Origin of the sequence: Nostoc sp. LPT (assembly GCF_017115165.1) — a bacterium.
In the GTDB taxonomy this organism is placed as follows: Bacteria; Cyanobacteriota; Cyanobacteriia; order Cyanobacteriales; family Nostocaceae; genus Nostoc.
This window is the reverse complement of record NZ_JABXKF010000130.1, coordinates 115,343-173,013: the sequence shown is the minus strand read 5'-3', so window position 1 is coordinate 173,013 and position 57,671 is coordinate 115,343. Positions and strand designations below refer to the sequence as shown.

Annotated in this window: 44 protein-coding genes and 3 pseudogenes (2 of these 47 running past the window's edge); 24 read left to right on the top strand and 23 right to left on the bottom strand. The window is 42.4% G+C overall.

The window, feature by feature from the left end; genetic code table 11:
- Positions 1 to 939: the 5' portion of an MBOAT family protein gene (locus tag HWQ58_RS24565; protein WP_292868431.1), read on the bottom strand. 561 nt of this gene lie to the left of the window's left edge; 939 of the gene's 1,500 nt are visible here — the first part of the coding sequence; its start codon is at positions 937 to 939; the stop codon falls past the left edge of the window.
- Positions 940 to 1,086: 147 nt separating this feature from the next.
- A complete protein-coding gene (locus HWQ58_RS24560; RefSeq protein ID WP_292868428.1) occupies positions 1,087 to 4,098 on the bottom strand; it encodes a DUF1574 family protein in 3,012 nt (1,003 codons plus the stop codon).
- A gap of 431 nt (positions 4,099 to 4,529) precedes the next feature.
- Between HWQ58_RS24560 and HWQ58_RS24555 the strand changes: the two genes are divergently transcribed.
- The 5 genes from HWQ58_RS24555 to HWQ58_RS24535 all read left to right on the top strand — a co-directional run bounded on the left by HWQ58_RS24555 (position 4,530) and on the right by HWQ58_RS24535 (position 10,022).
- Complete coding sequence (locus HWQ58_RS24555; RefSeq protein ID WP_292868425.1) at positions 4,530 to 4,784, top strand: hypothetical protein; 255 nt, start codon at positions 4,530 to 4,532, stop codon at positions 4,782 to 4,784.
- Between the two features lie 84 nt (positions 4,785 to 4,868).
- Positions 4,869 to 7,958 carry a phosphoenolpyruvate carboxylase gene (locus tag HWQ58_RS24550; RefSeq protein WP_292868422.1) on the top strand — a complete coding sequence of 1,030 codons (3,090 nt, stop codon included), beginning with the start codon at positions 4,869 to 4,871 and terminating at the stop codon, positions 7,956 to 7,958.
- An 84-nt stretch (positions 7,959 to 8,042) separates the two neighbouring features.
- A complete protein-coding gene (locus HWQ58_RS24545) occupies positions 8,043 to 8,297 on the top strand; it encodes a hypothetical protein (RefSeq protein WP_292868420.1) in 255 nt (84 codons plus the stop codon).
- A gap of 144 nt (positions 8,298 to 8,441) precedes the next feature.
- A complete protein-coding gene (locus HWQ58_RS24540; RefSeq protein ID WP_094332552.1) occupies positions 8,442 to 8,747 on the top strand; it encodes a DUF4090 family protein in 306 nt (101 codons plus the stop codon).
- Positions 8,748 to 9,059: 312 nt separating this feature from the next.
- Positions 9,060 to 10,022 carry an aldo/keto reductase gene (locus tag HWQ58_RS24535; protein WP_292868416.1) on the top strand — a complete coding sequence of 321 codons (963 nt, stop codon included), beginning with the start codon at positions 9,060 to 9,062 and terminating at the stop codon, positions 10,020 to 10,022.
- A gap of 140 nt (positions 10,023 to 10,162) precedes the next feature.
- On the opposite strand, the gene HWQ58_RS38570 is transcribed toward HWQ58_RS24535, so the two are convergent.
- Complete coding sequence (locus tag HWQ58_RS38570) at positions 10,163 to 10,279, bottom strand: hypothetical protein (RefSeq protein ID WP_366838562.1); 117 nt, start codon at positions 10,277 to 10,279, stop codon at positions 10,163 to 10,165.
- A 152-nt stretch (positions 10,280 to 10,431) separates the two neighbouring features.
- Between HWQ58_RS38570 and HWQ58_RS24525 the strand changes: the two genes are divergently transcribed.
- The 5 genes and pseudogenes from HWQ58_RS24525 to HWQ58_RS24505 all read left to right on the top strand — a co-directional run.
- Positions 10,432 to 10,806, top strand: a complete 375-nt coding sequence (locus tag HWQ58_RS24525) for a hypothetical protein (RefSeq protein WP_292868410.1) — start codon at positions 10,432 to 10,434, stop codon at positions 10,804 to 10,806.
- 237 nt (positions 10,807 to 11,043) lie between these two features.
- Positions 11,044 to 11,490 (top strand): hypothetical protein, encoded by a 447-nt coding sequence (locus HWQ58_RS24520; protein ID WP_292868407.1) that lies wholly within the window; start codon positions 11,044 to 11,046, stop codon positions 11,488 to 11,490.
- 752 nt (positions 11,491 to 12,242) lie between these two features.
- Positions 12,243 to 14,150 carry a 1-deoxy-D-xylulose-5-phosphate synthase gene (gene dxs, locus HWQ58_RS24515; RefSeq protein WP_292868404.1) on the top strand — a complete coding sequence of 636 codons (1,908 nt, stop codon included), beginning with the start codon at positions 12,243 to 12,245 and terminating at the stop codon, positions 14,148 to 14,150.
- Between the two features lie 231 nt (positions 14,151 to 14,381).
- Positions 14,382 to 16,259 (top strand): calcium-binding protein, encoded by a 1,878-nt coding sequence (locus HWQ58_RS24510; RefSeq protein ID WP_292868402.1) that lies wholly within the window; start codon positions 14,382 to 14,384, stop codon positions 16,257 to 16,259.
- Positions 16,260 to 16,793: 534 nt separating this feature from the next.
- Positions 16,794 to 17,180: pseudogene (locus tag HWQ58_RS24505) on the top strand (S-methyl-5-thioribose-1-phosphate isomerase); the annotation flags it as partial.
- A gap of 52 nt (positions 17,181 to 17,232) precedes the next feature.
- On the opposite strand, the gene HWQ58_RS24500 reads toward HWQ58_RS24505, so the two are convergent.
- From HWQ58_RS24500 to HWQ58_RS24475, 6 genes are all read right to left on the bottom strand, one after another.
- Positions 17,233 to 18,414 carry a catalase gene (locus HWQ58_RS24500; protein WP_292868399.1) on the bottom strand — a complete coding sequence of 394 codons (1,182 nt, stop codon included), beginning with the start codon at positions 18,412 to 18,414 and terminating at the stop codon, positions 17,233 to 17,235.
- A 96-nt stretch (positions 18,415 to 18,510) separates the two neighbouring features.
- Positions 18,511 to 20,151: a peroxidase family protein gene (locus HWQ58_RS24495; protein ID WP_292868396.1), complete on the bottom strand. Its 1,641-nt coding sequence runs from the start codon at positions 20,149 to 20,151 to the stop codon at positions 18,511 to 18,513.
- A 151-nt stretch (positions 20,152 to 20,302) separates the two neighbouring features.
- A complete protein-coding gene (locus tag HWQ58_RS24490) occupies positions 20,303 to 21,310 on the bottom strand; it encodes a DUF2235 domain-containing protein (protein ID WP_292868393.1) in 1,008 nt (335 codons plus the stop codon).
- Positions 21,311 to 21,500: 190 nt separating this feature from the next.
- Positions 21,501 to 21,824 (bottom strand): hypothetical protein, encoded by a 324-nt coding sequence (locus HWQ58_RS24485; protein WP_292868390.1) that lies wholly within the window; start codon positions 21,822 to 21,824, stop codon positions 21,501 to 21,503.
- 115 nt (positions 21,825 to 21,939) lie between these two features.
- Positions 21,940 to 24,279: a hypothetical protein gene (locus HWQ58_RS24480; RefSeq protein ID WP_292868365.1), complete on the bottom strand. Its 2,340-nt coding sequence runs from the start codon at positions 24,277 to 24,279 to the stop codon at positions 21,940 to 21,942.
- Positions 24,276 to 24,956: a hypothetical protein gene (locus HWQ58_RS24475; protein WP_292868362.1), complete on the bottom strand. Its 681-nt coding sequence runs from the start codon at positions 24,954 to 24,956 to the stop codon at positions 24,276 to 24,278. Before HWQ58_RS24475 ends, HWQ58_RS24480 begins: the two co-directional genes overlap by 4 nt.
- 442 nt (positions 24,957 to 25,398) lie before the next feature.
- Here HWQ58_RS24475 and HWQ58_RS24470 point away from each other — a divergent pair.
- Positions 25,399 to 25,626: pseudogene (locus HWQ58_RS24470) on the top strand (S-methyl-5-thioribose-1-phosphate isomerase); the annotation flags it as partial.
- Between the two features lie 267 nt (positions 25,627 to 25,893).
- Here HWQ58_RS24470 and HWQ58_RS24465 read toward each other — a convergent pair.
- Positions 25,894 to 30,324, bottom strand: a complete 4,431-nt coding sequence (locus HWQ58_RS24465; RefSeq protein WP_292868359.1) for a nitric oxide synthase oxygenase — start codon at positions 30,322 to 30,324, stop codon at positions 25,894 to 25,896.
- 510 nt (positions 30,325 to 30,834) lie between these two features.
- Between HWQ58_RS24465 and mtnA the strand changes: the two genes are divergently transcribed.
- Together mtnA and HWQ58_RS24455 are read left to right on the top strand one after the other, a co-directional pair.
- Positions 30,835 to 31,896, top strand: a complete 1,062-nt coding sequence (mtnA, locus tag HWQ58_RS24460; RefSeq protein WP_292868356.1) for an S-methyl-5-thioribose-1-phosphate isomerase — start codon at positions 30,835 to 30,837, stop codon at positions 31,894 to 31,896.
- Positions 31,897 to 32,117: 221 nt separating this feature from the next.
- On the top strand, positions 32,118 to 32,594 hold the full coding sequence (locus tag HWQ58_RS24455) for a GNAT family N-acetyltransferase (RefSeq protein ID WP_292868353.1): 477 nt from the start codon (positions 32,118 to 32,120) through the stop codon (positions 32,592 to 32,594).
- Positions 32,595 to 32,689: 95 nt separating this feature from the next.
- Here HWQ58_RS24455 and HWQ58_RS24450 read toward each other — a convergent pair whose 3' ends face one another.
- On the bottom strand, positions 32,690 to 32,860 hold the full coding sequence (locus HWQ58_RS24450) for a hypothetical protein (RefSeq protein ID WP_292868350.1): 171 nt from the start codon (positions 32,858 to 32,860) through the stop codon (positions 32,690 to 32,692).
- Between the two features lie 153 nt (positions 32,861 to 33,013).
- Between HWQ58_RS24450 and HWQ58_RS24445 the strand changes: the two genes are divergently transcribed.
- The gene (locus HWQ58_RS24445; protein ID WP_292868347.1) at positions 33,014 to 33,319 is read left to right on the top strand and encodes a hypothetical protein; all 306 of its coding nucleotides are present in this window, start codon (positions 33,014 to 33,016) and stop codon (positions 33,317 to 33,319) included.
- A 77-nt stretch (positions 33,320 to 33,396) separates the two neighbouring features.
- Here the strand turns inward: HWQ58_RS24445 and HWQ58_RS24440 are convergent, their stop codons facing one another.
- Positions 33,397 to 34,818, bottom strand: a complete 1,422-nt coding sequence (locus HWQ58_RS24440; RefSeq protein WP_292868343.1) for an NADP-dependent isocitrate dehydrogenase — start codon at positions 34,816 to 34,818, stop codon at positions 33,397 to 33,399.
- Positions 34,819 to 35,092: 274 nt separating this feature from the next.
- Between HWQ58_RS24440 and HWQ58_RS24435 the strand changes: the two genes are divergently transcribed.
- The 6 genes from HWQ58_RS24435 to HWQ58_RS24410 all read left to right on the top strand — a co-directional run bounded on the left by HWQ58_RS24435 (position 35,093) and on the right by HWQ58_RS24410 (position 39,699).
- Complete coding sequence (locus HWQ58_RS24435) at positions 35,093 to 35,821, top strand: GUN4 domain-containing protein (protein WP_292868340.1); 729 nt, start codon at positions 35,093 to 35,095, stop codon at positions 35,819 to 35,821.
- A 24-nt stretch (positions 35,822 to 35,845) separates the two neighbouring features.
- Positions 35,846 to 36,016: a type II toxin-antitoxin system HicB family antitoxin gene (locus tag HWQ58_RS24430; protein ID WP_292868337.1), complete on the top strand. Its 171-nt coding sequence runs from the start codon at positions 35,846 to 35,848 to the stop codon at positions 36,014 to 36,016.
- Between the two features lie 10 nt (positions 36,017 to 36,026).
- Complete coding sequence (locus HWQ58_RS24425; RefSeq protein WP_292868335.1) at positions 36,027 to 36,215, top strand: hypothetical protein; 189 nt, start codon at positions 36,027 to 36,029, stop codon at positions 36,213 to 36,215.
- 409 nt (positions 36,216 to 36,624) lie between these two features.
- On the top strand, positions 36,625 to 37,746 hold the full coding sequence (locus HWQ58_RS24420; protein ID WP_292868332.1) for an ABC transporter ATP-binding protein: 1,122 nt from the start codon (positions 36,625 to 36,627) through the stop codon (positions 37,744 to 37,746).
- A 110-nt stretch (positions 37,747 to 37,856) separates the two neighbouring features.
- Positions 37,857 to 38,660, top strand: a complete 804-nt coding sequence (locus HWQ58_RS24415) for a superoxide dismutase (RefSeq protein ID WP_292868329.1) — start codon at positions 37,857 to 37,859, stop codon at positions 38,658 to 38,660.
- 331 nt (positions 38,661 to 38,991) lie between these two features.
- Positions 38,992 to 39,699 carry a hypothetical protein gene (locus tag HWQ58_RS24410; protein WP_292868326.1) on the top strand — a complete coding sequence of 236 codons (708 nt, stop codon included), beginning with the start codon at positions 38,992 to 38,994 and terminating at the stop codon, positions 39,697 to 39,699.
- A gap of 372 nt (positions 39,700 to 40,071) precedes the next feature.
- Here HWQ58_RS24410 and rsmG read toward each other — a convergent pair whose 3' ends face one another.
- Positions 40,072 to 40,830 (bottom strand): 16S rRNA (guanine(527)-N(7))-methyltransferase RsmG, encoded by a 759-nt coding sequence (gene rsmG / locus HWQ58_RS24405; RefSeq protein ID WP_292868323.1) that lies wholly within the window; start codon positions 40,828 to 40,830, stop codon positions 40,072 to 40,074.
- A 220-nt stretch (positions 40,831 to 41,050) separates the two neighbouring features.
- Positions 41,051 to 41,725: an ABC transporter ATP-binding protein gene (locus tag HWQ58_RS24400; RefSeq protein WP_292868320.1), complete on the bottom strand. Its 675-nt coding sequence runs from the start codon at positions 41,723 to 41,725 to the stop codon at positions 41,051 to 41,053.
- A 307-nt stretch (positions 41,726 to 42,032) separates the two neighbouring features.
- Here HWQ58_RS24400 and HWQ58_RS24395 point away from each other — a divergent pair, with 307 nt between their 5' ends.
- The 3 genes from HWQ58_RS24395 to HWQ58_RS24385 all read left to right on the top strand — a co-directional run bounded on the left by HWQ58_RS24395 (position 42,033) and on the right by HWQ58_RS24385 (position 44,044).
- Positions 42,033 to 42,965, top strand: coding sequence for a Sll0314/Alr1548 family TPR repeat-containing protein (locus tag HWQ58_RS24395; RefSeq protein WP_292868317.1), 933 nt, complete (start codon positions 42,033 to 42,035; stop codon positions 42,963 to 42,965).
- 186 nt (positions 42,966 to 43,151) lie between these two features.
- Positions 43,152 to 43,604 carry a DUF3531 family protein gene (locus HWQ58_RS24390; RefSeq protein WP_292868314.1) on the top strand — a complete coding sequence of 151 codons (453 nt, stop codon included), beginning with the start codon at positions 43,152 to 43,154 and terminating at the stop codon, positions 43,602 to 43,604.
- Between the two features lie 8 nt (positions 43,605 to 43,612).
- Positions 43,613 to 44,044 carry an NUDIX domain-containing protein gene (locus HWQ58_RS24385; protein ID WP_292868311.1) on the top strand — a complete coding sequence of 144 codons (432 nt, stop codon included), beginning with the start codon at positions 43,613 to 43,615 and terminating at the stop codon, positions 44,042 to 44,044.
- A 33-nt stretch (positions 44,045 to 44,077) separates the two neighbouring features.
- Here HWQ58_RS24385 and HWQ58_RS24380 read toward each other — a convergent pair whose 3' ends face one another.
- The 7 genes and pseudogenes from HWQ58_RS24380 to mfd form a co-directional block, all read right to left on the bottom strand.
- Entirely contained in the window at positions 44,078 to 44,317 is a 240-nt protein-coding gene (locus tag HWQ58_RS24380) for a hypothetical protein (RefSeq protein ID WP_292868308.1), read from the bottom strand.
- Positions 44,318 to 44,485: 168 nt separating this feature from the next.
- Positions 44,486 to 45,940, bottom strand: coding sequence for a hypothetical protein (locus HWQ58_RS24375; RefSeq protein WP_292868305.1), 1,455 nt, complete (start codon positions 45,938 to 45,940; stop codon positions 44,486 to 44,488).
- Between the two features lie 225 nt (positions 45,941 to 46,165).
- Entirely contained in the window at positions 46,166 to 46,456 is a 291-nt protein-coding gene (locus tag HWQ58_RS24370) for a hypothetical protein (RefSeq protein ID WP_292868302.1), read from the bottom strand.
- Positions 46,457 to 46,532: 76 nt separating this feature from the next.
- Positions 46,533 to 46,841 (bottom strand): annotated as a pseudogene (locus HWQ58_RS24365) (hypothetical protein); the annotation flags it as partial.
- Positions 46,842 to 46,959: 118 nt separating this feature from the next.
- On the bottom strand, positions 46,960 to 47,298 hold the full coding sequence (locus HWQ58_RS24360) for a type II toxin-antitoxin system RelE/ParE family toxin (RefSeq protein ID WP_292868299.1): 339 nt from the start codon (positions 47,296 to 47,298) through the stop codon (positions 46,960 to 46,962).
- Positions 47,282 to 47,545 carry a hypothetical protein gene (locus HWQ58_RS24355; protein WP_292868295.1) on the bottom strand — a complete coding sequence of 88 codons (264 nt, stop codon included), beginning with the start codon at positions 47,543 to 47,545 and terminating at the stop codon, positions 47,282 to 47,284. The genes HWQ58_RS24360 and HWQ58_RS24355 overlap by 17 nt, the downstream gene beginning before the upstream one ends.
- A gap of 123 nt (positions 47,546 to 47,668) precedes the next feature.
- Positions 47,669 to 51,265: a transcription-repair coupling factor gene (mfd, locus tag HWQ58_RS24350; RefSeq protein WP_292868292.1), complete on the bottom strand. Its 3,597-nt coding sequence runs from the start codon at positions 51,263 to 51,265 to the stop codon at positions 47,669 to 47,671.
- Between the two features lie 240 nt (positions 51,266 to 51,505).
- On the opposite strand from mfd, the gene HWQ58_RS24345 reads away from it, so the two are divergent.
- Positions 51,506 to 52,834, top strand: a complete 1,329-nt coding sequence (locus HWQ58_RS24345) for a hemolysin family protein (RefSeq protein ID WP_292868289.1) — start codon at positions 51,506 to 51,508, stop codon at positions 52,832 to 52,834.
- An 87-nt stretch (positions 52,835 to 52,921) separates the two neighbouring features.
- Here HWQ58_RS24345 and HWQ58_RS24340 read toward each other — a convergent pair whose 3' ends face one another.
- Positions 52,922 to 54,103 carry an aldo/keto reductase gene (locus tag HWQ58_RS24340; protein WP_292868286.1) on the bottom strand — a complete coding sequence of 394 codons (1,182 nt, stop codon included), beginning with the start codon at positions 54,101 to 54,103 and terminating at the stop codon, positions 52,922 to 52,924.
- Between the two features lie 302 nt (positions 54,104 to 54,405).
- Positions 54,406 to 57,671: the 3' portion of a non-ribosomal peptide synthetase gene (locus HWQ58_RS24335; RefSeq protein ID WP_292868283.1), read on the bottom strand. The gene runs 2,689 nt beyond the window's last position; 3,266 of the gene's 5,955 nt are visible here — the last part of the coding sequence; its start codon lies off the right edge, out of view; it ends in the stop codon at positions 54,406 to 54,408.

The window sequence follows — 57,671 nt, the reverse complement described above, 5'->3', positions numbered from 1 at the left end:
GTAGACATAGTTACGTAACCAATCTCCTAGAGTAATATGCCAGCGCCGCCAAAATTCGGAAATATTGGTGCTGAAATAAGGAAAGTCGAAATTTTCAGGTAGAACCAAGCCAAAAAGCATAGCACTACCACGGGCAATGTCTACGTAACCGTTGAAATCTAGATATAACTGCAAGCCATAAGCGAATGTAGCTAACCACAAATCGGTACTACCCGCCCGTTGCAAATTACCGAAACATAAATCTACGAAAATTCCCAAGTGGTCTGCAAAAATACCTTTTTTGACTGCGCCCCTAGCAATCAACCACAGCGCTTGGGCTACTCTATTAGTACTGGGTAATTCTAGTGTATTAAATTGATTTGCTAAATTGTGGTAGCGCGTAATCGGCCCTGAAATTAGTTTTGCGAAGAATAATTTGTATGTAGCAAATTTGAGAAAATTATCAGTAGCAGGGGCACCACGATAGACATCTATTAAATAAGCAATACATTCAAAGGTGAAAAATGAAATTCCCAAGGGTGCAATTAATTTAAAAGAGCTATCTGATAAGTTTGTTTGTGCATGAAAAACAAACTTGAATAAAGGGGTAAAATACTTAAAAGCTAATAACAGTAAAACATTTAGAATTATACCCACCGACAAAACCTTTAGACGGCGACGATTCCAATCAACTTGAGCAAATTGCCAAGATTCATTAGAAATTTGCCAGTCAAGAGAATGTTTTCCTGGTGATGTATTGTTCCCAATTTCCAGTCCTACACGGAAATTAATAAACGTCAATGCTAATAGTAATGGAATGTATTGGATGTGCAAAGATGCATAGAAAACCAAACTGGCAATTAGCAGCGTCCACAATCGCAATTTATGTTGTGCTAAAGACCAATAAATTCCTAACACACTCAACAAGAACAGCCCATAGAAAATTGATATAAAGTTCATTTTTTAGTCATTTGTCATTCGTCATTTGTCATTGGTCATTGGGCATTGGGCATTGGGCATTGGGCATTGGAGACTGGTTATTAATTCTTCTCCCCCTGCTTCCCCTGCTTCCCCTGCTCCCTCATCCCCATTCCCCACTCCCACTCCCTACTTCACTGGCCAAGGAATCATCGGATCGTTAGCTAGCTTTTTCGAGACTTCGTATGCACCAAAACGGTTGAGGTGACTAGGATCAGAAAAGAAATCATTTACTTTTGTCCACTGTTGGCTCAAATCACGATAAATAAAGTTGGGATTAGTAGCCAAACGCAACATATATTGCTGAAATTGTTGCTCATATTGTCTACGTACTGGATCTAAATAATCTCCTGTCAGAGGCATATTCACAAACACTAAGGAGATTTTCTGAGACTGGGTAAACTGAAGCACTTCTTGAAAAGCAGTATCTTGCTGTCCTTCTACTTGGAAAGATTTATAGTCGTTGTCATAATTTCCGGTAACTCTAGAATGTTTTTGATAGTATCTTGCGGGATTAAAGCGAATAGACAAGGGTAGAAAGCCATCAAAGTCAACCGCTTGCTGAGAAATACTTTCATCTGAAGTCCCGTCTGTCAACTGTTTTTGTGATGTAACTGTCTGATTCTTACCAAATATGAGCAATTGTTTTTGTAGTAAACTTTTAATTTGGTCGCGGTTTTGATAGCTGGCAGAAACAGATGCTAGAGCCTGATTTAACGATTGATTGACAGCTTCATAAGTACTAATCTCCTGTTTTTCTTCGTTTGTTTTTTGTTCTCCCGAATTTACCGTATTTTCTGGCAAATCATTGCTACTTGCCGTTGTTGGTGTTTTTTCAAATGCTTGTTTATAACCAGCTGATGCAGCAAGCGATTTAAAGGTAATATCCTCGCGCCCACCGTTGAAAGCACGCGCACCATCTGCCCAGATAATTATTTTGGGTAGTTCTGATGGTTCTAGGACGTGACGAATCACAAAGTCTACAACTTGTGCCGTAGCACCGTTAATCCCAAAGTTAAACACATCAAGATTTGGATAGCCTTGAGTTGCTAAAGCTTTAGAAAGTGCTGCGGGATCTACTCCTCTGAGGGCGCGAGAGGAGCCAATAATCAATATATCTGGGGGACTACCAGTTCTAGCTAAACGCTGTTTATACAGTGCTAGTTGCTCGTCTAACTGTCTGACATTAAAACTTGGCATCTGCGATCGCGCTGCTAAAAGAATAGCTGTTGCGGTTGCTTTTTCCTTCAGTGGTGCGGCTGCCAAATTATTTTTCGGGGTATCATCACTCTGGGTAAATTCCGAAGCGTTAAATACAGAACTCTGATTTGGAGGAGATTTTGTCTTGGAAGTGCTGCTAAAAAATATCGTTTTCTCGCTCTGATTTTTCTCAGATGTCAAAGATACCTTTTGCTCAGAAGATGATGGGAGGGTAACATTAGCAACTTTTGGCGTGGGCGTAGTACGTGCAATAATTCGACCCAATACCCAATCAGTTTGGAGGGTAAGTAATAATCCCAGTGTTCCCCAAACCAGAGCAATTTTAATTCCTTGAACATCATGGTTATGTTCGGCTGACTGGTTGCTTTCGGTAAATAGCTGGCTTTTCAACAGGAATTTTCTCGCAGTTGAGCTCGCCGTTGCCATCCAATCTCGCGCTACTTCTGTTACAAAATTTTGAACTTCTTCTGTTGTTAAGTCTGGGCGCAAAATTGGCTCACAAGTCTCAGAGGTTACTAAATCGTTAACGTATATAGAAGTAGCAGCAAATTCTGGGGTTGCTTCTGGTACTAAACGTTGGCGATGTTCAAGATCGACGCCATAATGCCAAAAAGGTTCTTTATTCCCAGCACGGCGACCGTAGACACGTACTCCCATAATACCGGGAATTTTTAAATTGCGGATGAACTGCGTAATTTTACTTGCTACCTGTTGCCGCAGTGGACAAACAGGTGCATCACACATAATGTGCAATAAACCATTTCTATTCAGTAGAAGTACGCGAATTCCACCGGTCAATAGTCGCCAATCCAAATCAGGATTGAGTAAACGCTCTAATAAAAATACGAGCGCTGGTTGATCGCCAGTATTTGCCAAATCAAGTGGTGATATGGCAAAGGCGGGATGGTTGGCTGCGGGTAAAGCCAGCCAATCAATCCAAGTGGGTTCCTTGTCGCCTGCTTTTTGTCCATATACAGTGACGGCGAGAATGGCTTGAGGAGCGATCGCTTCTAGCTGCGGTAAAATCGCCTCTAAGCACACTACCTTGTCTGGGATCGGGGCAGTTCCTAAAGGATCGAAAGCTGGGATACAAAATATATGTAGCGTTGATTCTTTTAGAGAAACTTGGACACCAACTTTTAACCTTGATAATACCTCAGTTAATAATCGAGCGATCGCTTGGACATCTCCCCAACGCGCCCACTCTTTAAGCATCACCTCTGGTGGTGTCAAATCCACCCGCAGCAGCCAATCTGGGGCAGTTTCGCCACTTACCTGAGAAACAATTACGGCATCTTGGTAGCCAGAAAGCTTGAGATAACGCAACTTTTGTGCTATCGGTTCGGCAAGCAAAGATGCATCAGGGCTATAGCTTGACTGGCAAAATATCCACAGGCGATTTTCTTCTGGTTGAGAATTCTTTGGCTTATATAGTTTAATCTTTGCCTGTACTGATACACCTAGCGTACTCAGAGTTTCACTCAGATATCGAGCGATCGCCTCTGGATTACCTTGGCGTGCCAAACTTTCGTTAGAGACAATTAGCGCCCCACCCGATTGTTTTGATTTTTCTGAGTCTGCTAGCAGCGCTTGCTGCACCTGATCTAGATGCTTATCTATTTGATTTAAATGAACCCGATGGCACCATGAGGGGCGGTGTTCCCCTTTTCTGCGGCCATAGACAAATACTTGATATATTGAGGTTTGTTCGCTGTTTGTGAGGATATCTAAATTTGTTTGCTGTAGTGCTTGCAGCAAATCAGACAAAGTACGCCAACGCTGCGGACATTCTGTACCTTCACAAAGAATATGAAGGTCATTTCCCCGCAACCGGACTTTCACTCCGAAAGTGTTGATCCCTGTTGCTTGGCTTACCCATTGCACTAAGGATTGCTGGCGATCTGGTACTACTGTTTTCATGCTCAGTTAACTTTACAGTCAGCGATGGTTGGGGGATAGTGCCTGCACTTGTAAACTAGAACCATAGATTTATCACACTCTGACGTTTTTTTTTAACAATTTTGTTACCTTCCTAGCTCACAAAATCGGACAAGATAGTCTTGTATAGGTTGTAAGTCTGACTAATGTTGAGTTTTGCGTTTATTTTACTAATAGGGAGTCAAAAATCAGAAGTTAGAAGTTAGTAGTTAAGAGCCAGGAGTCAAAATAATTCTATATGACTAGCTGATGACTTGTCCTTTCAAACCGGACTTGTGTGCCACTGCGCCAATACCCCTGATGAGCGAAACAAACAATAAGCTTATCTCATTTCAACTCCATCCCTTTATTGTTGGAGTCATCCTAACTCTTAACTCCTTTTTACTCATAATTCCCATAACCAAAAATTAGCAATGCCTCCTACCAACCAACAGTCTTCGCCTAAACCCGCATCCAATCTGGATTTATTTCCCATTCCCCAATCATTACTTTTACAAATAGGTACAGCGTCTATATTACTGCTGCTGATTACCGGAAAAACTACAGTAAAAGCACTAGAAGCCATAGGAGAAGCTAGTGAAGAATTATTTCGAGGCGATCGCCTACCTAACCTAGACTTCCCAGATGAACACGAAATCAATCAAGATGAGAAGATATACACCAAATAATTATTTGCTCAGGAACAACCCGGTGAGCATTAAGTGCAAAACCAAGAACCGTAAACAGTAATTAGCTTTACAAGAATAGAGAATATGGGTTCCCTTTTATACTCTTCGTCTCAAACTGCGGATATATACCCGGTGTCGGAATTATTTTTGCGTCATCGTCTCCAGGTAGTGGAAGAATTGTGGGAGTCAGTTCTCCGGCAAGAATGCGGTCAAAATATGGTAGACCTGTTGCGTCAGTTGCGCGATTTATGTTCGCCAGAAGGACAAGCAACAAATGACCAAGCATCTTCAGCCGTCAAATTGATTGAACAACTAAATATCAACGAAGCAATTCGCGCGGCTCGTGCTTTCGCTCTGTATTTTCAGCTGATTAACATCATAGAGCAGGAATACGAACAACGGCAGCAATTGAGTCGCTATGAGGCAGAAACAGAGGCTACAGAGCCAGAAACACCATCCAATGTTAATTATTCCTCCAATCAAAGAGAAGATGACGCACCTGTTAGTAAGGGAATAGCAGCAGCCTTCCTGAGAAAGAATTATCTTGAAAAGGCGCAAGTCAAACCAAAAGGTACTTTTGCTGCCTTGTTTCCCTATTTATTCAAATTGAATGTACCACCCCAGCAAATTCAACGTCTAATTACACATCTGGATGTACGTTTAGTTTTTACAGCGCACCCGACGGAAATTGTTCGTCATACCATCCGAGATAAGCAGCGACAAGTAGTACAACTTTTGCAAAAACTGGATGCCTTGGAAAACCATTCTGGTAACACACCAGGAGCATATCCTTGGGAAGCAATAGATGTCCGCGAACAATTGCTTGAAGAGATTCGCCTGTGGTGGCGTACAGACGAACTTCACCAGTTCAAACCCACAGTGCTAGATGAAGTAGATTATGCCCTGCACTACTTTCAAGAAGTTTTATTTGATGGCATTCCGCAACTGTATAAACGTTTCAAACACACTCTATCCAATACCTTTCCTTGGCTAGAACCACCGAGTAAAAACTTTTGCTCTTTTGGCTCCTGGGTAGGTTCAGACAGAGACGGGAACCCATCAGTTACGCCCGAAATCACCTGGAAAACGGCTTGCTATCAGCGCAAAATGGTAATTGGGAGATATATTCACTCAGTGAAAAATCTGATTGAATTGTTGAGTGTGTCGATGCACTGGAGTGATGTTTTACCAGACTTACTGGAATCTCTAGAATTGGATCAGTCCCAGTTCAGTGAGGTATATGACGCACTGGCGCTGCGTTATCGACAAGAACCCTATCGGCTGAAATTGGCTTACGTGCTGAAACGGTTGGAAAATACTCGCGATCGCAATCTAGCTTTATACAATCGGGAAACGCCAACAAATCAAGATAGCCCCCTGTATCGTTCAGGAGCCGATTTTTTAGCCGAACTGCGAATGATTCAGCGCAACTTGACAGAAACAGGTTTAAGTTGTCGAGAATTAGAAAATCTGATCTGTCAGGTAGAAATTTTTGGTTTTAACTTGACACAGTTAGATATCCGCCAAGAATCATCCCGTCACGCCGATGCGCTCAATGAGATCCTGGAATACCTGCAAATATTACCCCAACCTTACAACGAACTATCAGAGGAGCAAAGAGTTGCTTGGCTCACAGGCGAACTGCAAACCCGCAGGCCACTAATTCCAGCAGAATTGCCATTTTCCGAAAAAACCAACGATGTAATTGAAACCTTTCGCATCGTGCGATCGCTGCAACAAGAATTTGGTCTTAACATCTGCCAAACTTACATTATCAGTATGTGCCGCGACGTGAGCGACGTGCTGGAAGTATTGCTTTTAGCCAAAGAAGCCAGACTTTTTGACCCCGCCATGGCCGTCGGAACTATTCAAGTAGTCCCCCTATTTGAGACAGTAGAAGATTTACAACGCTCCAGAAGCGTCATGCGGAAACTGTTTGAGCTGCCGTTATATCGCGCTTTGTTAGCCGGTGGTTACGAACAGACAAAAACAGAAGGTGCAGATGAAAATTCACCCTCCCCCGCTCCCCTGCTCCCCTGCTCCCCTGCCTCCTCCTCCGTCACCCTCAACTTACAAGAAGTAATGCTGGGGTATTCTGACAGCAACAAAGACTCTGGTTTTTTAAGCAGCAACTGGGAAATTCATAAAGCTCAAAAATCACTGCAAGAAATAGCAGAAAACTACGATCTAAATTTGCGGATTTTCCACGGACGCGGCGGTTCTGTGGGACGAGGTGGCGGCCCCGCTTACGAAGCGATTTTGGCTCAACCAGGTCATAGTATCAATGGGCGAATCAAGATTACCGAACAAGGAGAAGTTTTAGCTTCCAAATATTCTCTGTTGGACTTGGCTTTGTATCACATGGAAACCATCACCACGGCTGTGATTCAAGCTAGCCTGTTGCGGACAGGGTTTGATGATATTGAACCCTGGAATGAGATTATGGAAGAATTAGCAGCGCGATCGCGTCAACATTATCGCGCCCTAATCTACGAACAGCCTGATTTTGTTGATTTCTTCCACGAAGTAACTCCCATTGAAGAAATTAGCCAGCTACAAATAAGTTCCCGCCCCGCACGCCGTCCATCTGGTAAGAAAGATTTAAGTAGTCTGCGAGCTATTCCTTGGGTATTTAGCTGGACACAAACTCGCTTTTTACTTCCTTCTTGGTATGGCGTTGGCACAGCATTACAAGAATTCTTGAACGCAGAACCAGAAGAACACTTGAAATTACTCCGCTACTTTTACGTTAAGTGGCCATTCTTCAAGATGGTGATTTCTAAGGCCGAAATGACCTTGGCAAAAGTAGATATACAAATGGCACACCACTACGTCCAGGAACTCTCAAAACCAGAAGATCAACTTCGTTTTGCCAAGGTTTTTGACCAAATTGCCAGCGAGTTTTATCTAACAAGAGATTTGGTGTTAAAAATCACCGATCACAATCGACTCTTAGATGGCGATCCTGTATTGCAACGATCTGTGCAGTTACGCAATGGCACAATTGTCCCCTTGGGATTTATCCAAGTTTCACTACTCAAACGTCTACGGCAGTCCCAAAATACTACTGCTACTTCTGGAGTAATTCATTCTCGTTACAGCAAAGGCGAGTTACTGCGAGGAGCATTGTTAACTATTAATGGTATTGCTGCTGGAATGAGAAATACAGGTTGATTGGGAATGGTAAATTGGGAATTGGGCATTGGGCAGGGCATAATGACAAATGACAAATGACAAATGACCAATGACAAATGACAAATGACAAAAAATAAAATTTTAATTTGCACTTTCTTGGCGCTGTCATCAGGTTTTTTTGGCGCTTACACCAGTGGGCAAATCACCATTATGCTCCATAGCCAAAAGTGTCAAAACCAACCTTGGGGTTTAAAGGAAATGTGCAACGCTTGGATGACACCAGGAGCAATATGGCAAGGTAGCACAACAGGACTTTGGACAGGCACTATTTTAGGGGCTTTTGTTGGTGGTATAGTGACGCGACAAGCTCGTGATTAGTCTAATGTGATACCAATTCAATGGGTAAAGAGGCGATTCATCACGTCTTTAGAGATTTTCAAATTGGTATGAGTTTGAGGGTTGGCAGCTTTGGTGTCAACAAGGCTGGTAAAATCTACCCATAGCGAAGAAGAGAAAATTACCATGCCTACCGAAACTAACCCAGGAAATCAAACTACTACAGGGGCTGATGCGATTGATGAAGCGATCGCACAGGGAATTGATTTTGATGGTTCTCCCATTCCGCCTGCCAAGCTAGAACTTTATGGTAAAGTTATGGCGCTAGAAGGCAATAGACAGCGCAGTGGTGTATCTAATACGATGCGATCGCGCATTGTGCGAATTGGCGCAAAACACATTCCCCAAGCAGAACTCGACCAATTACTTGTAGATGCTGATTTCGCACCCCTAAAAGAAAAAGAAATTGCTTTTTTCTATAGTGGTAAATAAATAAAGTTAGGAGTTAGGAGTTAGGAGTTCGTTGAGATCAGTTACTTTAGTGATGTTTAGCGACAAACTCTGATACTCCTTCGCACAGCGTAATGCTGCTAATTCCCTATCGCCACACGTCTAGGCTTAACAGATCAATTAAATTATTTACCTGACACATCCCAAATTGCCATCGGTATTTTGGCTTCTTGAGTATTTTCCTAATCTCGCCGAAAAGTGTATCTTCAGCAAGATATTGTCAACTTTGCCTTGTGTTTGAATTGGCAGATGGCTATATGTACTTGAGTAATAGCTGAAAGACTTGGAGAACACATGTCAAGAACTACGTCAAATTCAGAAATGCAATACCGAGTTATTGGCAGCACAGGAGAGAAAGTTTCCGCCATCGGATTGGGTGGTTGGCACATTGCCTTGAAGCACGTTGATGAACAACTAGGTATCCGCATTGTTAGAACAGCCATTGATCGTGGCATCACCTTTATGGATAACAGTTGGGATTACAACGGTGGAGTCAGCGAGATTCGCATGGGAAAGGCGCTGCGCGATGGCTACCGGGATAAAGTGTTTCTGATGACGAAAATCGATGGTCGCTCTAAGAAAGAAGCCGCAAAACAGCTAGACGAATCACTCAAACGCTTGCAAGTTGATTGCATCGATCTTGTTCAGCATCACGAAATGATTCGATATGAAGACCCCCATCGAATTTTCGACCCAGAAGGGGCAAATGCTGCCTTCATTGAAGCGCGAGAAGCTGGAAAACTCGGATACATCGGCTTCACTGGGCATAAAGATCCCCATATTCATTTACATACGCTGGAAGTTGCAGCTGCTCACGGGTTTAAATTTGATACAGTGCAGATGCCGCTAAATGTAATGGATGCTCACTACCGGAGCTTTGCAAAGCTGGTTGTGCCGGAACTTGTGAAACAAAACATCGGTGTTTTGGGGATGAAAAGCTTGGCAAACGGTATTCTTTTACGGTCAAAGACTGTAACGCCAATAGAGTGTTTACACTATGCTTTGAATCTGCCCACATCGGTTGTGATTACCGGAATTGACAGCATGGAGATTTTAGAGCAAGCTTTTGAAGCAGTGCGGACGTTCCAGCCAATGAACGACGAGCAAGTGCAATCGCTCTTAGCAAAAACGGCAGAAGCGGCATCACGCGGCGAGTTTGAGCCGTTCAAAACTTCATCAATCTTTGACAGCACTGCCCAAAATCCAGATTGGCTGGGAGAGGAACCACAGCGTATTCAGCAATTGATGTCAGCCTGATGCTTTCTTAGTGTTGTCTGTGGAGGAAGTTCACAGGGTGATACAACAATAAAGCATCTTCCAGTTTAGTAATTGCGATCGCCACACTATCTAATGCAACCCCCTGCAATGGCATTGTTTTGACTGACAATGCCATTGTTTCAGCTAACAATACGATTGTTCTGACTAACAATGCCATTGTTTCGGCTAACAATACGATTGTTTTGACTGACAATGCGATTGTTTCGGCTAATAATGCCATTGTTTCGGCTGACAATGCGATTGTTTTGACTGACAATGCGATTGTTTTGACCTGCAAAAATTAACTCACGCTTTTATTTAACCTTGTTCTATCTAAAAATCTCACTTTACTGTTAGATTTTTTGTTTTAATGGGCACATTAAGGTATACACTATATCAGTATACTTATATGCCCGCCCAAGATAAAACCCGTCGTTTGCCTTCTCAATCAATTAGTCAAGATATAAACTCATTTCACGGCTTGCAAACCATCAGCACATATAACACAACCCGTACTGGTGCCTCTGTAGCAAATTTACAGCAAGCTTATCAAGCTATGTTGGCGCAGCAACAATCCGAAACTGAAAAACTAACTTTATATCGTGCTGCGGTCGATGCTGCGCGATTAGCAGAATGGGAATTTCATAATGCTGTATTAGCCATGAAAGAAGTAATCCGCGGACAATATGGCTCAGATAGCGATCAAGCTCAAGCCGTTGGACTGAAGAAAAAATCAGAACGCAAGCGTCCTAATCGTAAAAAATCAGTTGCGATTGCAAGTTAATTAACTGAAGGGCGATGGCTAACTTTTCTCTGGGTGCTATCGCCCATGTCGAAAAATTGTAATTTGTTTAAACCGAATTTTGATTAGTAGGAAATAATTCTTACTCAAAATTCAATCTCTCAAAATAGTGAACTATTTTCATAACTATTGATGCGAGAACTTCTATCTAAGGAGTGATATAGCTAACAAGCTAAATGAAGTAGAAATAGTATGCTAAATCACATGAGATTGTATTGTATGAAATTCAATTATGTTACAAAACAACTTTCCACGGTAAAACGCTGGATGGCTACAACATTGCTTTGTATGTTAGCGATCGCTTTTGTTTGGCAAGGTGCATTTTTCTCCAACACCTCAGCAATGGCTGATCCTGCTGGAACCTTGATTGCATCATATGATGATGCAGATCGCGCTCAAGACAAAGCTAGTAGAGATGCAGGACGAACCAAAAATTTCATTGATGATACGGCAGATAAAGTTAAGGACGCTGCCAAGAGCAATGCCAGTAAAGTTGACCAAGCAACAGACAATGATAGCCCTATTGGGCGTAAAGCAAAGAAAGATGCCGCTACAATTCAGAAGAGAGCAAATGAAGATGCATCTCGGACTAAAGAAGCAGTAGACAACACAAAGAATGTTGTTGAACGTACTGTTGAAAACATCAAGGATGCTTTTGTTAAATAGAGATATAGTAATCCGATTGGATTTGCGAAAATCGAAAGCTTTAAATTTCCGACTTCTTAAAAAAGTCGGAAATATTGTTGTTTACGAGTAATTTCGGAAAGTCTCAGATTACGTCAATATTATTACAGCATACAGATAGTTAAACCATTATGGTAGGGTAGCACAGCTAGCTCTGCATCTCTACAGGGGATTGTAGTTAAAACCTCCTTTCCAGTTGGAGACTCTTAACGAGATATAGAATTGATTTACTAAATAAATGAAGTTAGATAAAGTAATCGAGTAGCTTTAGATACATATTTGTCACATTCATAAGAACTAGCGATCGCTGATAAAACTAACTGCTGTCACCGAAGAAAAGTAGAAACTCTAGTTAAATATTTACTAGCAATTATGCTAGATATATACCTGTAAATAAAATATTTGACTTTCTTTTGTACTAACTTAAGATAGCAAAATTGAGTAAGCTGCTTAGGGAACTTCCGCAAATTACTCTTAAAAAACTTGTTTTTATATACGCATTACAAGCATTTTTTAAGTAGCATTACTCATGAAAAAATGTGTTATAACTTTAACTGATTGGAATCTTATTTGACGAATTGTTAATGGTTAACAAATTTTTCACCATCATCAATTAAGAAGTTATACTTTCCACTACAACTTAGTAACAATCTAAGAGTTTGATTCTGTGGACAACCCGACCGTGGGAAAATCAAAATACCGAGACTCGAAGTTAGAGAGGAAAACCTTATAATATGCATCTGAGCGAAATCACCCATCCTAATCAGTTGCACGGTTTATCTGTTCGCCAACTGCAACAGATTGCCCGTCAGATTCGAGATAAGCATCTTCAAACAGTAGCAGTTAATGGTGGACACTTGGGGCCAGGATTGGGTGTTGTCGAATTAACACTAGGACTTTACCAAACACTGGACTTAGATCGAGATAAAGTGATTTGGGATGTAGGACACCAGGCTTATCCCCACAAACTGCTTACAGGACGTTATGATTGCTTCCACACCCTTAGACAAAAAGACGGAATTGCGGGTTATCTCAAACGCGGTGAAAACAAGTTTGACCACTTTGGGGCTGGACACGCTTCTACAAGTATTTCAGCAGCATTGGGCATGGCTTTAGCGCGAGACTTGAAAGGAGAAAAATTTAAAGCCGTTGCTGTGATTGGGGATGGGGCACTAACTGGCGGCATGGCTTTAGAAGCGATTAACCATGCCGGACACATGCCGAAAACCAATCTGTTGGTTGTTCTCAATGACAACGATATGTCCATATCTCGCAACGTCGGCGCAATTCCCCGCTATCTCAACAAAATGCGCCTCAGCCAACCGGTGCAATTTATTAAAGATAATCTTGAGGAACAGTTAAAGCAAATTCCCTTCGTTGGCGAATCCCTCTCACCTGAACTCGGACGGATCAAAGAAGGTATGAAGCGTTTGGCGGTTCCGAAGGTAGGTGCAGTTTTTGAAGAACTCGGCTTTACCTACATTGGGCCAGTGGATGGGCATAATCTCGAAGAACTAATTGCCACCTTCCAACAAGCACATCAAATACCAGGCCCAGTTTTGGTACATGTGGCAACAGTAAAAGGCAAAGGTTATGAAATTGCCGAACTAGATCAAGTTGGCTACCACGCCCAAAGCCCCTTCAACGTAGCAACTGGCAAAGCCATTCCTTCTAATAAACCCAAACCCCCGGCTTATGCCAAAGTCTTTTCTCACACTCTGGTAAAACTTGCCGAACAAAACTCGAAAATCATTGGGATTACTGCGGCTATGGCAACGGGGACAGGTTTAGATAAACTTCAAGCAAAACTGCCCAATCAATATGTTGATGTCGGCATTGCGGAACAACACGCAATTACCCTAGCAGCAGGACTTGCAAGCGAAGGGATGCGCCCGGTTGCAGCTATTTATTCCACCTTCTTGCAACGCGCCTACGACCAGATAATTCATGATGTCTGCATCCAAAACCTGCCAGTATTCTTCTGCTTGGATCGGGCGGGAATCGTCGGATCTGATGGCCCCACCCACCAAGGTATGTATGATATTGCCTATCTGCGTTGCATTCCCAACATGGTAATCATGGCCCCGAAAGACGAGGCAGAACTGCAAAGCATGGTAGTAACTGGCGTTAATCATACCAGTGGGCCGATCGCAATGCGCTACCCTCGTGGCAATGGCTACGGCGTTCCCTTGATGGAGGAAGGTTGGGAACCTTTGGAAATCGGTAAAGGCGAGATTCTGCGTACAGGCGATGAGGTGTTAATCATCGCTTATGGCACAATGGTCTATCCAGGAATGCAAGCTGCAGAAATTCTCAGCGAACATGGCATTGAAGCAACTGTAATTAATGCGCGTTTCGTTAAGCCTTTGGATACCGAGTTGATTTTGCCTTTAGCGAAGAAAATCGGCCGTGTTGTCACCTTAGAAGAAGGTTGTATTATGGGTGGCTTTGGTTCTGCGATCGCAGAAGCTTTACTAGATGCAGATATTCTCGTTCCTGTCAAGCGATTCGGTGTACCAGATATATTGGTAGATCATGCTGAACCCAATGAATCTAAGACAGACTTAGGTTTAACTAGCCATCAAATAGCAGAAAGAGTGTTGCAAGCTTTCTTTAAACGGCAATTATCTACTGTTGTTTAGCTAATTCTTTGTAGAATGAATCGCCCACACTTGTGACTCAGGTGTGGGCGATCGTTTATGTAACTCCAATTAACTTTTGTAGATCGATTCCTTGTATACTTAATCTTGTTAATCACCAGCATTATTATACCATCAATTAAGTAATATAATCAGTGCAGTAGCAACTGATAGCTTTCTAGTTTTGATGGGTTCCACGAGTGAAGTTGATCAGCATTTAAAAAAAGGAAAAATATGCCAGGAACTACATTCACGACTGCTCAAAACATTGGGATTCTTACATCTTTTAACTACAATGATGCTATAGCAAATGCAAACCCAGTTGATTACTACAAATTCTCCTTGACAGGCACAAATGATATTAATGTAATTTTGAGTGAAGTGACTCAAAGCTATGTCAATGCCAAAATCTATTACGACAAAAACAATAATGGATTGATTGATAGTGGAGATGAACTTGCTTCTGATTATGCTAGTTCCAGTCGCAATGCTCAATTGACTACAACATTAGGAGCCGGAAATTATTATGTTGGAATTTCTCAAGACTCTAACAACGTTAACACTAACTATTCCTTACAATTATTAGCCACATCTACACCTGGTTCGATTCCCTCAAATCCTGGGAACACACTTAGCACTGCTTATAATATTGGCAGTTTGACTGGTGAGCAGACTTTCACACAATTTGTTGGGAGTGTAGACCCAGTTGATTACTACAAATTCTCCCTGACAGGCACAAATGATATTAATTTAATTTTGAGTGGAGTGACTCAAAGCTATGTCAATGCCAAAATCTATTACGACAAAAACAATAATGGATTGATTGATAGTGGAGATGAACTTGCTTCTGATTATGCTAGTTCCAGTCGCAATGCTCAATTGACTGCAACATTAGGAGCCGGAAATTACTATGTTGGAATTTCTCAAGACTCTAACAACGTCAACACCAACTATTTTTTACAGTTAGTCAACATTACGAATCCAGACCCAAGCATCAGTGTTGCCTTAGCAAATCCCACTAGTGTCACTGAAGACGGCACCGCCAACCTAGTTTACAGCTTCACCCGTACTGGCAGCACCAGCAATGCCTTAACCGTCAACTATGGCATTACTGGCACAGCTACCTTCAACACCGACTACACCCAAACAGGCGCAGCCAGTTTTACAGCTACCACCGGAACAATTACCTTTGCAGCCGGAAGTAGTACAAAAACCTTAACCATTAACCCGACAGCAGACATCGCTGTTGAAAGTAATGAAACCGTTGCCCTGACTCTAGCAACAGGCACTGGTTACGCCATCGGCACTACAACAGCCGTCACCGGAACCATTATTAATGACGATTCTTCATCACCCAGTAGTGCGGGGAATAATACCTATTCTTTCCTAGCTAATATTGCCTTGGGAACCAAAACAATTACAGAAATTACAACAGGTGGCACTGATACTATTGACTTTAGCGGTACTACAGTTCCCGTAAACGTAAATCTGGGTGTAACCACCTCACAAACGGTTAATAGCAATCTTAAACTCATTCTCTCTGCCAACAACGTTATCGAAAATGCAACCGGTGGCACAGGCAATGACCGTCTCACTGGTAATACACTGAATAACACTCTGATTGGCGGTGACGGAAATGACCAACTGCAAGGGTTAGGAGGAAATGACACCCTCCAGGGAGGTAATGGTAATGATATTCTCACTGGTGGAACAGGTGATGACTTACTCAGGGGAGAACTGGGCGATGATATTCTCACTGGTGGAGCCGGGAAGGATAAATATCTGTTCCAAAGTAGTGGAGTTTTTAACACAAGCTTAGGTGTTGATTACATCACCGAGTTTGAAGCAGGACAAGACCAGATTGTGCTGAGTAAAACCACCTTCAATGCTGTTACTAATACTCCTGGACAGGCTTTAACTAACTTTGCAGTTGTCAGTGACGATCAATTCGTCAACGCTAATAATGCGCGTATTGTCTTTAGCCAAAGTAGTGGCAGCCTATTCTATAACCAGGATGGCAATGTTCTAGGTACAGGAGGTGTGTTTGAGTTTGCTCGTTTAGGGAATCCTGATATTACTCTCAGTAGTGGCAATTTTAGTTTGATTGCCTAATACACCAACTCAGTAATTTTGGAAGAACCTGTCCTCCAACCCCTCTTTGCTTCGGAAAGGGACTAAAGAGTTAGGTTTCGCGTTGGTTTTTCCAGATGACCTGAATTGTCAGAATTATACTAATTAAATGCGTAACTGCTTACTAACTAAGTAAAAAAAGATTGTATTCAGGCGATTGCCTTCGTGAACTGAAGAGAAATTACGGCGATTTCTCGGAAATAAATAAATGTGCGATCGCTACATCAAATTTAACAAAACTTTCCGATTATGCAACTTTGTTGAAGAAGCGCTTTTCTTGCTTCATTTGCTTAAAGAACTGAACAGCTTCAAAATTTCAATAACTTGGAGCAATTTTTTTGTCAAATAACTAATGGCAAATATTATAGCGTTGACTGTCCTGGTGAGATACACTTTTACAGACTAAAGCTCTTGTTAGATAATGGTTTTGTGTACTTAATGCGAGTGATAAACGCTAGATCATTACGAGTAAACGTACAATTTAAATTAGTAACAAGTTATTTGATAGTTATTATAATGACAAATTTGACAAACCAGGTTTATCCCGTTATTTGGCATAACGACGCAGTGTCACTCATTGACCAAACTCGCTTACCCAACGAATATACATTTGTAGAAATCCACCGCAGTGAAGATATGGCACAGGCGATTAAAACTATGATTGTCCGAGGTGCGCCTGCGATTGGTGTGGCTGCGGCTTATGGAATATATCTTGGTGCAAGGGAAATTGAAACAAGCGATCGCCACGAATTTTTGCAACACTTAGATAAAGTAGCCCAGTTGTTGCGTTCTACTCGTCCAACGGCGGTAAATTTATTTTGGGCAATTAGCCGAATGATGAAAGCCGCCTACGAAACGCTGGGAACGGTAGAAGATATCAAGCAAACCCTTTTGCAAACAGCCTAAGCAATTAATGCTGAAGATTTACAAACCTGTCATTTTGGTCTACTGAAAGTCAGACAGTTGGTTCGTGGTATTTGACTGCTCGTTTTTGATGACGGTCATTAGCAACGATAGGATAAACAATGCTGCGTAACCGATTGATTGCACCAACAGGACGATGCACTGCTAAACCATTTCCAGGAGAAAAACTGAGATTTTCTCCAAAGTCATTTTCTTTGGCAGAATTAACTTGCTGATGCTTAACTATCAGCCGACCAACTGTAAAGAAGGGTGATTCCTCTTCATTCCAAACAATGGTGGTATCATCAATGGACATTTCTGGGCTGGTTTGAAATTGGATTTGAAAGTCCCAACAATATTGGGCATCAGGCTTTGCTAAAGCTTTAATAATATCCTCTCGGTAGTAGTTGTCCTCTGAACCTGAGGCTTTGGCACGCTTAAGCTCACTTTCTGGTCTGGACTCAAGAGGAAGTTGTTGATGAGGTGGTTGACTGGAAACTGGAGTAAATCCATATTTAATCACAACCGGATATTCCACAGGAACTCGACCTGGTTGGGATGGATCAAAATCAGATTTGAGTCCCAAAGAATACGCTGAAGCACTCCAATAGCGTTCTATAAGCAAACTTTTGGGAAAGCGTTTGAAACTGTTTTTTAGAAGTGTAGCTTCGTAGGGATGCGACTTTAGCCATAAAACCACCAACAGCTTAAAAAGCGGAAACAGCCCGGCTCGATAAACCGTCAAGAAAAAGCTGTGGAAGTCTTTGATGGTTCTAACAAAAAAGAATTCGGTATTGTGGGTAATAATATCTTGGGTTTTTAACTCGTGACTTTGTGGTAGTCGTTCTCCTTCTACCCCTACCACTTTTACGGACATCGAGCGTGTATCTCCTTCATAATCATTCTTGACTGAAAACGCACCATTTGCAAATCGTAGCCAAACCGAATATTGTTTCGGTTTGGCAAATAAACCTTGTTTTAGGGAAATGGCTTGAAGTTGAGCTTCAGTTAATGAGGTGCGTTTGCTCAATTCCTGTTTAATTGCTGCTTCATCAAAGTCAAAAATTTCTAAAGTTCCTTGTACAGCAGCGTTGGTTTTAGAGTGGGTATCTCTCTTTGCAGTTTTTTTCTTTTCACCGCCGTAAAGATTATCCATATTCTTTTTGACTAGCTCACTCATGCGATCGCAATATTTAGCTTCATCTTTTTCTGGATATTCGGTAAATAAGTTCATTTTTTGAAAGGTAGGATTAATTAAAAAATACTTTATGTATCTTTAACAAGTAGGGTGTGTTTTATCATTCGTTACACACCCAAATTCATTAGCTCATCAAACTGGTTGCCAATCTTCGCGATAAAAAGAAACTCTATACTTTTTCCCTTGAGGAATATTGCGATGTACTACTTGGGAGAGAGTCTTGGTATTCTGAATTTCTTCCCAACCTATTGGTGAAAAAGTTTCTGGATTGAAGACACTTTCTGCTAGCAGAGGATTGGTAAACGCCTGAGAAAAGGCATCAATTCCTATTAGTCGTCCGACTAAGGGTGGTAAAGCTGAATTTTGTCGTAAATCTTCTGCGTAGAGTCCTACATACAACTCAATATTATCTACATGACCATACAATCGTTGCAGTTCTTTTTGGACTTTTTCATCGCTACTAATCTGATTGAAGTTGGTTATGCGGGGATACTTGCATAATTCCCGATAATCGTTATAGCTTCTTAATTTTGCCTCACGACCCATGCGAATACTAGCTATTTCGGTGGGAATTAGAAATTCAGGCGTATTGAATAAACTCAGTTGCGCTGCGGGTTGGGAACAGCTTTCCTCAAAGATGGCTCCTAATCCTTTGTTGATAATCATGTCGTTGTTCCACATTGAGGCAGGCATGGGAAGCTTTTGCCCGTTATATATGAAAGTATCGGGTAGCATACTATGCCAACGATAAACTAAACTAAATTCCACCGACATCCAATTATGGCGATACCACTTTTCATCAGTAAATGCGAGGGGATCAGTGAAAAATTGAAAGTGATAGGGAGTTATGTGGTTGATGTAATCTTCTAAAACAATCTTGAGAAATTCAGCCATGACAATATTTCTTGCCGTTTGGAAAAGGCGTTCATCGTCCCAAGTTGGATAATTTTTTGTCAAGAGATCGCACACGCGATTATGTTCCCTTAAGGAAAGAACATTCAGCATCACATAGCCGATTTGCACGTTTGCTCGTTCTACTTCCAACCCCATTGCAAACAACTTCTGTTTCTTTTCTGGAGGGAACGTTTCTGCTTTTGGGGTGGACTCATCGGTGTAAAGATGGGGCAACCCTCTAAATTCTTCTTTGGGTTTTCCATCTTCATCATAGTAAAAGAGAGGATATTCTTCTCCATTAAGAATTTGGCTTTTTAGCTTACCGCCTTCATACGATCGCAGCAAATGTGTAATCTTTGGATTTAACCCATAGACATTGCACATATCGATGTGATGGTTGGAACTATTTCTGAGGGGATCGTGGCGATCGGTTCTAAGAAAGCTATCCGTAAACCATTGAACAAAATAGGGGAAAATTAGAGAGGATTTAGGCGAGTATTTCGTTTCCCCAATTTTGTGATACAAAATCTCCAAATCTTGAATTGGCGGCAGATTTTTCTCAAACTTTTCAGCGGACGTTAAATTAATGCCGATATAGTTTTCATTGGTCAAAGGTTTCCAATCTAGCGGTGGTAGTTGGAGTCCCGAATATGTTCGATCAATCAACGAATCCCAGGATGTATAGGGAGACATTGTACTAAACGGATAGGGGCGAGTGGGAATTTTTAAGATGGCATTGTTAGTAAGAGTTTTGTTGACTTTTCTAGCGAGACCTGGGTTGCTTTGAATAAAGTTCCAAATTGGTTTAAAGCCGGTTAAAACAGCCGTTTCAAGTTTATTTTTAAACCCATCTCTTGATGTGTCTCTTTTTGCGGTCATAATTGTTTCTCTTTTAGAATCGCTTGTTGACTTAATCGCTTGCTTCTGTTTAAAAAAAAGGCTTATTTCTGCTGATGGTTTTGGCAAGACTAAAACATCAGTAGGAGCCCTAAAGCAGCAGGCGCTCCTTGAAACAACATTATTTAAGAAATTAATTCAGTTTATCGATAATCTTTTGTAGATTCTTGGGTCGATAGTCCTTGCGACTTTTCAAACGATTGAGCACGCTTTCATGAAGGTCGTCAATGACATCGCTGACCTCACGAAACTTGATTCCGGCCAATTTAAAGAATCCAACATCGTTATTAAAGTCACATTCATAATTGGGGTTAATGCCTGTCGGAATCACACTTGGATTTAAGTCAAGCCCCAATCCCAAGACACCGACGGAATCAATCATCCACTTTAAAGCAGCATCTGATAACCCACTATGTTCTTCCGTTCCACCACCAACGCAGCCGTGCTCACCTGGAAACCACTTTTGAATCACTCGCTGGTTTTCAGCTTCGGGATGTTTTTTCATCGGAGTTACATCAAAGACTTCGCGGATTTCGTCGATCGCCATCGCGTGCAATGCATTCTGAACATCTTTGTTTAAAGTAATATCATGGAATCTGTAGCGCTTATTCAGCTGCTCGTGCAACTTGCTGAAGGCGGGCATCCCAGGAATCCCAAGGGCACCTACAGTGTCAAAACAACCGATCAAGGTGATAGGGACACGCTCACCGTAAGTTTGACGGTATTCCACAGCTTCCTTATCTTTGGGTTTAATACCTCGGTTACGGTAAAGCTCGTAAGCTTCATGTGCTTTGGTGACATGAGGGCGGTCTAAAAGACCGGAGCAATAGATCATCCCTGATAGACTCCTAACTGTGTAAGCACCGCGACTGAAGCCGAACAGATAGATTTCATCACCAGAAACATAATTGAGACTCAGAAATCGGTAGCAATCTTCTATATTTCTATCGATTCCTAGTCCAGTAGCTCCCCCTAAAACCTTTTGACTTTCGGTTCCAATGCCCTCGTCATAAAATATGATCTGGGTAACACCGTCATTGGCGATCGGTTTCACGGATTGAGCTAACTTAACCACATTGCTTGGGTAAGGACTTATTAATTGTTGCCAGGTTCCATCACAGCAAATAACAAGACGTTTCATAGTTCTATTTCAAAGCCTTTGAGTAATTAGATCAACGATGTTGTTAATTTGTGAAACCATTTATTACTAACTAAGTGAAAGAAGATTTTATGAGAGCGATCGCCTTCATCAACTGAAGATAAATAATGGCGATTTATGAGAAAGAAATGAACGTGCGAGCGCTGTATCACTTTTAGGTAAATGTTTCTACTTAACTACCTTCACCAATAGCAATAAAATTAAAAGCTGATTTTTCTTTCGTCACTGCGAGTTCTGAAGAACCTGTGCCAGATTGTTGTTTAATTCCTAAATCCCAGATAGCAACTTCCGCCTTGTTTGGAGTTATATCTTTAACAATAATTTGATTATCAGCACCCCAATCTTTCAAAGTAGCTACCACGCTGGGAGGTTCAACAAAAGGTTGTAAAAAAGTAATTACATAGGTTCCCGTATCCGGTGATTTAACTTCAAATCCTTGTCCAGTTTGTTTTGTTCCGTCTTCACTAACTGTGCCGTAAATAATTTGTTGTGTCATTTATTTTTTTCACCTTTAAATGCTTTATGGGAGTAGAGTGCGTTAAAGCAATGCAATAACGCAACCTCTACGTCATCGAATTTCGTCAACTTAGCTTTTAGCGGCTCAAGTCTAGTTATTTGTTTCCTGGTAACTGCTGTGGTTGTGCAGGATTAATTGAGATAGGTTTGAATGGCTTGAATGTGTTGATATCTACACAGATCGTACTATCCAGCTTGGTTCTGAGTTCAGCGCTGAAAGTAACTAGCTGCTCAACAAGAGCCTGGCGATCGGTTAAGCAGCCTTTGATTGCCATGAGTTCTCCCAGAGTCCACTCATAGAGATGTCTGTCTGCGTTGTTAATGATTACCGTCAGTTCGTTTCTGATTCTCAGAATTTGATTGAGAAGCTCATCCACTTTGATGTTGATCACATTTGCAACCTGGATGTTGAATGACTCTCTATCGCCTATTATGTTGATCACTTCATCGACATACTGTGTAACCAGAGTTATGAATGTCTGATTCCATTCGTTGCGGACGTTCTCAATCTTGGTGTCAATATCTCTGTAGACGTTATTAATCTTGTTGTTAATTTCAGTGCTGTTGACAACGAAGTTCAGAATTCTGTTGTTAATTTCAGTACTATTAATAACAACACTCTCAATCTTCTGATGTATTTGAGAATTATCGTTCAAGATATTCTCAATTTTCTGGGTTAATTGAGCGTTATCAAAAATTTGGTTAATGACAATGTTGTTGGTTACATTGTGCTGTAAGCGACGATCAACGTATTGGTTTAATACATCATTATCATTGACGATGTTTTGAGTAATCCCTTGGATGTGATTTTGTATTTTTTGCTCGAAGCTGTTATCGATTTCCTGGCTTACGTACTTACTAATCTCAGAATTATTGACGGTGTTTTGAGTAATTAATCTGATGAATGCCTCTCTGCCACCTATTATATTGATAACTTCATCGACTTGCTCTGTAACCCGACTGATAAATGTCTCATTCCACTCGTTACGGATGTTCTCAATCTTTTCGTTAATTTCAGTGCTGTTGGTTACAAGGTTGACAATACTGTGGTTAACTTCAGTGTTGTTTACAGTTTGCTGTAAGCGTTGGTCAACGTACTGGTTTAATACATCATTATCATTGATGATGTTTTGAGTAATCCCTTGGATGTGATTTTGTATTTTTTGCTCGAAGCTGTTGTCGATTTGCTGGCTTACGTACTGATTAATTTCAGTATTATTATTGACTATATTCTGGACAATAACGTTGATGTTATTGCGTATCTTTTGCTCAAAGGTTTGGTCTATTTGCTGATCAACATGCTGGTCAATGTACTGTTTGAGTTCCTGCTTATTGACAATGTTATTGATAATTAATCCAACGTTGTTACGTATCCTTTGCTCAAAAGTCTGGTCTACGTACTGGTTAACCTGCTGATTAATTCTCTTTGATATTTCAACATTGATCTTATCTTCCACAAGCTTGTCTAAGTAGCCAGACCAGCCTTGCAAATGCTGGTTTAGACTAAATTCCATCTGCTGTATATAGGCATCCATTGAGAATCTGACTTTTGCCACTTCTACAGCCAAATTCTTAAAGTGCTTCTCATAGTTCTTCAGCAGCCAATTTTCAAGCTGATCCCAATACTTAGCCTCCAGCGTCACATCGGCTGCATCTATGACGTTGATAGATGCATTAATCTGCTGTAACTGCTCCTCCCACTTCTTTTTAAATTCGTCTTCGTTAAAGCGGAACGTAAATACCGAGCTGTTCGCACTTACTGCTTCACGACTCACAGATCCGCCTGAGCCTTGAATATTTGTAACAGTCTCAGTTGTACCACTTGTAACAGACCCTCTTTTAACAGTCTCGGTTGTACTATTTGTAACAGACCCTGTTGTAACAGTTGCCTTATTATTCTCCTGTTTCTTATACTTTTCAGTCAGTTCAATTGCATTTACTGGTTCTATTGCCAGAATAATTTGACCTTCGTTATCATCTTTGTAGGTATCAATAAATAAACCTAATAAGGTGGTTTTTTCTTTGACCTCTAAAATTACTTCGTCTTTTAGACCATTCAATGAAAACCAACTTTCTTCAACTTCGATGCCAGTAAGTTTTGTAATAAATTTTCCGCCTTTTGCCCAAATCAAAGCCCAAGGTTCTATATTAAACTTCTTACTATCCGACCAGTAGGTGGCATTACCTTCACGAATTTTTATCTTATAATTTCCAGGAGTTAATTCAACAAAATTAGAACCCGATTGTTTCAGACTAGACAGATTTGTTTCAGAAAGCAAATAACAATTACGTTTGCTGTTTACAGTTAAAGTTTGAGGGCTGAAAAATGGTTTATTACTGCTAATAGAAAGATTAATTGTTCCACTATTATCAGCATTATTGACATCAAAAAACAAGGCATTGAGAACTGCTTTGTTTTTTACTTCTAACTTCAAACTATCATTATATCCATTGGTTTAAGCTTAATTGTTTTAGCTGTGCGACTACCACAGATAACTTTTTCTAAGACTGCACTAAAACCACTAATAGCATCTTTATCTATAAAAGATTGTCCACCTGTTGAGGTTGCAATTCTAGCGTATTCAGTTTTGATATCTGCTTGATACTTGCTCTTGGAAGTTCCAAAATAGGTGTGAACAGTAACTCCTGCTGTTTGGGCTTTTTGGATAGCTAAATTAGCCGCTGCAATATCCTTTTGCTCTGTTTTATCTCCACCACCTTCAAGCGCTTCATCGCCGAGATAAAAGATAGCTCGTGCTGCACCTTCACGCCAATTAAAGTATTCTGAGATATCTTCAATGGCACGCGCTGCATCTTCTTGCGCTCCTGCTGACTTTAATTCTCCTCTTTTTCTACCTCGGAGTTTGGATTCAGACACCTTAGCCTTTTGAGTTAGATAATTTCTGATAGTTTGGTCAAACTTTGTCCCTTTCCAAGTACCTTCTATCCCTAACCAAACTACTTTTAAATCTGATGGACAACTAGATTTAGCTTTAGCGATCGCTTCTTGAGCACCATCACTCAAACTCTGGGCTTCATCTTTCATCGAAGGACTAGTATCGATTACTATCACTAAATCAACAGCAGGTATAGAACTTGCTTGTTTATTCATACTTGGTTCCTTTTTTTTCTTTTGAAATAAACTAAATAATTTCATAATTAAAAAGGATAATAATTTTCAATATAAAAAATTAAAACCTAGTTTTAGATAATAGTTCACTGATTTTATTTATTAAAGCACTTTATTGAAAATAAAGTAATTACATAAATATCATATATTTAACCTGGAATTAAGATATTTCAAATGTTTTTGCATAAAACTAACATTTTGTCAATACATAAATATCATAACTAGCCTTTCAAAATGAGTAAAAATTTTGGTTAAGAAAATCCTTTTTAATCTTTTTACTGCATATTCTATGTGTACTTAAAATTAAATAAGTTACTTAATTAAGGTAGAAAATGCTGTAGTTAATGAAATTTGGTTTTTAAAATAAAATTATCAGTATGCATTAAAGTAAAAAATGTTGCTTATTTACTAACAACCTATTGCTATGACACCTTCCACAAACCAGGTTTATCCTGTTATTTGGCATAATGACTCAGTGTCACTAATCGATCAAACTCGTCTACCCAACGAATATACATTTGTAGAAATTCGCCGCAGTGAAGATATGGCGCGGGCGATTAAAACTATGATTGTCCGAGGTGCGCCTGCAATTGATGTGGCTGCGGCTTATGGAATGTATGTTGGTGCAAGGGAAATCGAAACAAGCGATCGCTATTTCTAGTCACTGATTTGAGAAAAACTGACGATAGTTGTTGAGGGTAAATTCATTGGAATCCTTGTGAAGCAAGAATCCCACGGCTATGAAACTATGGCATTGTCTCAGTTTCATAACCGTGGGACTGTCAACATTTCTGCTGTGACTATAAATATCTATAGCAACAGCCAAAGTGGTTAGGACATTAACAAATGATAAAACTTAGATACAAAAAGGCTTTTCACCCAGTCCCCAGTCCTTAGTCCCCAGTCCCTTGCTATAGATTCAGACACTTAATGGTTGCGCCTCTGGCAAGGATACTTGACTATCAGGATGTTGCACCCGATTCAGCCAGCGTTCGGCTTTGGAGTAGTTATCTTTTTGTACCTGTTTGATCGCTTGTTTGTAGTTCAGCGTTACGCCCCAAACGTCGTTGGAAAAACGCTTTTGTTGCTTCATTTGCTCAAAGAACTGAACAGCTTCAAAATGTGATAAATTACCTTCAGTTTTGGCGATCGCTAGCAACACTTCAAACACATCATCCGCCATCTTGGCATCACCACACACGTAATAGTGACACTGAGGATGACTGAGCAGTTTCCAGATGTCCTGGGGCTTTTGCTGCATCAGGGTTTGGACATACATCTTTTGCTCACCTTGGCGCGAAAATGCTACCTCTAACCCAGAAAGCACACCTTGATTCAGCCACGTTTGCAATTGCTGCTGATAGAGGAAATCATTCTGGTTGCGGCAGCCAAAATACAGGCAAGCATCGCTTAATGCTTGTCCTTGTTGCAACAGAGCTTGTCGGTGTTGGAGAAAAGCAATCAGGGGGGAGACACCAGTTCCAGGGCCTACCATCAGCATGATTGCATCGGGATCGCTAGGAGGACGGAAAGTAGAAGTGCGAACACTAATGCGAACCATTGCCCCAGATTTCAGTCCAGCTAAGTAGTTGGAGCAGAGTCCCTGACGGATTTTGCCTGTATCAGTGCTAACTTGCAACACCCCAACAGTGATTTGAATTTGTTGGGGATGGAGCAGGGAAGAGGAAGAAATGGAGTAGAGGCGGGGCTTTTGCTTAGGCAGTAACTCAAGTAAAGCTGCTAATGTGATCTGTGCTGAGGGAAACTCATCGAACAGATCGGCAACGCTCATCAAGTTGTCAGTGATGCTTTTCTTGAACGTAATGCTGTCAGGGTAGTCGTTCCCCTGCTGAAGAATTTCCAGCCATGTTTCTAAGCGATGTTTCTCTTGCGGATTTTCTGCCACGGATTGCAAGTAGACTAAAAGATCATTGAACGGTTCTCGCAAAGTCAGATCGAGTTCTTCAAAGAGGACTTGACCGACGGTTATCGGCACAGTAATAGGAGGTTCATCTTCTACTTCAGTGCCATCTGGTGTCTGATAACTAGCTCTGAAGTAGGTGTCTGGGTTTAGCGAAAGGCGATCGCATAGACGGTTGACAAGTTCAGGTGAATTGCAGGGATAGACAGCAACGTGATCACCTGTTTCATAGTGCAGGTCACTTTTGCAGAGATCAAAAGCGATCAAGCGAGTAGAACGACTGCCAGGAATCACTTCTTGAAGGAGTTCCTGATTGCTGACAATCGGGACTGCGATGCCGCGTTCGTTACTTACTTCTACAGGGATTAAATTTGCTACTTCTGCTTGATTCAAGAAGGTGATATTTAGTTGAGGAGCGGCTTTTGTTGTCGCATCGCCAGAGGTAACATCTTCACCCAGTACACGCGAGATCAGTCCCAGCCATTCTTTGAAAGTATCCGCCTGTCCCTTAATTTCATCACCTTTGTGAAGCAGGACGATGCAGTTTGCTCCCAACCGGGCTAAGACCTTATCTACAGCAATCCCAGCAGCACAAAAATGTTCGTAAACGGTGCTGCCAATCCCCAGGACAGAATAGTTTAAGGTATTGAGGGAGCCTACAGGTTGTTGCTTCAACGACTTGAGGAACCGCTTACCGTTTCCAGGCATTTCGCCATTGCCAAAGGTGGATGTAACAACGAGCAACAGCTTTTCTGATGTCAAGGTATCGACGTTGTATTCATCGAGTGACATGACTTTGGGACGGTAGCGTTGCAGTTGACGAGCAGCTTTGCGCGCCAAGCCTTCAGCCGTACCTGTCTCTGAGGCATAGAGAATTAAGATGCGGTCTTGTTTGTGATCGTCTTCGTCAGCAACGCTCACGAATTTTGCCAAGTCGATGCCGTCTTCAACTGCCCAGCGATCAGGACTATGATGATAGGCTGGCTCTAGATAAAAATCGCGGGTTGAATGATGCCAAACTGGACAGGCACTACCTCCGGCTGGCGGCACAATCCAACTCCAATCAGCCGGACACTCCCGCCCTGCTCTCTTTTCGCGGAGGTCATGAGCGAGGTACTGACGAGAGGCAGACTGGTGATCTACCATTGTCACCTTGGCTTTCTGGAAGGAGTGCAGGATGGCGACATTGAGTTCCAAAGCGACGCGATCGCGCCACAGGGTTTGTTCTGAACTAATATCCAGGTTGAGTACTTTGGCGATTTCCTCCATTTTGTCATAGCGCCAGTCTTCCAGAAAATCCCTAGCAATTTCCGTACCCATATACCAGCCATTGAAGGGGAGGCAGCAGTAGGTGATGCCACCAATATCCATGCGGAAGTTGCTGATGGCAGGGACGCCATACCAACGCAAACCCAGCGATTTGAATTCTGGAATCGTGGGATGCTCTATCTCGACTTCCAACACCTCACCATGATTAAACTCGTAGAACTTTGGCTCCATCCCGGCAGCTTCAATGACCAGGGGCAAGATATCATAGGGTGTACAAGGTTTGGTCGGTTGCCAGCCCAGTTTGATAATCGCTTTGGTCAGTTCGAGATTAGCGCGATCGCCGATTACATTCCCATTTTCCTCTTCGTATGCCGCATACCGAATTAGCTGCGGATTCCAAATGCGCGGCCCCCAACGTTCTTTCGGCTGCTTGGGACGGAAAACGGTCATGGTGATTTGGATATTGCCGCCGTTGGTAGCAAACCGCAGGTGTTCTTCTAGCTCCTGAAACATCTCATCGGGGTCAGTGATGTGGCGGCGATCCCGCACTACCATATTATTCCACTGAATCCGAGCGATACACTTAGAGGCATTGCGCCAAGCCAACTGCGCCCCATAGGCGAGTTCCTCATAGGTGTGGGTGTAAATGCCTGTTGCTTTTACTTCTTGTTGAATTTCTACCCAACGCCGGGCCTTATCCTCCGGTTCCCATAATTGCTCGCTGGCTATTGTGTCTAGGAACTGCTTTGCTTTTTTGAGCAATCGCTCCTCATTCACCATCGGCAATTTCATCACATTGGTAACGCGATTGAACAACGTTTGCCATGCCTGCCGCACCTCTGGAGTGAAATTTGGCAAATACTTTTCAAACAGCGTAAACATACTGTCTGCAATCGCAGGATAAGCACATGATGGCACCCCGATACTACCGTGAAACTGACCCAAGACACGCAGTTCTTGGAGCAACTGATCGCTGCTGCCACTTTTCAAGCAACGAATCAGAAATTCTAATGCTTGGAACAAGTGGAGAGACAGATAATCCATATCTGCCCGTCCAAAAATCGGCAGCACGAAAGGATATTTTTCAAACAAAATTTGATAAAACTCCATGCCCATCTGCTGCTTGTTCTGGCTGAACACCTCCCAGGAATTCGCCATCTCTTGCAGCATTTCTGGTGGCAGTGCTGACTCGTAGCGACGGATGGCTGACACCATCGGTATAATTATCTGGGTGTTGAAGAAGCGGTAGAGAGCGGAGTTGGTTCCTTTTGCCAAATCCTGGCGATCGTACTCTTCCAAGTAAGGAATTGATGGCAGCATCCACATCCACACTTGCCGCGCTTTCAACCAGTGATGGGGACGCATCCCGATATCGGCAAACAGTGCCCCGTAATCTTCAACTGTGTCTAAGCCATCTCCTTTTTCTGGTGGCACACCTGTTAGGGATTCTGCGATTACGTTTTGGGTGTATGGCTGAAGTTGATGGATACAAAAGTCGAGCAACTCATAGAAGTAATCGCTGATGCTGTTGATCGCTTCCCCAAAAACATACTCCAATTCCGGTTCCTCTAGCAATAAACGCTTCAGGAACTTTTCCATTTGCAATTCTTTCCACGATCGCAGTTTATTCCACACGTCCTTGACAATTACTTCTTCTGGCGGTGTCAAAAGTATGGCTTCTGGAATCTCAACCTTTATCTCTGTTACTTGAGCTTGTTGGGTATGAAAGCGACGATTACCGTTTTGATTACCAAACAGCGTCAGTGTGCTACTACTTGCTTCACTTGCACTTTGTGTCAAGCGAGTTTTCAGCTTCAACTGGGGTGCCACATTCCAGGTTAAAATAGGCAATTCTATCTCGGCACTGGTCTGTCCATTCAGACAATCCTGAGTAGCAAAACTTACTGTTCCAGCATCCTGCCATAGGTGGCTGATATCGCCTTGTCGATAGCATAGAGTAATGGCGATCGTGCAGTCTCCCTGGTTTTTCAAATCTACCAACCAGCTTGGCTGCATCCTGGTAAAAAGATCCTTGTGCAATAAAGGTTGTCCCTCATTAGAAATCACCTGCACACGGCATTTATACTTGTAGTCTTTGGAAACTGGAAAATCAGTAACAGATAACTCTGTTAAGTGAATAACTCGCTGATCGTGATTCATACTTGAACTGTAAAGCTAGTAAGGAGATGGTTTGGCTTGAGTGTCCTGCATTTTTTAACACAAGGATTATGAAGTTGGTTATATTACTCGCCCAACGTATATTTCGTCTAGGCTTACAGGGTGTTTATCAGTAAAAATCACCAAAATTTCATATATGTTTCCCGCTGATTTCACTATATTAGCTGTTTTAATAATTTGAATAACTCCGAGCAATTTTTTTGTTAAATAACTAATGGCAAAGAGTTATAGCGTTTACTCTTTTGATGAAATATACTATTCCAGACTAAAGCTCTTGCTAGATAAGGGTTTTGTGTACTTCATGCGACTGAAAAACGCTATATTATTAGGGGTAAATATAAACAGGTCAGCACGATAAAACTGATGTAGGTTTAGTTTTGTAAAAACTGTGAAATCACTGATTTATAAGCTGTTCGCTGATTTTACATTTCCTCAGAGCGCTTGATTTTTCTAACGCAGACTTACTTCCAATTTAAATTAGTAATAATTTTGATGACAAATTCTCCAAACCAGATTTATCCCGTTATTTGGCACAACGACTCGGTGTCATTAATTGACCAAACCCGTTTACCCAACGAGTATGCATTTGTGGAAATTCACCGCAGCGAAGATATGGCGCGGGCGATTAAAACCATGATTGTGCGAGGTGCGCCTGCAATTGGTGTGGCTGCGGCTTATGGAATGTTTCTTGGCGCAAGGGAAATTGAAACAAGCGATCGCCACGAATTTTTGCAACACTTAGACAAAGTAGCCCAGTTGTTGCGTTCTACTCGTCCGACGGCAGTAAATTTATTTTGGGCAATTAGCCGGATGATGAAAGCCGCCTACGAAACGCTGGGAACAGTGGAAGAGATCAAGCAAATCCTTTTCCAAACAGCCCAAGCAATCAATGCTGAAGATTTGCAAACCTGTCAGGCGATCGGTGACAATGGTTTGGCAGTCTTGCCCACTACCCCAGAAAAGCTGACGCTGCTTACCCACTGCAACGCTGGAGCATTAGCTACGGCTGGATACGGCACTGCTTTAGGTGTTGTGCGTTCTGCTTGGAGGGAAGGACGTTTAGAACGTTTATTTGCCGACGAAACCCGTCCCCGCTTACAAGGCGCAAAACTCACCACTTGGGAATGTGTCCAAGAAGGTATTCCAGTGACATTAATTACTGATAATATGGCAGCCCATTGTATGAAACAGGGTTTGATTCATGCTGTAGTTGTGGGTGCTGATCGCATTGCTGCTAATGGTGACACTGCCAATAAAATTGGTACGTATAGTGTTGCGATCGCAGCTAAAGCACATAATATCCCCTTCTTTGTAGCTGCACCCCTTTCCACTGTTGATTTTGAATTAGCCGATGGCAGCAAAATTCCCATTGAAAAACGCGATCCAATAGAAATCTATCAAGTTGGTGATACGATTCTCACACCTGCGGGCGTAGATTTTTACAACCCAGCTTTTGATGTGACTCCGGCTGAGTTGATTACAGCCATCATTACAGAGAATGGAGCGATCGCACCTGATAAATTAGCGAAATCACAGTTAAAGCAATTAGTGTAATTGAGTTCGACCCCTCCCTGTCTTTACAGCAGTTTTCATGTATTTGAACCACATCTGTTGTAGGGGGGCAAGGCCTTGCGCCCCTACCGCGTGGTCTATTTACCTGAAAATAGCTGTAACTCTAACTTTTCACGGGATTTGCTAAAGGTAGTGGTTCAAATAATAATTCGGCGGCTTCATTATTTGATTTGGGAATCTTCGGCGTTAGTTGGAATATGGAAATGCGGATTGAACCTTATGAAACTCATCAACTTGATGCAGTCATTTGTCTTTCGCTTCGAGCATGGACTCCGGTCTTTGATTCGATTCAGAAAGTGATGGACTTTGAAGTTTACCGAGAATTCTATCCCGATTGGCGTGTGAGCCAGCAAAAAGCTGTCAAGGGTGTCTGCGGTGCAGAGGACACAAATGTATGGGTTGCTATCAATGCTGATTCAATCGTGGGCTTTGTAGCCGTGAAACTAGACTCAGAGACGAGCATGGGTGAAATCTACATGGTTGCTGTCGATCCAGACTTTCAAGGTCACGGAATTGGCAGCGCTTTGACACAATTTGCTCTTGATTGGATGAAAGATGCTGGAATGTCTGTTGCTATGGTCGAAACCGGAGGCGATCCCGGTCATGCTCCAGCACGTCGCACCTATGAAAAGCTCGGCTTCGGGCTGTTACCGATCGCCAGATACTTCAAGAAGCTCTAGGTACGCAGGGATTGAAACTGTCTAAGAGGTTGTTTGAAAAGTGTTTCGCTGTGACTTTAGGCACTTTTAGATCCCCCCTAACCCACGCCAATCGCTCATGGGGAGCCACTGCGGTGGACGGGTTCCCCGGCATAAAGGAGCCAGCGCTGTGGTGAGGCAGTCCGGTCTTGGGGGTTTCCCCCAGGAGGAACTGCCGAAAGGGTTTCCCGACTTGAGGCGACTGGCGTCAAGTGGCGTGGAAACCCCTTGGCGCTAGCCTCTCCCAATGTGAGAAGACTGCGTTTAAAAAGGGGGGAAACGGAATCAAAAGTAAAAACTAAACAGCATTTATCAGCAATTTTTTCAATAATTTTATCTAAACTTCATATTTGGACTAAATTCAATAAGCAAAGTCCGCAATTACTTACTCAAAAGAAGCTTTGACTTATTCAAAACAAGCTTTTGCTTTCTCATTTTGGTGTTTTCCGCAAGTAAAAGAAGCTTTGACTTACTCAAAACAAGCTTTTACTTTCTCATTTTGGTGTTTTCCGCAAGTAAAAGAAGCTTTTGCTTTCTCATTTTGGTGTTTTCCGCAAGTAAAAGAAGCTTTGACTTACTCAAAACAAGCTTTTACTTTCTCATTTTGGTGTTTTCCGCAAGTAAAAGAAGCTTTGACTTACTCAAAATGCCATTTGACTTTCTCAAACCCCAGTTTGCTTTCTGATTTTGGTGTTTTTTGCAATTGAAGAAGAATTCAGAAGTCAGAATTCAGGAGTCAGAATAGCTGAATTCTTCTTCAATCGACTAATTAACCCTAGTAAACTTAACCAAAATGCTGAATAATCGCCTCGGCAAATTCAGAACATTTTAAGGGTTCAACAGGCGGTTCTAACAACCGGGCTAAATCGTAAGTGACTTGACTACTCGCGATCGCATCGCTTAAACCTTTCTTAACTAGGTCTGCGGCTTCTTGCCAGCCCAAAAACTCCAACATCATCACACCGGACAAAATCACTGAACCAGGATTAATCCGATCTAAGCCGGCGTGTTTAGGTGCAGTACCGTGGGTAGCTTCAAATATGGCACTAGAATCACCAATATTTGCCCCTGGCCCCATTCCCAATCCCCCAACAATGGCGGCGGCGGCATCAGACAAATAATCACCGTTCAAGTTCATCGTCGCCAAAATCGAATACTCATCCGGTCTGGTTTGGATTTGTTGAAAAATACTGTCAGCAATCCGGTCATTCACCAAAACTTTATCTTTCCATTTACCATCGCCGTGGGTTGCCCAAATTGAGTTAAGAACAGTTTCAACTTCCTTGACAATTTGCGCTTTTTTCTCTTCGGTGAGAGCATCAAACCCAGGCTCAATCTCGCGGGCGTTTTCTTCCAAGGAAATATTAGGGTTATTTTCCTTGTTACTCAAAATCCAAGATTCCTGTTCAGTGACAGTACAGGCGCGAAATTCACTGGTTGCTAGTTCATAACCCCAATCGCGGAAAGCGCCTTCGGTGTACTTCATGATGTTGCCTTTATGCACCAAAGTCACTTGTTGCTTGTGTTTAGGCAATAACAAAGCGTGTTTGATGGCACGTCTGACTAGGCGCTGGGAACCAGTTTTGCTGATGGGTTTGATGCCAATACCAGAATCAAGAGGAATGCGTTTTTTCCCATGTTCTGGCGTTGCGGGGATCAGTTCTTCATTGAGAATTTTAATTAAGCGATCGCCGATTTCGCTACCTTGTCGCCACTCAATGCCTAAATAAATATCTTCTGTATTCTCCCGATAAACAATTACATCCAGCTTTTCGGGATTTTTGTGGGGTGAGGGCGTACCTGCATAGTAGCGGCAAGGACGCACGCAGGCATACAAGTCAAAAATTTGTCGCAGTGCTACATTTAAAGAACGAATTCCCCCGCCAACGGGAGTAGTCAAAGGCCCTTTAATAGCTACACCATATTCTTCAATTGCTGTAAGAGTGTCTTGAGGTAAATACTGGTAAGTACCGTATAAATCACAAGCCTCATCGCCAGCGTAAACTTTGAACCAGCTAATTTGACGCTGACCCTTGTATGCTTTGGCTACAGCAGCATCGAGAACTTTTTGGGTAGCAGGCCAGATGTCTATACCTGTACCATCGCCCCGAATAAAAGGGATAATTGGATTGTCCGGTACGATTGGTTCACCATTTTTGAAGGTGATTTTTGCTCCGGTTCCGGGGGGGGTAATCTTTTCGTACATCGTTCACACACTCCTAATCGATACGCTGCTATTCAAAAAAACCTTATGTGGCAGGCTTGTATATTTTGCTGTGTCTTTTGTTCACCAGCCATAAGGCGCTGATTTTCCCCCTATTCCCCTTGTACATTATTTGGGGATTAAGTGTGGAATTCAGTGAAGCGATCGCAATTTTGTACGATCAAAAATAGTAAACTACTTTTCGCTATCAGTGCTTCACCTTGGAGAATGCCCGATAGCTTACCGCTCTTTCACTGACCGCTAAAACGAGAATGGCATGACAGACCCAATGATTTTATCAGGCCCTGCAAATGACATCGACTCCCTCCGACAACCGTTAATCGCTGGGTCTGAAAAAGTCCAACAACAGATAATCCCACAGTTAGCTGAGTTGGGTAATGAGGGATTAGACGTGTTGATGGAATTTTTACTGAAACGACGTGAGAACCCAGCGACTTGGATTGATGGCAAAGCTTACCAAGTCCTCTATAACTCTGATGCACCTCAAGCCAAAGAATTTCTGCGCTCCTGTTTCCCTGAGGGAATTGTACCTCTAAAATCAGAGTGCGGGATTAACTACAATTCTTTGCAACAGCTACTTGCTGTTCAAGACTTCCAAGCAGCCGATCGCCTCACCATCGAAAAAATGTGCGAACTATCAGGGCCAAGGGCTGTACAACGAAAATGGTTGTACTTTACTGAGGTAGAAAATACCTCGGCTGTTGACTTGCAAACCATTAACAATCTCTGGTTAGCCCACTCCGAAGGTAAATTTGGTTTTTCAGTGCAGCGAGAAATCTGGTTAAGTTTGGGTAAAAATTGGGAGAATTTCTGGCCCAAAATTGGCTGGAAAGCAGGTAATAACTGGACACGATACCCTAACGAGTTTACCTGGGATTTAAATGCGCCTAGAGGTCACTTACCCCTTTCTAACCAACTTCGGGGGGTACGAGTCTTTGCTTCTTTACTCTCTCACCCAGCTTGGTCAAAGAATCCAGAAAAATAATTTTGAGTTAAGTATAAATAAATTATGATCAATTTCACCAACCGAGAATTCTACGTCATCATTGAACGGGATGAAGATGGCTACTATGTCGGAGAAGTCCCTCAGCTAAAAGCTTGTTACAGTCAGGGAGAAACAATTGATGAGTTGATGACTAATATAAAACAAGTAATTGAACTGTGTTTAGAGGATGCCTGAGAAATCAAAAATGTCATGCTGTAGTCTGCGATCGGAGTATGACTTAAAGAGCCTACGAATCAGAAAATTCGGCCCTGAACGAAAGAGCTTTGGTAAGACAAAAATTCCTTTAGAACCTGATGTTGCAGAGGTTTCTCCCAATGCTGATGCCGTGAATGAGGCTCTAAGTACAGCTTTGCCTAAAACCGTGGCTAATTAAGGGTTAAAATTTAAACGCATAGGCGCTTCGCCTTCTTGCAGGGTAGGGGCGCAAAGTATAGCGCAGAGGAGCGCAAAGTTTGTTTTAGTTTATTCGTTAAGAACTTTAGGGTTAACTGTAGTAAGATTTCTGATTAGAGTTGTGCTGGACAATTAAGTTTCTGCACTTGCAAAGCAGCCTTACAGTTCCTCGGAGGAGACGGATGAATCAATTCAAAATTCACGCATTCAAAATTCAAACATTTTATACAGCCACGCCACTTGCGGGTGGGGTTTCTACCTGCCTTGGGAAATAAGGATTTTTTTTGCCCACAAGGGGCAAGGTTTTGAACAAGTGCTTTTTTCATAAAACCTCCTAGTGCTTAGTTGGAAGTGCCGTAAATCCCAAACTGAAAATATCAAGTTCGATAATGGCAAATGTTCGTCTAGAAGATATTAAACGTAGATTCAATAATGTCACCGCTATTGAGGACATTACTTTTGAAATTCCTGATGGCGAGTTTTGGGTTTTAGTCGGGCCATCGGGTTGTGGTAAGTCTACAATTTTGCGAACGATCGCTGGTTTAGAAACCGCTACATCAGGTAAACTCTTTATTGGCGATCGCTTGGTAAATAATATCCCAGCCAGACAACGAGATGTGGCGATGGTATTCCAAAACTACGCTCTCTATCCTCACATGAGTGTGGCGCAAAACATCGGTTTTGGCTTGCAAATGCGGAAGGTTGACCGAAAAATCATTCAAGAACGGGTGATGAATGTGGCGCGATCGCTTTCTCTGGATCACCTGTTAGATCGTAAACCCAAACAACTTTCGGGGGGACAACAACAACGAGTAGCCTTAGGGAGAGCGATCGCTCGTGAACCCCAAGTGTTTTTACTTGATGAACCTTTATCTAATTTAGATGCCCAATTGCGCGATGATACCAGGGCAGAATTGAAACAGTTACATCAAGAATTAGGCATTACAACTATTTACGTCACTCACGATCAAGTTGAAGCGATGACTTTGGCTGATAAAATTGTCGTCCTAAATCGCGGGCGGATTCAACAAATTGGCGATCCCCAAACTATTTATGCAAGTCCTGCTAATCAGATGGTCGCAAGTTTTTTAGGTAGTCCGCCAATGAATATCTTGCCTGCAATCTATCAAAATAATGGTTTTGATGTGAGTGGACAATTATTAGCGATTCCAGCAGTTGTGAAAGAAAAATTACAGTTGCATCAAGGACACAGTTATGATTTGGGGATTCGTCCAGAGTATATCAAAATAAACACTGACTCAGAACGGGTTGAACAACAGCTATCCGCTAACAGTACTCAAAACTCAGGACTATTATCGGTTGAAGTTAAAGTTGTGGAACCTTTGGGAAGAGAAACTTTGATTCGTGCTGGTTTACCTGGTTCGGCGGTGATGTTGAATATTCAGGTAGGCGGTGATATGCGTCTTCGTCCAGGCGATCGCCTTTCTCTACAGCTCGATTTAAATCAGTTGTTTGTATTTGATCCCAAAACTGGGGACAGAATTTTATAAAGAGTTTCTTAAACTGCCAGAAGTAATCGCTAATTTCTAATTTTTTGTAGCCAAAATCTAAGAAAATGAAAACTGCAATAGAGACTGAATAGATTCGCTGCAAAACTTATATGACTATTAATCGACGCCATTTCTTGGTTTTACTTACATCAGGTGCTGGTGCTTTTGCATTAGACGCTTGTGCATCAGCAGAGAAATCTCCTCAGGGAAACACTGCAACTTCCAACACAACACCAAATATAACAGCAAATACAACACCAAATACTATAGCAAAGACAACGCCAAATACTACAGGGGCTATCCAACTACCACCTTTACCTTACGCTTACGAAGCACTAGAACCACACATCGATGCCAAAACGATGCAATTTCACCATGATAAACACCACGCAACTTATGTGAAAAACCTGAATGCAGCGTTAGCCAAACACCCAGAACTCAAAGGCAAAACTGTTGAAGAACTGTTGCAAAAACTTGACAATGTACCACAAGATATTCGCAAAACAGTACGTAATAATGGCGGTGGTCATGTCAACCACTCAATGTTCTGGGAAATTATGAAGCCGAAAGGTGGGGGAGAACCAACAGGAAATATAGCCTCCGCGATTAATCAAAATTTTGGCTCTTTTGCAGCTTTTAAAAAACAGTTTAACGAGGCTGGTGCTGGTCGTTTTGGTAGTGGTTGGGTTTGGCTAGTGCGTAACAAGGGTGGCAAGTTGGAAGTGGCAACTACAGCTAATCAAGATAGTCCCTTAAGTGCAGGTAAATATCCCATCCTGGGTAATGATGTATGGGAACATGCATATTATCTCAATTACCAGAATCGCCGCGCCGATTATTTAGATGCTTGGTGGAACGTGGTTAACTGGGATGAAATTAATAAGCGGTTTGCAGCAGCAAGTAAATTTGCCTGAAACCAGACAATAATTTCGAGTTATAGGCGCTTAAAAACTGGCTACAGAAACAACATTCTACTGCCAGTTTTTTAATGAAGAAGGCAGTGCAAGTGTTCGCAATCGTCAGCCCAAAAACGTCGGCTCAAACCCTGATTACTTCGTCAACTGACAAAAGTTTTCGATCTCCTGAAATTGTTTTTGTGAATGGAGTTCACACGTTGTCACCACACGCTGATCTCCAGCACTGTAAACTGCTACTTTTACCAATTTATAAAGTTATGTAACTTTTTGCAATATTACTAGCTAGCAAGTTGATAGCTACTATACAAGCAATTTTTGGCTGAAAAAAATGGCAGTTACCCACGGCACTACAGACCCTAGTACAAAAAATAGCACTACGGTAAATGACACAGGTATGCAATTGATCCAACAGTTCGGAAAACTTTTAACTTTTGTAGTCTTAATAGGTTCCTCAATGGTTTCAGCATCCTCAGTTAGCGCAAAACAATTACCAATAGATCAAGAACCAACAACCCCTGGAACAATATGGAATCCAGTATCTACTAAGAAAGCCATGACTTGGATTATCAACACTGTTATATATACCAATGTATACAACAGTGGCAAAACCTACGCCCAAGTTAGATCTGATAGTCAAACCGATCCCTATTCTGGTGATACTTCTATAAATCAGTCCCTGTCACTACTTTGCATTCGGAAATCACCGGAACTCGCCGTTGATCCGATTCCAAATCAGACTCAATCCGCTATTACGCCTGGTGGTGCATCTAAAAACTCTTGGTCTGGTGGAGAAATCTTCGCTATTCCTAACGTTCTAGGTAGCTCCTTAGTGTCTCCAGAAGTAGCAGATAGTAAATGTGAACAAGCTGGTCAAGAACGTTATCATTTATCTGGGTTCAAGATGGCAGAGTTTCATGATGGCAGCGCTCCAAATGCAGGTTGGGGTTTTTGGGCACAATCCGACGATCCTAATCTGAGTAGCCCAGGTATTCGCTATTGGGTGAAAATTAACGATCAAAATGCGAATCCTTGGTAAATATTGGTTGAACTGAAATATGGGGTGCGATTCGTTCTAGGAAAACCCATTTATACAGTTGCAAGAATCGATTAATGAATTCTAGCAAGAGATTCTAAAAAGCTTACGACAAAACCCTCAGAGTCCTTATCCATCATTCAACTTCTGTTTACTTCTTGCCTAAATCAAAAATCAGAACCCCACTGCTAAGAATTTCCTCTTAGAAGTGGGGATGTTAAGGACTTTTGCAAGAAGTCTAATATCTTTACCAACCCTGCTCTGACAAAGTTTGATTTTTGCTCACCTCTTCCTCCCTTGCGGGGAGGAGTCTATTTTATGTGGCTAATTCATCCTTTCACTCAGCAACGCCCTCTTTCTCACACGCACTCCTCCTTAAAGCGGTTTTTGAGAAGGTACACCTACAGCACGAGGAAAATTAGCTGGTGTGTTTGCTACCTTACGCACATAAAGGCAATGACGGATGCTATCACTTAGAGGAGTGGTAAATTTTTCAATTAACTCAATCACACCACCTAACTGGTTAACAGCATTTTGTAAATCCGTGGTTTCTTCCTTTGTCCAATTACCACGATAAATTATGGCTAAACCTCCCTGTTTAAGCAGTGGTAAGGTATATTCTGCACAGACAGAGGCTGCCCCTACAGCACGGATCAATGCAATATCGTAAGCTTGTCGATGCTGGGGGTGCTGACCGATTTCTTCCGCTCTACCAACAATGGTTTTGGCATTGGTCAGGGCAAGTTCAGTTAATATATTGTCGAGAAAAGTAATTTTTTTTCGAGTGGAATCGAGAAGAGTAATTGTGCAATTAGGTACAGTAATTGTCACTGGAATACCTGGAAAACCTGCACCTGTACCAATATCGATAAGAGCGAGGGGAGCAGAGGAGTAGGGGAGCAGGGAAGTAGAGGAGAAATTTGCTGATAACAGAGGTACAATTCCTCGCAAAGAATCCCAGAGATGTTTTTCCCAAAACTCTTGGGGTTCAACAATCCGAGTTAAATTTTGCTGGCGATTACCTTCTAGGATTAACTCATAAAGCTTTTGAAATTGCGCTTGCTGTTGAAGAGTTGGTTGCCAATTGAGAGTTTGCTGCCAGATTTCTGCCATCTCAGGCAATAGGTTTGTCATTTGTCATTTGTCATTTTGTTATGGAGCAAAACAGTTGCGTTAGCTTTCTTCTCTAAGAGAGGCTGCGCCAACGCGGTGTTTAGCCCGTTCAGAGTTCTGAGTAAAGAAATGAGATTTCCAACTCAGCACTCATTACTCAAGACTGTTGAGAGGCATAGTTATTCTCCTTTTCCCCTTGCCCCTCATCCCCTCTTGCTCCCCTGCTTCCTCTGCTCTTTTCTCACATAGTTGGTAGAGGTTCTTTAACTTTGGATTCTAGTGTCTTTGGGTCTACTGATTCTAGTTCGCCGTGGTTAAGTGTCCAGCAACGGTCTGCGATCGCTAACAGATCCCCAGCGTCGTGTGTCACGATCAACAATGTCCAATCTTGTTTCAGTTTTGCTAATAAATTTACCAGTTGCCGACGCATTGACCAATCTAAACCAGCTGTGGGTTCATCTAATAATAGTAAATTTGGCTGGCGAATTAATTGCACTGCTAAAGCTAAACGTCGTTGCTGACCACCACTCAAAGCATGGGGAGCAGCAGATAGCGATAAATGCTCTAATCCCACCTCACTCAGCGCCTGTCTGACTCGTTCTGACCCTAACTCAGGATGTCCTAAACGCAATTCTTCTAAAATCGAACCACCACAAAAGTGTCGCTCTGGAAACTGAAATACCAACCCGGCTAATTGTTGTAGCTGTTCGGCTAGAAGTTCTTGTTCCCGCCAAAAGAGAGCGCCAGTAGTGGGTTCGGCTAGTCCCGACAAAATTTCTAGTAAGGTACTTTTACCCGAACCACTCGGGCCAATAATCAGACCTAGTTGCTGAGGTGCTAATTCTAAATTTATCGATTTGAGAATCGCTGTTGGGCACGCTGTCGGATGATAATTTACATTTCGGAGATAAAGCATTTGTTAAGATTACCAAAAAGTCAGCAAATTACTGATTAGTTAAACTGAGGGTGTCTGGAAAATTCTGAAAAAAATTTATAGCGCATTACCTGGATTAACACCTTAATTTAGCAGCAAGAATTATCCACTTTTTCTCCATTGTGGCAGACTAAGCCTTAAATAATGGCTAGACCTTGCCTGGAAGCATGGAAAGATTACCAATATATAAGAAAATTTTGGTTGAAGCAGAGGCAAGTTAAAATTAACCATTTTTGCATTCTAAGTAACACATACAACTATTTCAACCGCAATTATTCTGAGGGTTAAAATGACTAAAAGGTTTTCTTCGCCTCGATTAGTAGTATCTGCTAAACTCACTACCTTTGCTCAGACTGCTTTTGCAGGTGCGATCGCACTTAATGTTTGGGTAAATCCTTCTTTGGCTGGCGATCCGTTTCGCAATCGCGAACCTCATCAAATTGGCGACCAAACAGAAGCAGCTTTTAAAGCAATTTTTCAACAGGGCAACTATCCAGCAGCAGATCGTTATCTGGAACAAGCACTATCCAAAGAGCCAAATGAACCTCTAGCTTATGCTATAAAGGCATCTTTAGCATACGGAAATAAGGATTGGGCTAAACTTGACACCTATAGTCAGAAAACTCTAGAAACAGGACAAAAACTGATTTCTAACGATCCATTGCGTGGTAATTTATACACTGCTGTTGGTCATTTTTTAGAAGGTGCAGTAGTTATCACCCGTGAAGGTACAGTCAACGGTGTACCCCAAGCCTTGAGTCGGCTGCGACAAGTTTATGAATATTTAGACAAAGCCGAAGCAATTTCTGCCAACGATCCAGAACTGAATTTAATCAAGGGTTATATGGATTTATTATTGGCGGTTAATTTGCCTTTTGCTAGCCCAGATCAGGCAATTCGACGCTTAGAACAAAATGCTTCTCCTGGGTATCTAGTGGATCGGGGTATTGCTCTTGCTTACCGGGATTTAAAAAGGTATCCACAGGCACTAGAGTATGTGAATCGGGCGATTAAAACCACATCCGATAATCCAGAAATTTATTATCTCAAAGCCCAAATCCTGAAACAACTGGGGCAAAAAGAAAAAAGCCAGCAGATAATCCAGGAAGCGATCGCTAATTTTGACAAAGCATTGACTAAAAAATCTCAACTCCCAGGCGATTTAGTCAAACAAATTGAGCGCGAACGCAGAAGTGCTGTTAGCCTGAAGAATCCTGGGTAATTGGGCATTGAGCATTGGGCACTTGTACTGAGCGTTGCCGTTGGCGCAGCCTCTCCAAGAGTTGTATTGGGCATTGGTTATTAATTTTTCTCCCTCATCCCCCTCATCCCCCTAATCTCCCCCCACTCCCCATTCCCTACTTTGATATGCTTATTTCCAGAAGAGTAATTGAGATATTAGACCAAAATGGAGATTCAGTTCCGCGAAATTAATCCTTTTGATGTGTGGATTTGGCTGAAATTCAGCACAAATCCTTCTGCGCGTGAAAAGCAATATGTAGAAGAAGTTTTCAATTCCTGGTTTTATCTGGGTAAATTGGGTGCATTTAATGCAGAGAATCTCCAGGTGCAGGACACTGGACTCGATATCAGCTACATGAATTATGATGAACAAGGCTATGACAAAAGCCTGCTAGCACTGATGCACAACATCGGTGAGTTTGAATATGAGGGACAGTGGGGACGTTGTTGGCTTGATTTAGGAACCAGTGATGCGATCGCTCTGGATATTTTAATCAACGCTCTTACACAGCTAAGTCAGGAATATGTCACCATTGAAGAATTGTACATCGGTGGTGAAAATCCAGATTGGCCTATTGAGGATAGCGAAAGTCGTCCTCAGTCTATTTATGATAATTAGTTACAAAAATGAATAAAGCTGGCGAAATTCGGGTAATAGCCTTGGGGTTAATTCGGAATGGCGAACGCATATTTCTTTCTGAAGGCTACGACCCCGTAAAACAAGAAACATTTTATCGGGCTTTAGGCGGTGGTGTCGAATTTGGCGAAACCAGCCGCGCCGCCTTAGAACGAGAGTTTCAAGAGGAAATTCAGGCAGACTTAACGAATATTAAATATTTAGGTTGTATAGAAAACCTGTTTATATTTAATGGTAGGCAAGGTCATGAAATTATTCAGCTTTATCAATGTGACTTTGCTGATTCCAAATTTTATCAACTGGAAAATTTAGTTTTTTCAGAATCGCCACATCACAAACATAGAGCGTTATGGATAGATATATCTCGCTTGAAATCTGGGGAATTCAGATTAGTACCTGAAGTATTTTTTGAGTATCTATAAATTATCTGGAAATTTAAACTGCACGGTGAGCGCTCATCTTTTGCTCCAAATTGGGTATGCGATCGCAGAATCTAACTCTTGGGTTTTTCCTGTACGGTATTCAACCATTGCTTCGGTTGCAAGTAAAGCGAGTCTGTCAGGGTAACGGGCGAAAGCTTCATCCCAATAGCGTTCCTCTTCTAGTTCTTCCAAAATCATTGCAGCGATCGCATCTTGTTCATTGGCAGGCAAGTTTTTTAGTTTGGCGATCGCTTGTTCAAGTAGCTCTGTCATGGCTGTCAATCGTTACGAAAGTCATACTAGAAATTATCTCTGCTTGCACTCTGTTGGGGTTGTTAGGGTGCGATCGATTGGGGTGAGAGCAAAGTGCAATCGCTCTCCATAGGCGAAGTAGTAAAGTTTGAGTAGAAGCAAGTGTTGAGTTGATTCAGGAAACCCAAACTACGTCAAAGGCGATTGTACTATTGCCTCAGTTACGCAGAGAATTGGATATTTATTAAGAATGGGTTTTATACTAATATCTGTCAAATGTATAGTTAACCCAAGCATATAACCTGTTTCTGTAAAGCAATAAAGGGCTGTAAATGAGCCTATATTCGCAGCTTGCCATAGTCCGATAGTACTACCAATGCGTTTTAGTTCTAAGTAAACCTTTTCATCATTTGTAATGAACTTGAGGCAATTTGGTTCGCTTCCTTTGATAGTTACTATTCCAGATTCTAGTTCGATTTGTTTGCCTTCTAGAGTGAGCTTGTTACTGCGAATCGCTTCCCACCCAAAATGACTTATCATCACGGCAACTTTATACCCTTGCTTATATAGCTCTTCTGCTTTTTTATGCTCTTTCTGGACACTTCGCTCAAGTTCAGCCCGAATATCGTATGGATATCCAGCGTCAGCAGCGTCGTAAGTTCCTGTATGTTCTTTTAAGAGTTTAAGACCAGCAGCTGGAAGAGGATTCCACAAATGAAGAGTTGCCATATTCACCTTAGCCACAGATATTCCAGCTTCGACTGCTTTAGCATACGCAAGATATGCAAGTGAATAGAGTTTTAGCTCATAAAACGCACGCCCTAGATTATTTGCAGCAGTTCCTTGAACATCAACCCGATCTGCATATTGAGCGAAATAAGTAAGCAAAGAAGACCATTTATTATCAAGAGCCAACTCTGTGAGGGCGTTGAGTATAATTGAAGAGTCAGCTTTATCGCTTAGACCAGTTAATAAAATAACTAGTTTCTCAAGAAAGTGAGGCTTTTGGTCAAGATTTTGCCACGTTTCTACAGCTTCAGTTCTAAGGTCTCTATCTTCACTGACCATTGCTTGTCGTAACGTCTCAAGTGCTATCTCTTGCTCACCGATTTTGAATCTCTCCTCAGCTAAAGCAAGAGTTGCTCGGTTAGAAAAGAAAGTAGCATTATTAGCTGTAGCTAGACGTAGGCATTCTTCATAATAGGAGATGGAAGCAGCAACACGAGATTCAAATAAGCCAAGCCAAAACTGGCAATGGTAAGTATTACGTAATTCAGGAGCTAGCGACTCTAGCTCCTTTAGAGGGTTACGTCCTTCCCGATCACTATTTAGCAACCTCCTAATTCTAATCGTTGCTTTCTCTTCGTTGGTGGATGCAGTTTCTTCAAGCCGATCAAACAAGGTGTTAGCTTCCTCTACTTCTCCACGTTGCAAAAGCTTAATTGCTTGAGATAGAGATGAAGACTCTTCTATGTTTTCTTCAACAATCTCTATTTTTTGATAAGCTTCAATTCGTTTGAAAAAAGCTCGATATCGCTGACTAAAACGTGTCTTAATTTTACCACCGACCGCCTCAGCAACTGCAATTAACAGATGCTCAACTTCATTTCGATCAGATGCTCGTACTGTTTGATAGTCAGCCATTGTACTAGCTAGCTCACCTGGGCTTGTACCAACTAGTAAGGGGGCATACAACTGATTGCGTCCCCAAGCGGCTCCAGCTTCATAGAAAAGCCATTCACGTTCCTTGGATTGCTGAGTAATAATAGCAATAAATGCTCGTGAAGACTGTGCGGCTGCTTGTATCTGGGGTTTATAACCAATGTTAGATGGGCGTAGACCACCTGCTCCAGCAACGAAAACGTGAGGTTAGGGTTCTATTGATCCCTCAATCAGTTCCTTAAGAGCAACTGCAAGTTCTTGATCAGGGTTAGTACGATAGGAAATAAATACCTCAAAATCACTGGAAATCTTTTCAGTTCTAGAACTGCTATTGCTTGACTGACTTATTTGAACCATCGAGGATTGTAGAGATGCATGAACATTGTCTGACATAATTTTCTGATTCAGTAATTGTTCTGAGCAGGCAGCTTTGTAATAAGTTTTTTGAGCAGCAAGACCAAGTATAGCTTTCTGTTTTTCAGAAGCAATATAGTTCACTTTAAAAAAGAAAATGAGGGGAGGTGTGAAATTGCGTGATCGCTCTCCACAACAATAACTATTGTTTAACTACTGCTCAAAGAACAGCCACTTTAGCGATCGCACTTTGCATTCTCCCGAAAGCATCAATTAAATTCTGCAATTGTTGATCTGCCTTAAAAACTCCTAAACCGCGCACCGTAACTTTAGCTGGAGAATACACAAAGCGCGTTTTGAGCTTTTCTGGTAAATTTGCCACCAATAAATTCCAAGTAGGTTCCTCGATCGGCGTTTCTAAAACGATGTGCTGCTTGTTTTCTGGTTTTATCCGGCTAAATCCAGGTTTTTTCGCTAGCTGTTTGAGTTCCATGACTCGCAAAAATTGATTCGCCGACACTGGTAAAGTACCATAGCGATCACTCTAGTCGAATGGTTAGACCCCAGTTGTGCAAATACTTACGTTATATTACAGTAATTTATTATACTATGTAACTTGCTTATCCGATTGCGATCGCTTTGAAATCCTAAACTTCACCTTGTAACTCCTCTAGGTCATCTACTGTCAATGGTGCTTGGCCACTGTGGCGTACATACAATACATTAACTGTAGTACCTCGAATCGTAAAAAGTACTCGGTATACATTTTTGGTTTTCCCATAAAGGAGTTGACGTACTTCTTCTGGAAAAATTTCATGTTCGACTGCTAAAGCACAACGTTGGGGCTTCTGTTGTAGGGTAGCAATAGCATTCATCAATCCTCGAAACCAGCGATCAGCAAATTCAGGATTCCGCTCTCGATACCAGCGATAAGCTTGCTCAATCTGAGTTTCCGCGATTGGGGTAATCTCAACCTGAAATGTCATACTTTTGCTGCATTTCTTGGACAAAATCCTCAATTGGGCGAGTTTTACCAGCGTTGAGATCCTCGAAACCTTGTCCAATACCTGCAATTGTCTCCAACTGATCAATCAGTTGGCGTAATTTCGTGGGGTCGATTTTGGCAGGGTCTAGAAAGGTGACGAGAACTTGAGAGCGATCGCTAACATCTTGCGGTAACTGGGTGAGATGAATTTCTCCATCCTGATAAATGCCTTCGATAGTTTTTATCATGAGTTGAAGTTGGGTTAGTATTTCCTTTAATTCTACTAACTAGACTCAAAGGGCTGGGTTTAGAATTCCAGCCTGCTCAAAATGACATAGATTTTCATTTGATGACTAATCTTTTTCTCCCAATCAAACAACAGCCGCCTCTGGAATCGCACCTTGCATTCTCCCGAAAGCATCAATCAAATTCTGCAATTGTTGATCCGCCTTAAAAACTCCTAACCCGCGCACCGTCACTTTACCAGGAGAATACACAAAGCGCGTCTTGAGATTTTCGGGTAAATTCGCCGCCAACAAATTCCAACCTGGTTCCTCCATCGGCGTTTCTAAAACGACGTGCTGCTTGTTTTCTGGTTTAATCCGGCTAAATCCGAGTTTTTTCGCTAGCTGTTTGAGTTCCATGACTCGCAAAAGTTGATTTGCAGGGACTGGTAAAGTACCATAGCGATCGCTCCACTCAGCAGCAATTAGCTTTAATTCTGATTTAGATTTAGCTGTCGCCACCGCCCGATAAGCACTCATCTTTTGATCCAAATCGGTAATGTAATCTGCTGGGATAAATGCCGTCAGGTTGAGGTCAATCTGAGTATCCTCCACTTTCGGAATTTCTTGTCCTCGGATTTCCCGAATTGCTTCTTCCAGCATTTCCATGTATAAATCAAAACCGATGGCATCCATTTGACCAGATTGTTCTGCCCCTAGCAAGTTACCCACGCCTCTGATTTCCATGTCGCGCATCGCTAGTTGATACCCAGAACCTAGCTGAGTAAATTCCTGAATCGCTCGTAATCGTTGCCGTGCTGCGTCAGATAATGCCCGTTGCTTCGGATAAAATAACCAAGCATGAGCTTGTATCCCTGCACGTCCCACACGACCGCGTAATTGATACAGCTGTGCTAATCCAAAGCGGTGAGCATCTTCAATCAAAATGGTGTTGACTCGCGGAATATCTAAGCCAGATTCAATAATTGTCGTACAAACAAGGATATCTGCATCGCCATTGCTGAAGGTGAGCATGGTTGATTCTAACTCGCTTTCATCCATTTGACCGTGAGCGATCGCAAACCTAGCTCCTGGTATTACTTCTCGTAAATTTGCTGTTGTCTCTTCAATTCCATCTACTCGTGGAACTACATAAAATACCTGTCCACCTCTGTCTAATTCTTGACGAATTGCACTGCGAATACTTTCGGAATTAATCGGTGACAGATGGGTTTTAATCGCTCGTCTAGTTGGCGGTGGTGTGGTAATCAAACTCATTTCCCGAATTCCCGACAAAGACATATACAAAGTCCGGGGAATGGGAGTGGCGGAGAGGGTAAGCACGTCCACTTGAGTTTTCAGGCTTTTAATTTTTTCTTTCTGGTTTACCCCAAACCTTTGTTCTTCATCCACCACCAACAGTCCTAAATCCCGGAACATCACGCCTTTACCCAAAAGTTGCTGTGTACCAACCACTACATCTAATTCACCCGTTGCCAATCGCTTTTGAATATCGCGGCGTTCTTCAGCCGAACGAAAACGGTTGAGTAAACCGACATTTACGGGGTAAGGAGCAAAACGTTCTTTGAGTGTATGGTAATGCTGCTGTGTTAAAATAGTCGTTGGCGCAAGGAGTGCCACTTGTTTACCGGCGATGACTGCTTTGAAAATAGCACGAATCGCCACTTCCGTCTTACCGAAACCGACATCGCCACAAACTAAGCGATCCATTGGGCGATCGCTTTCCATGTCGCGTTTTACATCTTGTACTGCTTTGAGCTGATCCGTTGTGGGTTGGTAGGGGAAAGAATCTTCTAATTCCTCTTGCCAAGGCATATCACCTGGAAAGCTAAAACCTTGTTGTTGCGATCGCGCTGCATAAAGTCTCAACAAGTCCACCGCCAATTTTTTAATCGCTTTGCGGACTTTATTCTTGGTATTTTCCCAAGCTTTACCGGTCATCCTGTTGAGTTCCGGTGCTTTATCAGCTGCGGCGCGAAACCGGGATAAAGCACCTACTTGATCGGCTGCAACTCTAAGTAACCCGTCAGCATACTGCACTACCAAATAATCACGGGTTTCGTTATTAATTGTCAAACTTTCCAGCTTGACAAATTTCCCAACACCATGATTTCTATGAACCACATAATCGCCTGGACGCAGCTTATTGGGATCAACTTGCTTAGAAGTAGCTTTGTGGCGCTTGCGGATATAGCCGGGAGTCGCCAAAGAATGCTGCCCAAAAAATTCCCGATCTGTAACAATTACCAATCGGTAAGTAGGCAGGATAAAACCTTCTAGTTCCGCAAGCCCAGAATATTTGAGGGCAATGGGAATATGGTTGATTTGCAGCTTATCAATCGCTTGGTAGTCGCGGGGATTGGGGATAAACTGAGCCGGACAATCATGTTCTTGCAACAGCGAGACGGAACGCGAAGGTTGAGCAGAAAGCAGCCAGATCGAGAAATTGCGATCGCGTTCTTGGCGGATGGTTTCAGCTAGTTTAGCAAACTGGTGTGGCGTGGTTGGAACAGGACGGCTGGCAAGATTGATCCCACTATTTTCCTCTGAGAGTTCCGATAAATATAATGTTTTAAACTTGGCAACATCAACCAAACAGTCATCAAACGAACGGTGTATTTTCGGTAATGCTAAGGGAGTAGATTCTTGTCCATGTGCTATTCCCCATTGTTCTTGGGCATTTTCCACCCAGCGATCGCTATGAGCATGACACTGTTCTGGCTCATCAATGGCAATCAGGGTATTCTCTGCTAAGTAGTTTAGCAGAGATGCTGGGTGCTCGAAAGCTAACCCCAAAAAGCGACGGCTACCCTCCATCATTGATGAGTTCTCAGTGCTAAGTTCTGCGTCAGAATTTAACTCAGCACTCAGCACTCGAAACTCAGCACTATTTTTCAGTGCAGCCATCACGATGGGAGTAAAGCTAGTGGGGGTTAGAATTAACTGTTCAACTTTGTCGAGGGCTGAACGTTGGGTTGCTGGGTCAAATTCCCGCATTTGCTCGATTTCATCGCCAAACCATTCCAACCTGACTGGAAACTCAGAAGAAACCGGGAACACATCAACAATATCGCCCCGCCGACTCCATTGCCCTTCCATTTCCACCAAAGGAACTCGTTCGTACCCCAAAATAGTTATTTTCTCACTGAATGCATTTAAGTCTAATTCCATCCCTTTTTTCAAGGTAAGACAGAATTGCCCAAAAGCCTCTGGCGGTGGTAAATGAGGTTGCAGCGCTCCTTGAGTAGCCACAATCGCCAAGGGTCGCTTCGCTCCGGTACTGGGGATTGGGAATTGGGGATTGGGAACAGACAAGGGAGTAACTTTTTCAATAATTTCTTTTTGTCCTCCTAGTCCCCAGTCCCCAGTCCCCAGCCGTCTATCCCCCATTCCCAAATCTGCCAATACCTGCATTTGCCCCCAACTCATCTCAGTTTCTGGGTCAAAAGGTTCGTAGGGAGAAGCCTCGGAGGTGGGGTAAAAATGTACTGTTTGCCATCCCATTGCCTCCAGTTGTGCATAAACGCGTCCAGCTTCTTCCAGAGTGGCGCAAACCACAAACAAATCCTTGCCCTGAGACTGCGCTAATGCCGAAGCCACTAGAGTCTTGGGCAGCCTGGGAATGCCATTTAACCGCAATTCTTGTTGTCGATTCAGCTTAGAAATAAATTCAGTGGTGAGCGGTGATCGGCCTAAGGCACGCACAATAGAAGAAAATGACATAAGTACTACTAGCGATGGGAGTCTTTGTAGGTCAGCAAATCTTGAGGCAGTTTATGTCAACTATTTTAAAAGTGTTAACAGCTTTCTTATTCCTTCAGTGGAAGAATAATGCACAGTGACTAATAAACTTAAGAACTATAACTACTACTTTGTATATAGTCAAAGTATTTATCGAAGCACCTTTAATACTAGATACTAGGGATTGAGCTACGTTTGCTCTGATAAGCGGCAATTTTAAACATGTCTTCCATAACTTTTGAAATTTTAATCATTTTGGTGCTAATTATTGCTAACGGGGTATTTTCTATGTCTGAGATGGCGATTGTCTCGGCACGGAAAGTTAGGCTACAGCAGCTTGCCAATCAAGGAGATGCCAAGGCAATGGCAGCATTGAAATTAGCGGAGTCTCCAAATCATTTTCTGTCAACCGTTCAAGTGGGTATTTCCCTGATCGGTATCCTAACTGGTGCTTTTGGAGGAGCAACAATTGCCAACCGACTGGCAGTCTATGTGCGACTTGTACCTTTGTTAGCACCTTATAGTGAACCGATATCTTTTGGAGTAGTGGTTTTGATCATTACCTATTTGTCACTCATTGTTGGCGAATTGGTACCAAAGCGTCTGGCATTAAACAATCCAGAAAGAATTGCATCGACTGTAGCTATTCCAATGCGTGCCTTATCGGCGATCGCTTCGCCAATGGTATATCTCTTAAGTGCTTCTACAGATTTGATCCTGCGAGTACTGGGTATTACAGCTTCTACCGAGCCGCAAGTCACCGAAGAAGAAATTAAGATCTTAATCGAGCAAGGCACCGAGGCAGGAACCTTTGAAGAAGCTGAACAGGATATGGTAGAGCGAGTCTTTCGTTTAGGCGATCGCCCTGTCAGCTACTTAATGACACCCCGTCCTGATATTGTTTGGCTAGACTTGGACGACTCTGCCGAAGAAAATCGCCAAAAAATGGTTGATAGTGCTTATTCTCGGTATCCAGTTTGTCAGGGGGGACTTGACAATGTGCTGGGTGTTATCCCTGTCACCGACTTATTAGCCAGGAGTTTCCGAGGGGAACCACTAGACTTGACGATCGGATTGCGACAGCCTGTATTTGTGCCAGAAAGCACCCGTGGCTTGAAAGTTTTGGAATTGTTCAAGCAAACTATCACTCACATGGCGCTGGTAGTGGATGAATACGGCGTAATTCAAGGATTAGTCACTCTCAACGACATCATGAGTGAAATCGTGGGTGATGTTCCTTCAACGGATGGACAGGATCAACCACAAGCTGTGCAACGCGAAGATGGTTCCTGGCTTTTGGATGGGATGTTGCCTGTAGAGGAGTTTTTGGAACTTTTTGGTATGGAAGCGTGGGAATCTGAGGAACGCGGCAGTTATCAAACATTAGGCGGTTTTGTCATTACCCATTTAGGTCGTATTCCTGCCGCAGCAGATCATTTTGAATGGCAAAGTATGCGAATTGAAGTGATGGATATGGATGGTAATCGCGTTGATAAGGTGCTAGTCGTACCTAAAGCAGTTAAATCAGCAGACACGAAAAAATCTGACTAGTATTGGGCATTGGGCATTGGGCATTGATAATTATTGTTTACTATTTGCCATACGCCATAATAGCCAATGCCCTATTTATGCAATTTATCAAGTGCGAGATAGACGTTTGACTGCTTCACCCGCCAACAACTGATGAGCTTGTTTCAGGAGTTGGGGGATTTTATCGGCGTAGGGATTACGGGCAAGAGATTGCCCTAAGTCTAATTCTTCTAACCGATCGGCTTTGTTGCCGGGGAACCAGTGGCCACCATTGCCAAGCAGGTTGTAGCGCATTTTAGCGTAGTCTACTAGATCGTAGGCGATCGCTAAATTCCGCAGCCACAAAATCACCCGAATATTTACCTCACCAGGGGTTTCGTCAAAGGTTGGTAGATTTGTTTCCCAGGATTTTACCCAATCTTCTCCCAAAGTAGCGATCGCTTCTGATTCCAACCTTGCTAAAATTGGTGGCAAAATTTCTGATGCCCGATCTATTAATTCTAAAGTCTTCAGGTGTTCATCAAAATCTTCTGGTTTTGCTGCTCCTAAGCTCAGGGTATGCACCTCTTGATGACTCAAACAAAACAAATCATTAAACACCATTGGACTCAATGGGGCGCAAAGATTGACTAATTTTTGTGGAGGTTTATACAACAAACCTCCTTTATCAGATGGGCTAATAATAAACACACCCATATCGTGGCTTTTAGCTGCTTCAATTGCTGCCCAATTCCATTGATTAATGTAGTACCAATGCAGGTTCACGTAATCAAATTGATTGGTATTAATTGTCTGCACAATCATATCTGTCGAGCCGTGTGTGGAAAAGCCAATAAATCTAACTTTTCCCTCTGCTCGCAACTGCTGCGCTACTTCCAAACAGCCGCCGGGACGGATACTGTCATCTAACGACTCAGGATGATTAATGCCGTGCAACCCTAAAAGGTCAACATAATCTAGCTGGAGATTTTTCAAGGATTCTTCAAATGTCTCTCGGAATACTTTCGCATCTGCCTTTGGATTGATTTTGGTCTGAACAATCAACTTTTTGCGGGGAAACTTGGGCAATATTTTCCCCAATTGCATTTCCGAAGTGCCATAACCACGGGCAGTTTCAATATGATTAATCCCAACCTCGACTGCCCTTCTAATAGTCGCTTCCAGATTTGCCTGGTTATCAGCAGGAATTTCATGATTGGGAACATCCTCCCATTTGAACTGATATCTCATGCCACCGCAGGAAAACACTGGCATCTGTAATTCTGTGCGTCCAAATCTTCTATATAGCATCAGTGGATTGTGGATTGCTTACCAACTTAAAATCTAAAAACGATAGTCATTCCAGCTTTTAGTGCCACAATCATTCCCTCTGTTCAATCTGTGACACTAGCAATATTCATCGCATTCTTAAATCGGTCAGGTCTTTTGGTTATTGGATTTTTACCAATATTCCAGTTCCACAGAATAATTATCTCATCCTAGTTACCACTAGCAAGCATTTTTCTATTACTCTCTCAAGTTTAGACCAAGAAATGGCAAAACAACCCAGCAGTGCTGAGTTGTGGGAAGGTGAACTAACGGAAAAGTTCAAATTAATTCTTTGCAGACTGAGACTGCGCTTGAGTTAAGCATTTTCTCAATTTTTCGGCTAACACTTCTACATGGGGTTCATTAAGTATGTCAAGGTGAGATCCGGGAATGTAATGGATATCTAATCCTCCCACTACTACCTCGTCCCAGCCGAATTGAGGATCGTATTCTGTGCCTATAGCTTCGTCCCGATTTTTATCCTCTGTCCGCAAAAGAATAGCTCGACCAAGGTAAGGTGAAAAAATATAGTCACTGATGGCTTGAGTGTTAGTATCTATAACCTTTAAATGCTTGTCAGTTTCAGGTACATGAAGTACGTCTTCCAGATAACGGTTATATGTATTTTGCAGTTCTTGCTTACGCCAATAGCTCCATCTCACAACCTTTTGCCAAAGGTAGTTAGGCCCTTGTTGAACAATATTATTTAAATGCAAAAAAACTCGCTTGAGAAATGGCGCCTGCCAGCTATATCCTGGACGACAACTATCAAGCATAACTAAAATGCCTACTTGTTCGCCTTGCTCTTGGAGTTGTCGAGCCATCTCGAAGGCAACTGTACCCCCAAAGGAATAACCTCCGAGAAAATAAGGACCATGAGGTTGAAGGGTCTGAATTTCTTGAATATAGTGCGCTGTCATATCTTCAATGCGGGTATGAAGAGGGTGTTTTCCATCTAGCCCCCGTGCTTGTAATCCGTAAAATGGTTGTTCTGTCCCCAGATGCAATGCCAATTCACGGAAACATAAGACTTCTCCACCCAGCCCGTGAATACAGAAAAAAGGTGGCTTGGAACCGTTGGGTTGAATTTCTACCAGGGATGACCAGCTAGATTTTGATTGGTCTAAGGTATTTACTAAAGCCGAGTTTTTTGTTAAATCTTCTTCTTGGCAGATTATTTTGGCTAGAGCCTCTACAGTCCCTGACTGGAAAAGAATAGCAAGAGGCAGGTTTTTATTAAATGTCTTTTCAATTTGCCAAAACAGTTTTACTGCTAGGATAGAATGTCCTCCTAGCTCGAAGAAGTTATCCCTAACGCCAATGGGCTGGACACCTAAAATTTGTTCCCAAATCTGAGTTAACTGGCGTTCCACTTGATTGCGGGGAGCAACAAAGGTGGCTTCTGGCTCTTGCCTCGATAAGTCTGGTGCAGGTAGGGCACGTCGGTCTACCTTGCCATTGGGGGTTAAAGGCATGGTGTCCAGCACGACAAAAGCTGAAGGTAGCATGTATTGTGGCAATTTTGTCGAGAGGAAGCACCGGATATCAGTAATCGCAATTGCTGAGTCTTGATTCGGTATAATGTAAGCCACCAAACGTTGATCGCTGGGAACATCTTCACGGGCAATGACTACAGTCTGGAGTACATCTAGGTGTTGGGCTAACACCGTTTCAATTTCCCCTGGCTCAATGCGTATCCCCCGGATCTTGACTTGATGATCTCGGCGACCGAGAATTTCTAGAGAGCCATCTGGACGATAGCATCCGCGATCGCCTGTATAATAAAGCCAATCCTGGCGATCATTCCGAAAAGGGTTCTTGACAAACCGAGAACGGTTTTCTTGTTGGGCATTGATGTAACCCAAACTGCGGAATGGAGTTCGGATTACAATCTCGCCTGGTTCACCGATACCGCATGGTTGGTGATTTGGTGTCAAAACTAGTGCTTGGGTTTGAGGCAACGGCAATCCTACTGGCTGTATGCCTGGTGTACACTCAACAGGTACTTGATAATAACATTTTGCCAAAGTTGTCTCTGTCGGTCCATAGAGATTAATAATTTCACCTGATTCGGGAAAAGCATCCCGCCACCGAAGTACAAGGGTTTCTTTCAGAGGTTCTCCAGCCAAGAATAACCAACGTAAGTTACGTAAAGAGACTCCTGACGGCACATTTGCTAACCATAATTGCGCCAGCGAAGGAACTGTATGAAGTACAGAAATTTGCTCATTTTCCAAATAACGCAGAATTCGAGTCGGTTCTAGATTATCGCCTTCTTCTGGCAAACAGAGGGTTGCACCACTAGTTAAAGGTAAGAAAATATCTCTAAGAACGACATCAAAAGAAAGACCAGTTAATTGGGCAACACGGTCTTGCTGATTAATTTCAAAGGTCTGTCGCTGCCAGTTCAGAAAATGCGCCAACCCTTTATGACATCCCAGCACCCCTTTCGGGACACCAGTAGTGCCGGAAGTAAAGAAAATATAAGCTGCATCGTCGGCAGTAATTTCAGGTAGATTTACGGCTTCAATGCTCTTTTTGCTTGAATTTATGGCTTCTCCTGTGTCTGGGTTGACACAAATGCTAGTTAAAGACTCCCCTATATTTTCGTCTTCTCGACGCTGACCATCAATATATAATATGTATTTAGCTTTAGCTTCCTGTAGCATCAGCCGCTGGCGTTGGCTAGGAAGTTTCAGATCGAGGGTGAGTAGTACACCGCCACTCAAGAGTACGCCAAGCATACTGGCAATTAGCCCAAAGCTGTGTGTCCCAAACACGGCTACGACATCTCCCCGCTCTACTCCGTGAGATAACATAACCTGTGCTAAGGTTTGAGCGATTTTGCCCAATTCCCTATAATTCCAAGTACGAAATCCTTGACGAAGTGATGAATGTTCTGGAGTACGATTTACCCAAGAGGTAAACATTGTTGTCGTCAATTCATACCGTGGTTCTGGCAGAATCGCCATTGGCTGTGGTAGTAAAGGTCGCGCTTCTGGTGTCACCAGGGAATATAAACTAATTTGCCTCTCTGGAGCAGCAACAATTTGATTTAGCAAGTGATGGAATTGATGAAGCATTTCCATCATCCGTTCTGAAGTAAACAGATCGGTGTTGTAAACTAAATCAAGTTGGATTCCTTGATTTTGTTCTGTAACGTAAAGGGTTAAGTCGAACTTGGAAGCTGTTTCTAGGATCGAGACTGGTTCTATAGCCACTCCAGGTAGTTCCAGTTGGATGTCCCTTAAGTTGAGCATATTAAACCACACTTGAAACAGTGGGTTGCGACTGGTATCTCGCTCTGGTTGCAGTTCTTCTACCAATTTCTCAAAGGGCATATCTTGATGGGCATAAGCAGTTAATGCCATCTGGCGAACTCGATTTAGCACTGACCGAAAACTGGGGTTGCCAGCAAAATCAGTCCGTAAAACAACGGTGTTAATAAAAAATCCGATTAGCCCTTCAATCTCAGAACGATTACGTCCGGCAATGGGAGAACCAATGAGAATATCTTCTTGCCCAGTGTAGCGGTGCAATATTGTCCCAA

Excerpts from the sequence above, each read along its gene's own strand:
- HWQ58_RS24560 (WP_292868428.1), bottom strand. The coding sequence starts at position 4,098 with ATGAAAACAGTAGTACCAGATCGCCAGCAATCCTTAGTGCAATGGGTA.
- HWQ58_RS24525 (WP_292868410.1), top strand. The coding sequence starts at position 10,432 with ATGCCCGCCCAAGATAAAACCCGTCGTTTGCCTTCTCAATCAATTAGT.
- HWQ58_RS24535 (WP_292868416.1), top strand. The coding sequence starts at position 9,060 with ATGTCAAGAACTACGTCAAATTCAGAAATGCAATACCGAGTTATTGGC.
- HWQ58_RS24490 (WP_292868393.1), bottom strand. The coding sequence starts at position 21,310 with ATGAAACGTCTTGTTATTTGCTGTGATGGAACCTGGCAACAATTAATA.
- HWQ58_RS24380 (WP_292868308.1), bottom strand. The coding sequence starts at position 44,317 with ATGACAGAGCTACTTGAACAAGCGATCGCCAAACTAAAAAACTTGCCT.
- HWQ58_RS24485 (WP_292868390.1), bottom strand. The coding sequence starts at position 21,824 with ATGACACAACAAATTATTTACGGCACAGTTAGTGAAGACGGAACAAAA.
- HWQ58_RS24355 (WP_292868295.1), bottom strand. The coding sequence starts at position 47,545 with ATGATAAAAACTATCGAAGGCATTTATCAGGATGGAGAAATTCATCTC.
- HWQ58_RS24420 (WP_292868332.1), top strand. The coding sequence starts at position 36,625 with ATGGCAAATGTTCGTCTAGAAGATATTAAACGTAGATTCAATAATGTC.
- HWQ58_RS24360 (WP_292868299.1), bottom strand. The coding sequence starts at position 47,298 with ATGACATTTCAGGTTGAGATTACCCCAATCGCGGAAACTCAGATTGAG.
- HWQ58_RS24510 (WP_292868402.1), top strand. The coding sequence starts at position 14,382 with ATGCCAGGAACTACATTCACGACTGCTCAAAACATTGGGATTCTTACA.
- HWQ58_RS24495 (WP_292868396.1), bottom strand. The coding sequence starts at position 20,151 with ATGACCGCAAAAAGAGACACATCAAGAGATGGGTTTAAAAATAAACTT.
- dxs (WP_292868404.1), top strand. The coding sequence starts at position 12,243 with ATGCATCTGAGCGAAATCACCCATCCTAATCAGTTGCACGGTTTATCT.
- HWQ58_RS24395 (WP_292868317.1), top strand. The coding sequence starts at position 42,033 with ATGACTAAAAGGTTTTCTTCGCCTCGATTAGTAGTATCTGCTAAACTC.
- HWQ58_RS24520 (WP_292868407.1), top strand. The coding sequence starts at position 11,044 with ATGAAATTCAATTATGTTACAAAACAACTTTCCACGGTAAAACGCTGG.
- HWQ58_RS24555 (WP_292868425.1), top strand. The coding sequence starts at position 4,530 with ATGCCTCCTACCAACCAACAGTCTTCGCCTAAACCCGCATCCAATCTG.
- rsmG (WP_292868323.1), bottom strand. The coding sequence starts at position 40,830 with ATGACAAACCTATTGCCTGAGATGGCAGAAATCTGGCAGCAAACTCTC.
- HWQ58_RS24500 (WP_292868399.1), bottom strand. The coding sequence starts at position 18,414 with ATGAACTTATTTACCGAATATCCAGAAAAAGATGAAGCTAAATATTGC.
- HWQ58_RS24465 (WP_292868359.1), bottom strand. The coding sequence starts at position 30,324 with ATGAATCACGATCAGCGAGTTATTCACTTAACAGAGTTATCTGTTACT.
- mfd (WP_292868292.1), bottom strand. The coding sequence starts at position 51,265 with ATGTCATTTTCTTCTATTGTGCGTGCCTTAGGCCGATCACCGCTCACC.
- HWQ58_RS24435 (WP_292868340.1), top strand. The coding sequence starts at position 35,093 with ATGACAGACCCAATGATTTTATCAGGCCCTGCAAATGACATCGACTCC.
- HWQ58_RS24345 (WP_292868289.1), top strand. The coding sequence starts at position 51,506 with ATGTCTTCCATAACTTTTGAAATTTTAATCATTTTGGTGCTAATTATT.
- HWQ58_RS24540 (WP_094332552.1), top strand. The coding sequence starts at position 8,442 with ATGCCTACCGAAACTAACCCAGGAAATCAAACTACTACAGGGGCTGAT.
- HWQ58_RS24375 (WP_292868305.1), bottom strand. The coding sequence starts at position 45,940 with ATGGCTGACTATCAAACAGTACGAGCATCTGATCGAAATGAAGTTGAG.
- mtnA (WP_292868356.1), top strand. The coding sequence starts at position 30,835 with ATGACAAATTCTCCAAACCAGATTTATCCCGTTATTTGGCACAACGAC.
- HWQ58_RS24545 (WP_292868420.1), top strand. The coding sequence starts at position 8,043 with ATGACAAAAAATAAAATTTTAATTTGCACTTTCTTGGCGCTGTCATCA.
- HWQ58_RS24415 (WP_292868329.1), top strand. The coding sequence starts at position 37,857 with ATGACTATTAATCGACGCCATTTCTTGGTTTTACTTACATCAGGTGCT.
- HWQ58_RS24340 (WP_292868286.1), bottom strand. The coding sequence starts at position 54,103 with ATGCTATATAGAAGATTTGGACGCACAGAATTACAGATGCCAGTGTTT.
- HWQ58_RS24400 (WP_292868320.1), bottom strand. The coding sequence starts at position 41,725 with ATGCTTTATCTCCGAAATGTAAATTATCATCCGACAGCGTGCCCAACA.
- HWQ58_RS24410 (WP_292868326.1), top strand. The coding sequence starts at position 38,992 with ATGGCAGTTACCCACGGCACTACAGACCCTAGTACAAAAAATAGCACT.
- HWQ58_RS24425 (WP_292868335.1), top strand. The coding sequence starts at position 36,027 with ATGTCATGCTGTAGTCTGCGATCGGAGTATGACTTAAAGAGCCTACGA.
- HWQ58_RS24385 (WP_292868311.1), top strand. The coding sequence starts at position 43,613 with ATGAATAAAGCTGGCGAAATTCGGGTAATAGCCTTGGGGTTAATTCGG.
- HWQ58_RS24550 (WP_292868422.1), top strand. The coding sequence starts at position 4,869 with ATGGGTTCCCTTTTATACTCTTCGTCTCAAACTGCGGATATATACCCG.
- HWQ58_RS24430 (WP_292868337.1), top strand. The coding sequence starts at position 35,846 with ATGATCAATTTCACCAACCGAGAATTCTACGTCATCATTGAACGGGAT.
- HWQ58_RS24390 (WP_292868314.1), top strand. The coding sequence starts at position 43,152 with ATGGAGATTCAGTTCCGCGAAATTAATCCTTTTGATGTGTGGATTTGG.
- HWQ58_RS24475 (WP_292868362.1), bottom strand. The coding sequence starts at position 24,956 with ATGAATAAACAAGCAAGTTCTATACCTGCTGTTGATTTAGTGATAGTA.
- HWQ58_RS24455 (WP_292868353.1), top strand. The coding sequence starts at position 32,118 with ATGCGGATTGAACCTTATGAAACTCATCAACTTGATGCAGTCATTTGT.
- HWQ58_RS24440 (WP_292868343.1), bottom strand. The coding sequence starts at position 34,818 with ATGTACGAAAAGATTACCCCCCCCGGAACCGGAGCAAAAATCACCTTC.